Below are 56,087 nucleotides of genomic sequence, written 5' to 3'. Positions count from 1 at the left end.
ACGCCCCATTCCTGCTTCAGGTAGGGAATGCAGACACTGGTGTCCACCCCACCGGAGTAGGCGAGCACCACCCGTTTTGCCCTGGCGCCCTGCTCCTGTGCCATCCCCTCAGTCCTGTGCGTGCGAGCTGTTGCAGGATTGTCCCTTGTCACCGGCGCCAGCGGCTGGCGATCCAGACCCCCATCAGCAGTGGCGGGATGAGCACCAGTCCCCACACCTGCCAGGCCACCACGGGCAGGGGGTCGGGCCAGCGCTGGCCTGCCGACACCAGCAGAGCACTGATCAGCAGGGCCAGGCTCCAGCCCAGGACCAGCGTGGTGAGTTTGCCGGCAATCAAGGGAAGGATTCGAGCTGCTGGCTTATGGTGGTCGATCGGCGTCCAACGGTTGCACGCTTAACAGGCTTTCCATGAGCACCCTCGACAGCATCAACCCCTCGCTCACCCGCTACCGGCGGGATGAGCCGGCTCCGGTGCTACCCCTGCGGGATGAGCCCGATCTGCTCAGCTGGCTGGAGAGCAGTGGCCGCCTGGTGGCAGATGAGGAAACGGCAGCTCCGGATGTGAGCACGGTGGAAGAAGAGGAGCTTTCGGCTCTGATGGGCGAGAAGGAGGAGTACAACCAGGCCGATGAGCAGTCCGACGAGAACTGGGAGGACTGAGTCCTGACCTAAGGTCCGGCCGCATCGCCACAGCGCCGCGGCGGCGCCAGGAGTCTTGGCCCGAACAACCCAAATGCCGGCCCCAGCAGGGTCTCCAGCAACCCCAGCCGATGGTCGGCCGGGCGCCCTTTTGCTGGCCGCGGCCGTCCTGGTCGCCTGCGTGATCTTTGACCGCCTCAGCGGTGCTCCCCAGCTCACACCGCCCCTGCTGGTGGCCGCCCTGGTGAGCTGGGCGCTCTGCCACTGGGGGATTCCCCGGCTGCGGGTCCTGAAGCTCGGCCAGGTGATCCGGGAAGAGGGCCCCCAGGGCCACCACGGCAAGGCCGGAACGCCCACCATGGGTGGCTTGCTGGTGGTGCCGGTGGGGGTGATCGTGGGTGGGCTGGTCTCACCCGGTGATGACCGGCTGCTGGCGGTGGCGGCGATCACCCTGGCCTACCTGGCCATCGGCGGCATCGACGACTGGCGCAGTCTCACCCGCCAGACCAACACCGGACTGACCCCACCGGGCAAGCTGCTGCTGCAGGCCCTGGCTGCGGCCCTGTTCCTGGCCTTGGCCCAGTGGAACCTCTGGATCCGCCCGGATGTCTCCCTGGCCCTGGGCTGGGTGCTGCCCCTCGGACTGCTGATCCTGCCCCTGGGATTGTTCGTGTTCCTGGCGGAGAGCAACGCCACCAACCTCACCGACGGCCTTGATGGCCTGGCGGCAGGCTGCGGCGCCATCGTCTTCACCGGCTTCGGCGCCCAGCTGATGCTGCGGAGCTCTCTGGGGGATCCGGCCATGGCCGGTTTCTGCGCCGCCATGGCCGGGGCCTGGCTTGGGTTCCTGGCCCACAACCGCCACCCGGCCCGGGTGTTCATGGGCGACACCGGCTCTCTGGCAATGGGGGCGGCCCTGAGCGCGGTGGCCCTGCTCAGCGACAGCCTCTGGCCACTGTTGCTGATGGGAGGCGTGTTCCTGGCGGAATCGCTCTCGGTGATCCTGCAGGTGTGGGTGTTCAAGGCCACCAAGGGCCCCGATGGTCAGGGCCGTCGCCTGTTCCGCATGGCACCGCTGCACCATCATTACGAGCTGGGTGGCCTGCCCGAGCTGACGGTGGTGGTGCGCTTCTGGGGGGCCAGCGCCCTGCTGGTGCTGCTGGGATTGCTGTTGTTGCCCTGAGTGAATCCGCAGCAGAATTGAGGGGTGACTGAATCAACGGGAGTCTGAAGTGGCCTACTTCACCTGGAAGGAACAGGGTCTGACCGCCGACTGCGCCAGCCTCGAGGCCATGGCGGCCCGCTTCGAGGAGGCGGCGGCGCTGATGCGGCGCATGGCCGCTGAGGGGTTCAACCTGGAGCGGCACAGCGACGGGCAGCACATCACCCATCCCGATGAGGGCGTGTTCGAGGCCTATGGGTTCATCAGTGAGGAGCCGCCGGTGCGCCAGCTGGATCTGATCCCAGGAGGCTGAGCGGCTCCCGGGCCCTCAGCGACGCAGGTAGCCCACCACCCATACGGCCACAAACCCCAGCGAGGAGAGCACCAGGTAGATCAGGGCCCACTTCTGGAACGTGGCGATGTCCTGACCGAACACCAGTCCGGCATCGGCATCACCGGCGGTGGAGAAGGCGAACAGCAGGCTCTGCAAGACGGTCAGGCGCGGATGCCTTCTCTAGCAGGCTTTGCCGGGGGCGAAGATCGAGGCGAGATTTCCACTAGCCCCATGGCCGCCCCCTCCCTGCCGCGAACCCTGATGCTGCTGGGCAGCGGTGAACTGGGCAAGGAGGTGGCCATAGCCGCCCAGCGGCTGGGTTGCCGGGTGATCGCTGTCGACCGTTACCCCGGCGCGCCGGCGATGCAGGTGGCCGATCAGGCGGAGGTGATCGCCATGACCGACCCGGAGGCTCTCAAGGCCGTCGTGAGGCGCCACCGCCCCGATCTGGTTATCCCGGAAATCGAGGCCCTGGCGGTGGACGCCCTTGCTGAGGTCGAAGCGGAGGGGATCACGGTGATTCCCACCGCACGGGCCACGGCGATGACCATGAACCGCGACCGGATCCGGGATCTGGCCGCCGGCAAGCTCGGCCTGCGCACAGCCCGGTTCGCCTACGCCGAAAGTGCCGAGGAACTGATGGCCGTGGCGGCTCCCCTGGGCTGGCCCGTGGTGGTCAAGCCAGTGATGAGCTCCTCCGGCAAGGGCCAGAGCGTGGTGCATTCAGAGCACGGCCTTGCCGCCGCCTGGCAGGCGGCCCTCGACGGGGCCAGGGGCGCCGGCTCCTGCGTGATCGTGGAGGAGTTCCAGCCCTTCGAGCTGGAGATCACCCTGCTCACCGTCAGGCCCTGGTCGGGCCCCACCCTCTTCTGCCCGCCGATCGGCCATCTGCAGGAGCGCGGCGACTACCAATGCAGCTGGCAGCCGGCCGCTCTGGGGGAAGCACAGCTGGCGGCCGCCCAGGCCATGGCCCTGGCCGTCACCGACGAGCTGGGGGGCGCCGGGCTGTTCGGGGTCGAGTTCTTCCTCTGCGGCGAGCCCGGCCGGGAGGAGGTGGTCTTCTCCGAGCTCTCCCCCCGCCCCCACGACACAGGCCTCGTCACGCTGATGGGGCAAAACCTGAGCGAATTCGAGCTGCACCTCCGCGCGGTGCTGGGCCTGCCGATCCCGGTCATCCGCTCCAGCTCCGCCGCCGCCAGCCGGGTGATCCTGGCGGATCAGACCCTCGACACCGTGGCCTACACCGGTGTGGCCGAGGCCCTGGCGGAACCAGGCACCCAGGTGCTGCTCTTCGGCAAACCCAACGCCCGCCCCAATCGCCGCATGGGGGTTGCCCTGGCGACCGGAACGGACGTGGCCGAGGCGCGGGCTCTGGCTGATCGTGCTGCCGGGAAAATCACCGTGGTGGCGGCGGGCTGAGCCGTGTTGCCCACTGGCCACTAGCTCTTTTGGGATTTATGGTGCGCCCGTAAGGATTCCCCATGTCCCAGGCCCAGCGACGCCCCAACCATTCAAGCTCCGGCAAGGGCGACGCTGCCAATCAGGCTGAGCGAGCGGCGGCCACCGTGATCGCCCTCAACCGCCGCCAGGGGCACGGCACTGCCACAACTAAGCCTATTGGTCTGCTCAGGCGTGTCCTGCGGCCGGCCATCCTGCTGGCCTTCGCCAGCGGCATCGGCCTTGGCTATGGATTGGCGGGCCCACTGCCACAGCTGATCGCTCCTGCCCTGGCGGCCCTGAGCCGCATGGCGCCAACGCTGGGCAAGCTGGTGCCGCCTCTCCCCATCGATCAGCACCGCATCCTGATCCTGGGCTCCGACCAGATCAGCGGCAGCACGGATGTGATGGTGGTCGCCGACATCCACGACGGCACCACCAAGCTCACCCAGGTGCCGCGGGACACCTTCATCGAATCCAGTCGCTTCGGGGTGCTCAAGGCCAACGCCCTCTACGCCTCCGGTGGGTTGGAAGCCGTCAAGGAGGAGCTCACCGGCCTGCTGGGAACCCCGGTGGACCGTTACCTGCTGGTGAATCTCGACGCGGTCCAGAACCTCGCCGAGGCCCTGGGGGGTGTCGAGGTGGATGTGCCCAAACGGATGTACTACACCGACACCCGCCAGGGTCTCTACATCGATCTCTACCCCGGCGTGCAGTTACTCAAGGGGAAAGACCTGGAGGGTTTCCTGCGCTTCCGCAATGACGAGCTGGGCGACATCGGCCGGATGGAACGCCAGCAGCTGGTGATCCGCGAGGTGTTCCGCAAACTGGCCCAGCCCAGCTCCGTGACCCGCCTGCCTGAGCTGCTCAGGATCGCCGGCAACGACCTCAGCACCGATCTCTCGCCGCTGGAGCTGGGGAATCTGATCAGCAAGCTGGGCAGCACCAGGCTCAGCACGACGCGGCTGGCGGGCCGGCTCTACTGGCACGACGACCTGAGCTACTGGATGCCGGACCTGAACACAAGCCACTCCGCCTCGCTGGAAGCGGAATCTGGAGATGCAAACGCCCTCGAGACGAACGACATGCGCTGAGGCTCCGGTTTTCAGGCTTCAGTCTCAGGGCGATCCCAGCTGATCTCGGGAGACCACCACCAGGGGCATGGCCGCATCACCCCAGCCGCTGGCAGGAAGCAGTTCAGGAGCGTTCGGCCCTGGGGCGGCGGCGGCACCGGCCGAGAAGGCGCCATTCACCCAGGCCAGGAGCAGGCCACGCAGGGCACCACCGTCTTCGGCGTAGGTAGAACCAAGGTTGAAGTGGTCGCCGCCCTGGGCGAGCACGAGGCGATGGCCACCGCCCAATCCCCTGGCATTGGACTGCATCGGCGTGATCGCCTCCGGCCCGGCCGGCACCACCCAGTCACGGCTGCCACTGACCAGCAACACCCGGGCGTTCATGGCGCGGGCGGCACCGGTGTTGAACAGCAGCGACATCGGCGGACTCACCGCCACCACCGCCTTGACCCGGGGATCGGCCAGGCCAGCATTGTCGACCGCACTGATGAAACTGCACTGCAGCACCCAGCTGAGATTGCGGGAGGGATCCTTGACGTCCTTGCAGCGTTCGTTCAGGCGCACCGCACTGGGCTGCAGACCGGCAAGCTGCAAGACGGTGGTGGCACCCCAGGACTGACCCAGCACCGCGACGAAGTCGGTGTTGAGACCGGTTGGCAGCCCCAGCTTGCCGGAGGCCACCCCATCAATCAAAGACGACACATCCAGGGGCCGCAACTTGAGCTCGGCTGGGTCCGGTGGTGGCACCTTGCCGGAGAGCATGGCCTGTTGCTGGGATTGATCGCTGCCGGGATGGAAGGGCATCAGCACCGTGTAGCCATTGCTGGCCAGATGCTTCGCCCAGCCCTCGAAGCTCAGCGGACTGTCCCAGAGCCCGTGGGAGATCAGCACAAGGCGGCCATTGGCCTGTCGGCTCGGGGCGATCACCACCAGCCGCAGCGGCTCGGGGCGATGGCTCACCACCAGGCTCGTCTCCCGGCGTTCCACCGGAAGGGGGCCAGGCTTGCTGAGGGCAGGATCCACCGTTGCCGCAGGGGTGGCGGCGATCAGGCGGTCCGCCGGTTTCTGCTGCGAGGCGAGACGCCGCACGGCAAACAGGGCCACCTCCAGGTCCACCGATGCGGTCTGGCCAGGCAGGGCCTGCAAGACATTGAGCATGGTGAGCGGCCCTTTGGCAGCAGCCCGGTCCAGCACAGCAGAGATTTCCTGGCCATTGAGATTGGCAGGCAGCCCATCGATTCCACCGATGGCCGACACCAGCAGCAGGGCCTGGTTCAGCAGAGCCGAACCCGCCACCTGACCCAAAACCTCCTTGCTTCGCAGCGGCAGGCGATAGTCGAGGAACACCCCAAGCTTCCGGCCCACCGCCCCATTGGTGGCCTGATCCAGTTCGGCCAGATCACTGTTGCCGCTCAACAGGCCGCCGGGTTTCTGGAATTCCGAGAGCTTGATGGTGAAGCTGGTGTCCAGCAGCGGTAAACGCAGATCGATCCGCTCGAGGGCGGCCGCCGGCCGCGACAATCCCCCAATCGAGGCGAGTAGCGCTGCTGTGACGACGAGCCAGGGAGCTGGAAACGGAAAGCTGGACGCGCGCACGTCGGGTTGGCGTAATCCCACCATGATCTCCGATTGGATCACCGATTGGCAGATCACAAGCCAACCCCCTCAACCGGGCCGCCAGGCAACCGCTTTAACTGGATCAACTTGAAAGCATCGTATGAACCGCCTCGCCCTGCTGACCCTGACGGCATCCCTTCTGGTCAGCGGCGGAGCTGGCGGCGCCGTGGCCGCCGAGCGCTGCACCTTTCTCCAGCCCATCGGCGGCACCGGCACAACGCCGATCGTCACGAAGCGCGTGCAACGACCACGGCTGTCCCCACTCGGCATGGTGCTGGGCCAGACCAACTGGAACACCGATTTCAGCGTGGATCAGCCCTACAGCAACTTCAAGTTCTTCTTCACGGCTGTGTCCTCTGACGCCGCAGCCAAGTATCCGGTGGAAGGGTTCATGAAGTTCAACGATGGCTCCAGCCTCCAGGTCATCAATGAGCTGATGACACCCCCAATCGGCACGGGCCGGATGTTCGGCCCCTTCCCAGCGATTGCCGGCAAGCAGGCCAGCCAGATGAATTTCAAGGTGGGCTCCAGCTCTGACCCGGACTCCACGGGCTTCAGCTATCGCATTTCCGTTCAGGGCTGCCGCTGACGCCTGGGATCAGGCCGTCGCCGCAGCCGAGGCGGGATGCTGCGCCAGCACCTGGCGGAGGTAACGACCTGTGTGGCTGGTGGGGTGCTCAGCCACCTGCTCAGGGGTTCCCGCCACCACGATCTCGCCACCTTTGTTGCCCCCCTCGGGCCCAAGATCAATCAGCCAGTCAGCACAGCGGATCACATCGAGGTTGTGCTCGATCACCACGATCGAATTGCCCTTGTCCACCAGCCGCTGCATCACGTCCATGAGTTTATGGACGTCGTAGAAACTCAATCCGGTGGTGGGCTCGTCGATCAGGTAGAGGGTCTTGCCGGTAGCGCGCTTGGAGAGTTCGGTGGCCAGCTTCACCCGCTGGGCCTCACCGCCGGAGAGGGTGGGGGCCGGCTGGCCCAGTTTGATGTAACCCAGGCCCACGTCCACCAGGGTGCGCAGACGGTCCGCAGCCTGGGGGATGGCGGAGAACACATCAGCGGCCTGCTCCACCGTCATCTGCAGCACTTCGGCGATGTTGAAGCCCTTGTAAGCCACCTGGAGAGTTTCGCGGTTGTAGCGGGCCCCCTTGCAGACATCGCACTGCACGTACACATCGGGAAGGAAGTTCATCTCGATCACGTTCACACCCTGGCCACTGCAGGCCTCGCAGCGACCTCCTTTGACGTTGAAGCTGAACTGACCCACCTGATACCCGCGGGCCTTGGCCTCCACAGTGGCGGCGAACACCTGGCGGATCGGATCAAAGGCGCCGGTGTAGGTGGCCGGGTTGGAGCGGGGGGTGCGACCGATCGGGCTCTGGTCGATCACGATCACCTTGTCGACCGACTGGATACCGCGTAGCTCCTCCATGCCAGAGGGGAAGGGCACCCGCATCCCGAGCTTGTGCTCCAGCGCTGGATGCAGAAGCTCATTCACCAGGGTGCTCTTGCCGCTGCCACTGACCCCGGTGACAGCCACGAGACGACCGAGGGGAATGTCGATGTCAAGGCCCTGGAGGTTGTTGCGGCGACAGTTGACCAGGGTGAGCTTGCGGCTGCCGGAAGCGCGCCGTTCAGCCGGGGTGGGAATGGCGAGGCGTCCGCTGAGATAGGCGCCGGTGAGCGACTCCTCGGCCTCCAGCAGGTTCTGCAGGGACCCTTCCGCCACGATGTGGCCCCCATGAACACCAGCTCCGGGGCCGATGTCGACGAGGTGGTCGGCGGCACGGATCGTGTCCTCGTCGTGCTCCACCACGATCAGGGTGTTGCCCAGATCGCGCAGTTTGAAGAGCGTGTTCAGCAGGCGATCGTTGTCACGCTGGTGCAGGCCGATGCTGGGTTCATCCAGCACGTAGAGCACGCCGGTGAGGCCGGCGCCGATCTGGGTGGCCAGGCGGATGCGCTGGGCCTCACCGCCCGAGAGCGTCATGGCCGGCCGATCGAGGCTGAGGTAATCGAGGCCCACATCCAGCAGGAACCTGAGCCGCATGCGGATCTCGCGCAGCACCAGGTCACCGATCTGGATCTGGCGAGGTGTGAGCAGGGGCTTGGCCCCCTCTGCCAGCCCCATCAGAGCCTCGATCCGCTCAAGGGTTTCGGCCACGCTCACGGCGGTGAGCTCATGGATGGCATAGGGCCCCACCCGGACCGCCAGGGCCTCGGGCCGCAGGCGCAGCCCCTGGCAGGTGCCACAGGGCACCATCTCAAGGTACTGCTCCAGTTTCTGGCGCACCGACTCGCCACTGGCGTCGCGCAACTGGCGCTCGAGGATCGGCAGGATTCCCTCAAACGGCCTCTGGTAGGTCTGACTCTTGCGGTAGCGGCTGTCGGCCTGAATCTCGATGGGCTGCTCGCTGCCATGGAGCACCACCTGGCGCTGCTCATCGCTGAGCTGGTTCCAGGGGGTCTTGATCTCGAAGCCGAAGGCCTCGCCCACGCTGAAAAGCAAGGAGAAGTAATAGCTGTTGTCCTTCTCACTCCAGGGGGCGATCGCCGCATACACCGGCAGGGAGGGGTCGGGCACCACTCTCTCAAGGGTGAACCGGCGCAGATGTCCGATGCCATGGCAGTCGGGGCATGCGCCATAGGGGCTGTTGAACGAAAACAGCCGGGGCGAGAGCTCCTCCATCACCGCGCCATGCACAGGGCAGGCGAAATTCTCGGAATAAAGCCGTTCTCGATCGATGCCTTCGGGTAACTCCTCACCGGCCTTGGGCACCACCTCCACCAGGGCCAGACCATCGCCGCGCTTGAGACAGGTGCGCAGGGAATCGGTCAGCCGCTCGTTGATGCCTTCGCGCGCCACCAGCCGGTCGACCACCACTTCGATGTTGTGGGCATGGTTCTTGTCGAGCTCGATGTTGTCGGACAGCTCTCTGACCTCACCGTTGATGCGCACCCGGGCGAAGCCCTCGGCCACCAGACCGGAGAGCAGCTTGGTGTGGGTGCCCTTCTTGCCCCGCACCACCGGAGCCAGCAACTGGTAGCGGGTGCCCTCCGGCAGGGTGGCGATCCGATCGACCATCTCGTCGATGCTCTCGGGCCGGATCGAGCGGTTGCACTGGGGGCAATGGGGCTCACCGGCACGTCCGAACAGCAGCCTCAGGTAGTCCTGGATCTCGGTGACGGTGCCCACCGTGGAGCGGGGATTGTGACTGGTGGATTTCTGATCGATCGAAATCGCCGGTGACAGCCCCTCGATCGCATCGACGTCGGGCTTGTCCACCTGACCGAGAAACTGGCGCGCATAGGCGGAAAGGCTTTCCACGTAGCGACGCTGACCCTCGGCGAAGATCGTGTCGAAAGCGAGCGAGCTCTTGCCGCTACCGCTGACGCCGGTGAAAACCACCAGCCGGTTACGCGGCAGGGTGAGATCAACGTTGCGCAGGTTGTGCTGACGGGCGCCACGCACCCGGATCACATCCTCGAGAGTGCCACCACTGAGCATGGCGCTGGGATCTAGCCCGGAGGCCGTGGCCAGGGTGGACAGGGCCTCGGGACCTCCTCCATTCGTGGCGAGGCTCTTGGATCCGGAGCCGGATCTGGCGCGGGGCATTCAGTCACCCTGACAACCTGGAGTCTACGGGCTGCAGCTGCTGCTCACGAAGCTCCCTGCTGCAGCAGGCTGGCGACATAGCTGCGGGTTTCTCCGGAATCGCCCCCGGCGAGTTCGGCCAGTTCCCGCTCCCGCTCCTCGGTCTCCTGCAGGGCCGTCACCCCAGTGCGGGTACGCCCCGCCTCCACCTGCTTGCTCACGCGGAAGTGGTGCTGGGCCATGGCGGCCACCAAAGGCTGGTGGGTGACACAGAACACCTGGTGCTGCTCGGCAAGGCGGCGCAGCAGGGCGGCGATTGCCCCGCTGACCCGGCCGCTGACGCCGCTGTCGATTTCATCAAAGAGCAGGGTGACCTGGGAATCGGACGCCGCCAGACAGGTTTTCAGGGCGAGCAGGAAGCGGCTCATCTCCCCGCCGGAGGCCACCTCCTGCAGGGGGGCCAGCGGCTGGCCAGGGTTTGCCGAGAACAGGAACCCAATCGCATCAGCCCCTTCATCAGAGGGCGGGGCCGGCTCGATCGAGACCGAGAAGCGCACCTGGGCCAGCCCCAGGGGCCGCAGGGTTTCCATCAATTGCAGCTCCAGGGCTGACCCAGCAGCCTGACGCTGCTGGGTCAGCCGGGCGCAGGCCCAGTCGCGCAGGAGGCGTCTGCTCTCCTCCTGCTGCTCGAGTTGCCGCAGCGAGGCCTCCTGTCCATCGGCATCGAACTGGCTACGGAGGTCGTCGCGCAGGGCGATCAGGGCCCCCAGCTCCTGGCCGTGACGGCGCTCCAGAGCCTTGAGCTGGGCCATCCGCTCCTGCAGGCCCGAAAGGGTTTCGGGATCGCTCTCCAGGCCACCGCCGTAGCGATCGAGGCCCGAAGCCAGCTCCTGCAGCAGCTGAGCCGCTTCACAGCAGCGCTCCAGCCAGGGCTGCAGGCTCGCATCAAACCCCTGCAGATGCTGCAGCTCCTGCTCGATGGCGGCGAGGTGATCAAGCACAGATGGCCCCCCGTCCAGGCCCTCCACCAGCCGTCCCGTCACGATCATCACCCCCTCCTGCAGGCGAACGGCATGGGCCAGGCGGTCCTGCTCCCCCTGCAGCCGCTGCCGCTCGTGGGGATCCTCGAGCTGAGCCGCCTCCAGATCCTCCAGCAACTGAAGACGCCGTTGGCGGTCGAGCTGCTGGCGCTGCTGCTCAGCCCTGGCGGTGTGCAGCGCAACCGCCGCTGCTTTCCAGTCACGAACCGCCGAGCGGGCCGCCAGCAGTGCCTCGCTGAGCGGCTCTCCACCGAAGCGATCCAGCCAGCGGCGCTGCTGCCCCGGACGCGCCAGCTGCTGGGTCTGCCCCTGAACGGTGAGATCCAGCAGCAGGGGGCGCAGCTCCAGCAGCTGAGCGCGGTTGACGATCACCCCATTGACGCGGCTACGGCTGCTGCTGCGTTCCTCCTGCTGGCGCCACTCCCGGCTGATCGTCAGATCGGAGTCCTCCGGCTCGAGGTCCTGCTGGATCAACCAGGCCCGCACCGACTCAGAGCAGGAGAAACCGGCTTCGATGCACGCTCGCTCGCAGCCAGGTCGCAGCAGCCGCAGGCCCTCAACCCCCTGGGCACCGCCGAGAAGGGCATCGAGCGCATCTAGGAGGAGAGATTTGCCCGCGCCGGTCTCCCCGGTGAGAACTGTGAACCCGGGCCTGAAACTGAGATCCAGAGCATCGATCAGGGCGATGTTCTCCAGACGCAGACCCGTGAGCACGCCTGTCTCCGGTGATTGCCAAGACCGTAGCGGCGGTCGCTTTCGTTTAGAAGAGAAACAGTTGAACTCCTCGCTGATGGTCCGCTCGGATCAGGCCACGATCACCGGGGACACGATCGCCGAACAAACCAGCCGCCCCGAGGAACTCAGCGACTTCATCGAAGCCGCCGGTCTGCAGAGCTACGACCCACAGACCATCACGCGGATCTACGCCGGCCACCCCAAGCGGCTGCTCAGGCGTCTCTGGCAGACCCTGGTGCCCATCAGCCTGTTTCTGATCGGGGTGGGCTTTGACAAGTTTTTCGGGGTGCTCAGCAACGAAGAGCGCGCTCGTGAGCGTGCGCGGGAATTCACCGAACTTCTGGCTGCCCTGGGGCCGGCCTTCATCAAAGCTGGCCAGGCCCTCTCCACCCGGCCGGACATCATCCCGCCGCTGTTGCTGGAAGAACTGGCCCAGCTGCAGGATCAGCTGCCCGGCTTCGACAGCTCCCTGGCGATGGCCTGCATCGAGGAAGACCTCGGCGCACCGGTCAGCAACTTGTTCCAGCATCTCGACCGGGAGCCGATCTCAGCGGCCTCCCTTGGCCAGGTGCACCGGGGTGTCCTGCTCAGCGGCGAGGCCGTGGCAGTGAAGGTGCAGCGGCCGGGGCTGCGTGAGCAGATCACCCTCGACCTTTACATCGTGCGCCAGATCGCGGCCTGGCTGAACCGGAACGTGCACTTGATCCGCAGTGATCTGGTGGCCCTGATCGATGAGCTCGGCAAGCGGGTCTTCGAAGAGATGGACTACGTCAACGAAGCCAGCAACGCCGAACACTTCGCACGCCTGCATCTGCATAACCCCCGCATCGCCGTTCCGCGCATCTACCACAAACTCACCAGCCGCCGGGTGCTGACGATGGAGTGGATCGAGGGGGTGAAGCTCACCAATCTCGATGCGGTGCGCTCCCTTGGCATCAACCCGGACGACATGGTGCAGGTGGGTGTGAACTGCAGTCTGCAGCAATTGTTGGAACACGGGTTCTTCCACGCCGATCCCCACCCCGGCAACCTGCTGGCCTTGCCCGATGGCCGGTTGGCCTATCTCGACTTCGGCATGATGAGCGAGGTGAGCCGCGAATCAAGAACGGGGCTGATCCAGGCGGTGGTGCATCTGGTGAACCGTAATTTCAACTCCCTCTCACGAGATTTCGTGAACCTGGGTTTTCTCGGAGAGGAGGTGAATCTCGAGCCCATCATTCCTGCCTTCGAGAATGTGTTCGGCCAGGCTCTGGAGATGGGAGTCAGCCGTATGGACTTCAAGGCCGTCACCGACGACCTCTCCGGGGTGATGTACAAGTTCCCTTTCCAGGTGCCGCCTTACTACGCCCTGATCATCCGCTCCCTGGTGACACTGGAAGGCATCGCTCTGAGTGTGGACCCCGACTTCAAGATCCTCGGTGCTGCTTACCCCTATTTCGCCCGCAGGCTTATGGAGGACCCGGATCCGGCCCTGCGCAGCAGCCTGCGCGAGATGCTCTTCGACGGCGAGGAGTTCCGCTGGCAGCGGCTTGAGGACCTGATCAGCAGCGCCTCCCTTCAGGACCAACTGGATCTGGAGGGTCTGCTCGATCAAGTGCTCGACTTCCTCTTCTCCCCCAAGGGCGGCCTGCTGCGCCAGCAGCTGGTGGACGCCCTGGTGGACCGGGTGGATGCGATCAGCTGGCGGGCCTTCCGTCGGCTGGGCAGGCGGCTGCCCAGCCGCTTGCAACCACCCGGACTGCGCAGTAACCGCCTCGAGAGCGGCGAGAGTGCCCTGCTCAGCCTGGAGCCGGTCCAGCAACTGCTGATGATCCTGCGTCAGCTGCCCGGCTTCGAGCCCCAGCTGCTGCTGCGCCGTCTGCCCAGGCTTCTGGGCGAACCCGACTTGCGCCGCATGGGCGTGCAGCTGGCCCAGGGCCTGGCGGAACGCAGCGTGGTGCGCCTGCTGCGCGATGTTCTGGTGGCTCCCGAGCTGCGACAGAGCGCCGTACTCAGCGCCACCGGCAGCTCTTAGAGTTAATAGACCACCAGGTTTCAAATCTTGGCCCGTCCGCCCAAACTCCTGGCCGTCCTGCTGGGCCTTTCACTGAGTGCAGTCACGCCAGGACTGCAGGTGCAGGCCGCCGAACAGGTGGTCTTCGTGAGTGGAGCCTTCCGACGCTCGATTCCGGTGGCCGACCTGGAACATCTGGCCCAGACGGGACAGGCCCGGGGGCTCCTGGCGGATGTGCTGCGTTTCGGCAAGCAGGAGCCGGCCTCGGTGGCCAAGTTGCTGAACCAACAACTCACCCTGCCGATCGTGCTGACCAGCCGGCTGCTCTCCACGCGGATCGGCGAAGCGCTTCTTCAGCGGCTCGCGGGGATCTTCTCCCCCTTGCGGACACCACAGAAGGGGGTCCAGGCCATCCGGGGCGCCCTGATCACAGGCCTGGCCAGCGGCAACGGCAACCTCACCGCCACTGGGTTCCTGCAGGCCTATCCGTCCCAGGAGCTGGCGGTGAATATTCCTGCTCTGCTTGGGGTGATGAGCAAAGCAAGCTCGATCTCCGAGCTTGTGCGCTTCTTCTCCGAATCGCCCCTTGACGGATTACGCGGAGATGGAGCTGCCCAGTCCGGCGGCGAACCGCCGAAAGCAAGCTCCCCGGCAACCCAGCCAACGGCCCCGTCGCCAGCCCCCTGAGCCAACCGAGCTCGTAGCAGGAAGCTGCTGGGAACTGGGCGCGTAGATTCATATCAGCCTGTCCTCCGGTCGACGTGCCCCTGCTTTCAGCTCTTCGGCGACTGGGCCAGCAACCAACGATGCAGGACTGGCCGGGGCTGATCGAGGCCTACCGACGCTGGTTGCCGGTGAGCGAGGCCACCCCTGTGATCACCCTGAGGGAAGGCGCGACTCCCTTGATCCCTGCGCCGTCTGTGGCGGCACGGCTGGGCCGTGGCATCAAGGTGTTCCTGAAATACGACGGTCTCAACCCCACCGGCAGCTTCAAGGACAGGGGGATGACGATGGCGGTGAGCAAGGCCCGGGAAGCCGGCGCCGAAGCGGTGATCTGCGCCAGCACCGGCAACACCAGTGCCGCGGCTGCCGCCTACGCCCGCCGCGGCGGCATGCGCGCCTTCGTGCTGATCCCCGACGGCTATGTGGCCCAGGGCAAGCTCGCCCAGGCCCTGGTTTACGGCGCCGAAGTGCTTGCGGTGAAGGGAAACTTCGATCGTGCCCTGGCGATCGTGCGCGAAGTGGCCGACACCTACCCGGTCACGCTGGTGAATTCCCTCAACCCCTACCGCCTGCAGGGGCAGAAGACCGCCGCCTTCGAGGTGGTGGACGCTCTCGGTGACGCCCCCGACTGGCTCTGCATCCCCATGGGCAACGCGGGCAACATCAGTGCTTACTGGATGGGCTTCCAGGAGTACCGGCAGGCAGGCCACAGCCGACGCCTCCCCCGGATGATGGGCTTCCAGGCCACTGGCTCCGCGCCACTGGTGCTTGGTCACACAGTCGAGCAACCCGACACCATCGCCACCGCGATCCGGATCGGCAATCCTGCCAACCGCGAGAAAGCCCTCAACGTGCGGGAACAGAGCGGTGGCTCCTTCCACGCTGTCACCGACCAGGAGATTCTTGAGGCCTACCAGTTGCTCGGCCGGGAGGAAGGAGTGTTCTGCGAACCGGCCAGCGCTGCCTCCGTGGCCGGTCTGCTCCAGCAGGCGGAGCAGGTGCCCGCCGGAGCCACGGTGGTTTGCGTGCTCACTGGCAACGGTCTGAAGGATCCCAACACTGCCATCGACAACTGCGATGGGGCCTTCCATGCCGGCCTGGCACCTGAGGTGGATGTGGTCGCCAAGGTGATGGGCTTCTGAACGCGAAAATCTGAACACAACAGCTCAGTAAGCCCCGCACCGGAGACTCCGGTGCGGGGCTTTGGACTGTGTGGAGCGCCTGGCTGAGCTTGCGGATCACAACGGATCTCGGGTGCACTGGTCAAAGCGTCCACGGGAAAAAGATCCTCAACACGGGGAAAAGAGGAGCAAAGCGAGCACCCTGAAAATGTCGACGTTTTCCCCAGATCCGGGAAAGAGTGGAAAACCTTGATTGCAGCCGACATTCAGGTGCTCTTTCCTCAGTTCTGATTCGTAAGACCTGAGACTGTGACTGGGCCATGGATCTTTTCCACCTTTTCCCCAGCCCCTACGACTACGGATTGGATTTGTTTTCTTCTGCATCAAGACAAAACCAGTAACCGGATTGGGGAGAGGGCAGTTGGAAAGCGGTTCGAGCAAGCTGGACCTCGTTGCGCTTCCGGCAGTGGTGTGGAAGCGTGGTGTGGCCCTTGGCGGGCTGTTTCCCTCTGGAGTCGTATCGCGATGAAGCTGGTCTGCTCTCAGGCGGAACTGAGCGCCAGCCTTCAGCTGGTCAGCCGTGCCGTGGCTTCACGCCCCACCCACCCGGTGCTGGCGAATGTGCTGCTCACCGCCGATGCCGGCACTGGCCGGCTCAGCTTGACCGGCTTTGATCTCAGCCTTGGCATCCAGACCAGCCTTCCCGCTTCCGTGGAGAGCAGCGGCACCATCACCCTGCCTTCACGCCTGTTCGGCGAGATCGTGGCGCGCCTCTCCAGCGACAGCCCGATCAGCCTGAGCTGCGAAGAAGGTCAGGAGCAGGTGGAGCTCACAAGTCGCTCCGGCAGCTACCAGATGCGCGGTCTCTCTGCCGAGGACTTTCCCGATCTGCCCCTTGTTCAGAGCGGAACTCCGCTGCGCCTTCAACCGGAGGCGCTGGTGAAGGGTTTGCGGGCCACCCTTTTTGCCAGCAGCGGTGATGAGGCCAAGCAGTTGCTCACCGGCGTCCACCTCGGCCTGGCGGATCAGGATCTCGAATGCGCCGCCACCGATGGGCATCGCCTTTCGGTGCTCCGCCTCGAGAAGGCCTTCTCCGGCGCGGAGGATGGCAGTGAGCCCTTCGCGGTCACGGTGCCAGCCCGCTCCCTGAGGGAACTTGAGCGACTGCTCTCCGCCTGCAGCAGTGACGATCCGGTGAGCCTCTACTGCGATCGCGGCCAGGTGGTGTTCCTCTGGGCCGACCAGGTGCTCACCAGCCGCAGTCTCGATGGCACCTATCCCAACTACCGCCAGCTGATCCCCGATCGCTTCACCCGGACCCTGGAGCTTGATCGCCGTGGGTTCGTGCAGGCCCTCGAGCGGGTGGCTGTTCTCGCCGACCAACACAACAATGTCGTCAAGCTCAGCAGTGATCCCGGCAGCGGTCAGCTTCACATCAGTGCCGATGCCCAGGATGTGGGCAGCGGCTCCGAAGACCTGCCAGCGGTGATCAGCGGTGATCCGATCGAGATCGCCTTCAATGTCCGCTACATCCTCGATGGGCTCAAGGCGATGACATCCGAGCGGGTCGAGCTGCGCTGCAACGCCCCCACGACCCCGGCGGTGCTGACCTCTGTGCAGGATCCGACCTTCACCTACCTGGTGATGCCCGTTCAGATCCGCAGCTGAGGCCGTGACCCTGCCCGAGCAACTGCTGCTCAGCGACCTGCTGCGCCACCGGGTGCGCTGCCACCAGGGGATCGACCATGGGGCTGGTCTGCTCGGTTGGATGCACCCGCCCGTGCACCGCCTGCTGGGCTGGGTGAGCAAGCCGTCGGCTTTCGGTACCCGCCGGATGGTCTGGCGGCTCAATCAGCTGCGCGGGCTCACCGATCAGGAGGCTCTGGTGCTGGGGGAGCCCGCAGAGACCGACCCCGCCACACTGGAGCGCTTGCCCACCCTCTTTGAGGCGGCCCTGCTCGGTACCGACAATCAACTACTGGGTGTGATCGCTGACGCCAATGTGGAGTTGCGCAGCGGCCGGATCCTCGACTATCTGGTTGCCCGCAGCGATCCCCGTCTGCCTGGCAGCAGCCGTTGGCTGCTCTCGCCCGAGCGCATCGTCGATCAGCAGCCCGGCCAGGTGATGACTGCCCTGCATGGCCTCGATGATCTGCCCCTGGCGCGCGCCAGCGTGCGTCAGGAGTTCTTGCGGCGCTCCCGCCGCTGGCGGGAGCAGTTCGAGGAGGCGGGCGGGCGCTTCGAGGAACGGTTGGAGGGCTGGCTGGAGGAGCCGCCCTGGCAGGAGCCTGATCCCCTCGAACCCACAGCCCGTCAGGAAGATCTCCCCTTGAATCGGCTTGACGAGGAGGAGGACTGGGATGACCCCGAGGCCTGGGGGGAGCCCGTACGGGAGTTTGCGGCCCCGCCACAGAGCAGGGCCGGGCGTGAGCGGCGACGGCCCCTCGATGCCGATCCACTCGAGCCGGAAGATCCCTGGATCTGAACCCTGACCGGTGGCAGGCCGGGGCCACGGGCTCGGCCACACTGGAGCCCTGATGATTCCGTGCTGTGGTTGCCACACCCTCTTTTCTGGTCGCTGAGGCCCTGCGCCAGGAGGGCCTCAGCCAGGCCGACTACGAGGAGATCCGTCGCCGGCTCGGTCGTGAGCCCAACCGCGCCGAGCTGGGTATGTTCGGGGTGATGTGGTCGGAGCATTGCTGCTACCGCAACTCCAGGCCCTTGCTTCAGGGCTTCCCCACCAGCGGGCCGCGCATCCTGGTGGGCCCCGGCGAAAACGCCGGTGTGGTGGATCTGGGTGAGGGCCAGCGGCTGGCCTTCAAGATCGAAAGCCACAACCACCCTTCGGCGGTGGAACCGTTCCAGGGGGCGGCCACCGGTGTGGGCGGCATCCTCCGCGACATCTTCACGATGGGTGCCAGGCCGATTGCCCTGCTCAATGCCCTGCGCTTCGGTCCACTTGAGGACGAGCGCAACGTGGGCCTGATGGAGGGTGTGGTGGCGGGCATCGCCCACTACGGCAATTGCGTGGGGGTCCCCACCGTGGGCGGTGAGGTGGCCTTTGACCCCAGCTATTCCGGCAATCCTCTGGTGAACGCCATGGCCCTGGGGCTGATGGAAACCGAGGAGATCGTTTGCTCAGGGGCCGTTGGGGTGGGCAATCCGGTGGTGTACGTGGGCAGCACCACCGGCCGCGACGGCATGGGCGGTGCCAGCTTCGCTTCGGCGGAGCTGAGTGCCGCATCACTGGATGACCGCCCGGCGGTGCAGGTGGGTGACCCCTTCCTGGAGAAGGGACTGATCGAGGCCTGCCTGGAGGCCTTCCAGAGTGGTGATGTGCTCGCTGCCCAGGACATGGGCGCCGCTGGCCTCACCTGCAGCTGCTCGGAGATGGCAGCCAAGGGCGGGCTGGGCATCGAGCTCGATCTCGACCGGGTACCGGCCCGGGAGAGCGGCATGAGCGCCTACGAATTCCTGCTCAGTGAGTCGCAGGAGCGGATGCTGTTCGTGGTCAGACCTGGATGCGAGGAGGCCCTGATGGCCCGCTTCCGACGCTGGGGTCTGCAGGCCGCTGTGGTGGGCCGCGTGCTGGCCGACAACGTGGTGCGGGTGCTGCAGGGAGGGGAAGTGGCGGCGGAGGTGCCAGCCAGCGCCCTCGCCGATGACACTCCGATCAACCACCACGAGCTGATCAGTGAGCCGCCGGCTGCCATCCAGGCCCATTGGCGCTGGAGCGAAGCTGACCTGCCTGCCGCCATCGCCGAAGGGATCACACCGACGGGTGGTCCCCTGGCAGGCCAGCCCCTGGATTGGGGTGCGGTGCTGCTGCGCCTGCTCGATGACCCCACCATCGCCAGCAAGCGCTGGGTCTACCGCCAGTACGACCACCAGGTGCAGGCCAACACGGTGATGCCCCCAGGTGGAGCCGATGCGGCCGTGGTGCGCCTGCGGCCCCAGCGGGGTGACGGCGCCATGGCTGCTGTCAGCCGTGGGGTTGCCGCCACCGTGGATTGTCCCAATCGCTGGGTGGCCCTGGATCCGGAGCGGGGGGCTGCAGCGGCGGTGGCCGAGGCCGCCCGCAATCTCAGCTGCGTCGGTGCCGAACCGCTGGCGGTCACCGACAACCTCAACTTCCCCTCGCCGGACACCCCCACCGGCTACTGGCAGCTGGCCATGGCCTGCCGCGGCCTCTCGGAAGCCTGCCTGGCACTTGATACCCCCGTCACCGGCGGCAACGTCTCCCTCTACAACGAAACCCGGAGGCCTGATGGCAGCCTCCAGCCGATCCATCCCACTCCCGTGGTGGGCATGGTTGGCCTTGTGCACAATCTCGATCACGTCACTGGTCTGGGCTGGCAGGCGCCTGGCGATCACATCTGGTTGCTGGGGGTGCCTCTGGCCACAGGCGACGGTGAAGGGCGGCTGGCTCTGGCCGCCTCCAGTTATCTGGAGAGTGTCCATGGTCTGGCCACGGGCCGACCTCCTCTGACCGACCTGAAGCTGGAGCGGGCGGTGCAAGCCCTGCTGCGCCAGGCGATCACGACGGGCCTGGTGGCTTCTGCCCACGATCTCAGCGACGGGGGTCTGGCCGTGGCGGTCGCCGAGGCCTGCATCGCTTCTGGCCTTGGTGCAGTCCTGGAGATTCCCGCTGATGCGGGCCGCCTTGATCGCTTGCTGTTCGCTGAAGGGGGCGCCAGGGTGTTGGTGTCGATCAAGTCAGATCAGGAGCGGGCCTGGCAGGAGCTGCTGGACGCCCAGCGGCAAGGGGAGCAGGAAGCGCTGGCCAGGCCGATCGGTCGGGTGGGTGCGGCCGGGGAGGCCCTTAGCTTCAAGCAGGCCGGCACCTGCCTGCTGTCGCTGGCAGTGGAGGAGCTGCGCATCAGCTACGAGAACGCTCTACCGCGCCGACTGGCCGCGGCCGGCTGAGGCACAATGCAAAGGTAAAAGAAAGGTGAACGGGCCTGTGGCAAGCGCGCACCCCACGCCGGAGAGGCCCGACCGGATGGAAGAGGCCTGTGGGGTCTTCGCCGTTTACGCCCCTGGCCAGCAGGTGGCCAACCTCACCTATTTCGGCCTCTACGCCTTGCAGCACCGGGGTCAGGAGTCGGCAGGGATCGCTGTGTTCAACGGCGACAAAGTGCGGCTGCACAAGGACATGGGTCTGGTGAGCCAGGTCTTCGATCAGGACGTGCTTGAGCGCATGCCCGGTGATCTGGCCGTGGGCCACAACCGCTACTCCACCACCGGCAGCAGCCGTGTCTGCAATGCCCAGCCGGTGGTGCTGATGACCCGCCTCGGTCCGTTCGCGCTGGCCCACAACGGCAATCTCGTCAACGTCGAGGATCTGCGCCAGTCGGTGCAGGCCAGTGCCATTCAGTTCACCTCCACCACCGATTCCGAGCTGATCGCCTTCGCCCTGCAGCATGCGGTTGATGGGGGGCTGGGTTGGGAGGAGGCGATCCGCGATGCGGCAGGCCGCTGCCGTGGTGCCTTCAGCCTGGCGATCGGTACCCCCGCTGGACTGTTCGCTCTGCGCGATGGCCATGGGGTGCGGCCCCTGGTGTTCGGCCACATCGGCGATAAGCACCAGGGTCAATGGGTGGTGAGCAGTGAGACCTGCGGGCTCGACATCATCGGCGCGGCTTACGACGGTGACGTGGGCCCCGGCGAGCTGATCCGCTTCAGCGCCGGCGATCCGGTGCCGGCCCGCCAGCGCTGGTGCGAAGAGCCCACCAAGCTCTGCGTGTTCGAGATGATCTACTTCGCCCGGCCGGACAGCCGCTTCTTCGGCGAATCTCTCTACAGCTACCGCCACCGCATCGGTGAGGTGCTGGCGCGGGAAACGGCGGTGGAGGCCGACATCGTGATCGGTGTGCCCGATTCCGGCATTCCCGCCGCCATCGGCTTCTCCAAGGCCAGCGGCATTCCCTTCGCCGACGGTCTGATCAAGAACCGCTACGTGGGCCGCACCTTCATCCAACCCACCCAGGCGATGCGGGAGGCCGGCATCCGCGTCAAGCTCAATCCCCTGCCGGATGTGCTCTCCGGCAAGCGGGTGGTGGTGATCGACGATTCGATCGTGCGGGGCACCACCAGCCGCAAGCTGGTGATCGCCCTGCGCGATGCCGGTGCCACCGAGGTGCACATGCGCATCAGCTCGCCGCCGGTCACCCACCCCTGCTTCTACGGCATCGACACCGACAACCAGGACCAGCTGATTGCTGCGCGCCTCAATCTCCAGGAGATCACCGATCACCTCCAGGTTGATTCGCTGGCCTATCTCAGCCAGGAGGGCATGCTCGAGGCTGCCCACGACAACGCCTCTCACTTCTGCACCGCCTGCTTCGACGGCAACTACCCGATCGAAATGGACGACTCCGTGCGCTCCAGCAAGTTGATGCTTGAGCCCACGGGGATGGCGGCCAGGGTCTGATCCATGCTCCTCAGCTGAGCAAGGGCACCAGGTCAATCACGGTTTCATCGGCTGAGCAGGGCCAGAGCGGTTCTTTCGGACCCTCCTCGCCAGTGCTGCGCTGGAGGTCGGCCAACACCAGCCGCAGACTTCGGCCCGTGGAGAACCTCAGGCCCACGATGGCGGCGCTTCCCGCCTGCAGATCGACCAATTCGTCCTCCCGCTGGCGGAAGCGCAGACCGATCTGACCCAGGTCTCCACGTTCACAGCGACGCAGGCTCTCCACCTCCAGCCGCTTCAGCTGGCTGTGGCGGCTGACCAGCAGCACATCGGTTCCTGGATCGACGCAGGCCGCCCCCACCACGCTTTCGCCAGGCAGCAGGCGCAACAGCGTCGGACCCTGAGCGGCCTTGCCCATCAGCGGCAGGGTGTCGTCATTCACGGCCAGCCTGAGCAGACGACCTGTGGTGCTGGCCACCACCAGATCCTGACCGTCTGTGCAGGGCACGACCCGGCGCAGTTGCACGCCATCTTTGAGCTTCAGTACGGTGGCGGCACGGCCGGAAAGTTCGCGGAACGTTTCCAGTGGCAGCCGTTTGAAGCGGCCATCGCTGCTGAGCAGACCCAGTGTTCCGGTTGGGGTCTGCGGCAGGGGCAGTACTTCCACGATTGGGTCACCCAGCAGGCTCTCGGGCAGGAACTTCTCCAGTGAACCGGGCTGCTGGGCGGCGAATTCCCAGCGCAGCATGGCCACCCGGCCACTGGCGCTGAAGGCCAGCAGGGAAGGTCTCTCGGCCACGGGCAGGATCAGGCGTGCCGGGGCCGGATGCTCCCCGATGGGCGCTGCTTCATCAAGATGCAGTCGGCCCAGTGCCTGCGGTGCCACGATCCGCACCACCCCATCGGCCTGGATCAGCAGTCGTCCATCTCCGGGCAGGGCATCGAGGGCCTGTTGCCGCTGGAGCTCGGTGTTGGGCCGCACCGCTGCCGCCCGTTGGGCCACCAGATCGTCGCCGCCGGCCACCAGCCGGGTGCGGCGGGGGGTGACGTAGCGCTTCTTGAGGGCCCTGAGTTCGGCCACCATGGCATCGAGCAGGGCTGGTCGATCGTCGAGCAGGTGGCGCAACCCCTCCCGCTCCTCCAGCAGCTCGCCCGACTCCTGGCGCAGCCCGTCCTGCTCCAGGCTCGTGAGCCGTCGCAGCGGCATCGCCAGGACGGCATCGGCCTGGCGTTCGCTCAGGTCGAAGTGCACCTGCAGGCTGGCTCTGGCGCTGGCGGCGTCCGCTGCCGCCTGGATACGCTCGATCACCTCGGGCAGGGCTTTGAGGGCGCGGATCAGGCCCTCCACCACTTCCAGCCGGTCTTCCGCACGCCGCAGGGCATGGCTGGTGCGGCGGATCAGGGTGTGTTCCCGGTACTCCAGGAAGTGGTTGAGCATCTGGCGCAGGCTGAGCTGCTGGGGCTGGCCGTTCACCAGGGCGAGCAGGATGGCGCCGAAATTGCTCTGCAGGGAGGTGCGCCGTTGCAAGTCGGCGAGCACCTTGCTGGCCTCGGCATCCCGGCGCAGCTCGATCACCACCCGCATCCCTTCCCGGTCGCTCTCGTCACGGATGTCGGCGATGCCGCCGATCTTGCCGTCGTTCACCTGCTCGGCGAGCTTCTCGATCCAGCCCGCCTTGCTCAGCTGATAGGGCAACTCGGTCACCACCACAGCGCTGCGGCGGTGACGACCCTTGCCGGGCTGCACCTCCTCGATGTGGGCAATGCCCCGCATGGGGATGCTGCCGCGCCCCAGCAGATAGGTGTCGCGCACACCGCTGCTGACCAGCACCTCCCCACCGGTGGGGAAGTCGGGCCCGGGCACGAGCTCCAGCAGCTTCTCGTCGCCCAGCTCCGGCTTGCGGATCAGAGCGATCAGTGCCTCCACCACCTCGCCCAGATTGTGGGGAGGAATGCTGGTGGCCATGCCCACCGCGATGCCCGAGCAGCCGTTGAGCAGCAGGAACGGCAGCTGGGCCGGCAGCACGGTGGGCTCCTGTTGGGAGCCATCGAAGTTGGAAGCGAAATCAACGGTGTCGTTGCCGATCTCATCGAGCATCGCCTGGTGGGCGATCGGCGCCAGCCTGGTTTCGGTGTAGCGCATGGCGGCCGGCGGGTCGTCGTCCACCGAGCCGAAGTTGCCGTGGCCATCCAGCAGCGGATGGCGGCTGGCGAAGGTCTGCACCAGACGCACCAGGGCGTCGTAGACCGCCTGGTCGCCATGGGGGTGGTATTTGCCCAGCACGTCGCCCACCACCCGGGCGCATTTGCGGTAGGGACGGTCAGGGGTCAGCCCCAGTTCATGCATCGCGAACAGGATCCGGCGTTGCACGGGCTTGAGGCCATCACGCACATCGGGCAGGGCGCGGCCCACGATCACGCTCATCGCGTACTCGAGGTACGAACGCTGCATCTCCTGATGCAGGGCGATCGGCTGGACGCGCTCCTCGGCCATCCGGTTCTGGGATCTGAGGGCGGAAGGCGCTTAGCCTACAGATCCTCTCTGGTGAGGCCCCATCCAGCGTCCGGCCTCACTCCTCCCCGGAGTCTTCCCCGTCGCTGCTGCCGGTGGCGTTGGCATTGGCCCGGTCGGCGGCGGCCTTGATCGCCGGGTTCTCAAGCAGAACGCGGGTGCTGCTGCGCAGCCGCGGTCCCCAGAGTTGCTCCTTCTGGTAGGCGTCCAGCACGTAGTTGGGCTCGATCGCCAGCGCCTGGCTGGCCATTTCCAGGGCTTCTTTCTGGTCGCCCGGCCGGCTATGAAGTGCCGCAGCCAGGGCGAGCATCGGTTCGGCGGCCTTGGGATTGATCTCCAGGGCCCTGCGCCAGCGCCGGATGGCGTCGTCGTTGCGGCCGAGCTCGTAGAGCACCAGCCCCTGGTTGTTGATTGCCTCCCAGAAATCCTTGCGCAGCCCAGAGGCGCGATCAAACGACCCCAGCGCCGCCTGGGGATTGTTGAGCAACAGGTGGGCGTTGCCCAGGTCGAAGTGGGCGCCTGGATTCTTGCCGTCGAATCTAAGACCTGTTTCCAGCAGACCGACCGCCTGTCCCGGCTGACCATCCCGCAGGGCCAGCGAGCCTTCCGCGAACCAGATGCCGGGGTTGCGGGGATCGAGTTCCTTGGCTCGCGCCAGCGACTGGCCGGCGGATTTGATCTGGTTGCTGCGCAGCTGCGCTTCCGCCAACAACACCCAGCCGCGGGGGTCGTTGGGCAGGAGCTGCACAGTCAGGCCAGCCAATCGGGCCGCGTCATCGGCCTGGCCAAGCCGCAACAGCCGTGTGGCTGCCTGGGCGATGCCCAGTCCCGCCGCCTCCAGTTCCTCCGCCCTGGGCACGTAGACATAAGGAACAAGGGCCTGCGCCGAAGCTGCTGGGCCGATGGCCAGGGCAAGCGCCAGGGGAGCCGCCGCCAGAGAGTTGAACCAGCGCGGAGCCATGCCAGCTGTTCGATCCATATTTCAGCCTAGGGGTCTGCTTCTGGGGTCCTGGCCTGCGCCGACCGAAGATTGCGCCGCCACATCCAGGGCTTGATCCTTCGCAGGGCAGACCCCCTCAGCCGCTCGTCCCACTCGGCATCACTCCAGGCGAGGGCCTCCTCGGCGTGCAGGTTGAGCAGCCAGTGCCTGGGCTGCAGGTCTGGATCCACCGAGCTGGGAAGCGTCTGCTGGTTCCATGGGCAGACGTCCTGACAGATGTCGCAGCCAGCCACCCAGGGACCCATGGCCGCGGCCATGGCCGTCGGAAGGGTGTCGTCTCGGTTTTCAATCGTGTGATATGCTAGGCAGCGGTTGGCATCCACCACAAAGGGCTCGCTGATGGCCCCGGTGGGGCAGGCCTCGAGGCAGAGGCTGCAGCGGCCGCACAGGGGTTCAGATGGAGCATCGCCAGGCAGATCGGCTGTGCTGAGCAGGTGGCCGATCAACATCCACGATCCACGGCGGGGGTGGATCAGGTTGCCGTTCTTGCCGATCCAGCCAAGACCCGCTTGTTCGGCCCAGGCCTTGTCCAGCAGGGGGGCGCTGTCGACGCAGGCCCGCCAGGCCACGCCAGGGCACTGCTTCTCCAGCCAGCGCCCCAACCGACGCAGACGTCCATCGATCACCCGGTGATAGTCCCTGCCCCAGCCGTAGCGGGCGACGGCCAGGCTGCCCGGCGTGCGCTTCATAGCCACGTGATAGTTGAGACCCACGGCCAACAAGCTGCGAACGCCGGGCAGCAGGCTGGTCACCTCGCTGCGTCGGGGGTCGGCCATCCAGGCCATGCCGGCCTGGTGACCGGCCTCCAGCCAGCGTTCCAGCGCCGCATTGCGCAGGGTCATCCGCCCGTCGCCTGGTAAGGCGGCCAGCCCCACCGGCTCGAACCCCAGGGACCTGGCCTGGTCCTTGAGCGCAGTGGCCAGTTTCTGGGGATGGCCTGATCTCACCCGTACAGTTGCCGCTGATTGTCATCCTGCTGTGAATCCTGCTTCCACTGGCCGACTTGGCTATCTCCTGCGCTGGCTCGGTCTCACCCTTGTCGTGCTGCTGGTGCTGCAGCTGGCGGCTGTGGTTTCCGCCTGGAGCTGGCAGGAAGAGGCCTTCCGCCAGATGGTGATCGAGCGCCTTATCACCCAGTCACCGATGGCTCTGGTGGGCCTGTTGCTGGCCCTGTTCGGCTCACGCCTCGATCAGACCGACTCCCGCACCCCCCTGCGTTGGCTGGTGGCGGGTCTGGCGGCTCTGCTTGCCATTGGCCTGGCGGTGTCGGTGCCGGTGGCGATCAGCGGCGATGGTGTGCTGACCGCCAAGACCGAGCAGGCATTGACCGCCCAGCGCAGTCAGCTGGAGATGGCCAAGCAGCAAAGCCAGAATCCCCAGGTGCTGCAGCAACTGGTACGCCAGGCCGAGCAGTCGGGTCAGGTCCCGCCCCAGGCCACCGATGAGCAGAAGCAGCAGGCAGCCCGCGGCTTCATCAACCGTCAGTTGCAGCAGATGGAGCAGCAGGTCCAGGAAGCGGGGCGTGCTCAGGGCCTGGCGGTGAATCAGCGCCGCTATGCCGGCACCGGATCGGCTGCGGTGCTGGCCGTGGCGTTCACCCTGCTGGCTCTGGCCGCTTTACTCTGATAATCCTTCGAAACCATCCTGAAGCTGCTGCTGCACCAGGCGGCTGGCTAGGTTGATGGGAGCAATTCGAAAACCGGACAACCGGGACCATCCTTGGTGCAGTCGAGCCCCAGACCTGATCAACCGTTGGGGACCCGGTTGCAGCAGGACCTCAAAAACGATCTGATCGCCGGCCTGCTGGTGGTCATTCCCCTGGCCACCACCATCTGGTTGGCGACCACGGTAAGTCGTTTTGTACTGGCATTTCTGACCTCGATTCCCAAGCAGTTCAATCCTTTCAATACCCTTAATCCACTCCTTCAGGAGTTGATCAATCTGGGTGTCGGGTTGTTAGTTCCCTTGCTGGGAATTCTGTTGATCGGCCTGATGGCACGCAACATAGTGGGCCGCTGGCTGTTGGATTTTGGCGAGGAAACCCTCCAGCGCATTCCCCTTGCCGGCTCTGTCTACAAGACTCTCAAGCAACTGCTTGAAACAGTTTTCCGTGACAATTCCACTCGTTTTCGGCGGGTCGTTCTTGTGGAATATCCGCGCAAAGGTCTGTTTGCTCTCGGCTTCGTCACCGGTGTCCTCGGCAATGCCATGCAGGGAGGCTTCGACCAACCGATGTTGAGCGTTTTCATTCCAACGGCTCCCAACCCCACCACCGGTTGGTACGCCGTGGTGCCGGAAACCGCGGTCCGCGATCTTGACCTCTCTGTGGAGGATGCATTCCGCACGATCATCTCCGCTGGGATTGTCAGCCCTGATGATGATCGAGAAATCCCAGCCAGCCGCAGCTTCTCCAGCCTGCTCGCCCAGCTGCGTGCTCCTGTGTTCTCGTCCTCTCCGACCAACAAGCCCTGATCTGCGGCTTGCCACCCTCGACCCACCCGATGCCGAGTCGATCCATTTCCAGAGAACTGGCCCTTCTGATGCTGGGCCAGGTAAGTGACCGCGTTCCGCCGGCCGATCTGCCGCTGGAGATTCTGCTGCAGCAGGCCTTGGCCAGCTTGTCCCAGCATGTCCGCGAGGCCCTCGACAATGCTGAGATCGATCTGCAGCAGGCACAGCAGCAATTGCTCGAGAGCGAACTGGTCGATGCGGCCGATCAATTGCCGCGGGTACGGGATCACCTGCAGCGGGGTCTGACCCATGCCGAACAGGCGCTCAATCGGCTCTCCGCCAGCCTGGAGCTGCCCCGTCTGCTGATGCTTGCCGACCAGAGCGAGATTCGCGAAGGAGCCCTCGCCCGCACCCGTGCCGTCCTTCAGGACCGCGACGCCCTGGATTCCCGGCTCGATGCCGTTATGGAAGGCTGGCGCCTCGGCCGGCTGCCCCGCATCGACCGCGACATTCTGCGGCTGGCGGCTGTGGATCTTCACACCTTCGGAACCCCTGCTCCGGTGGCCTGCAATGAGGCTGTGGAGCTGGCCAACCGCTACAGCGATGATCAGGGCCGCCGGATGATCAACGGGATCCTGCGCCGGCTCACCACCTCCGTCTCTTGAGCAAGCATGGTCTTCGACTGGTTCCGGCGGCGCCCCACCACAACCGAGGCGGCGGCTGAGCCTGCTGCGGCACCCGAGGTCGGCCAAGACACAGCTGAAGACACAGCCGAGGACAAGACTGAAGCTGAAGCCAATTCGGAATCCCCAGCCAAATCCGAGGCTCAAACTGCCGCTGGTCCCGCCGGCGTGCCTGAGGAGATACCTACTCCTTCAGCCGCCTCAGCTGCCGCTGTGGATCAGGACGCCCTCGACTGGGCTCGCCAGGCCTATGCCCGCCTCAAGGCGGAGCAGGAGCGCAGCCAGCTCGCTGCCGTCTCCAAGGCGTCTGAACCAACTCCTGAACAAACCCCTGAACCAACGCCTGAACCGGCTGAAACCGCGGCGCCTCAACCAGATCCAGTTGATGCGGCTGAGCTTGTACCAGTTCCGCTGACGACGCTGGAGTCAGCATCGGCTCCAGTGCGGGAGATGCCCACCCCCGCCGGCCCCTCCCTGCTGGAGCTGGCCGCGGCCAGCCGTGCCGAGCGCCAGCAGACCGTGCTCGCCCCCAGCACCGAACCGCCGCTCAAGGCCGAGCCGAGTGCTGTTGCCATCCCCACGCAGGTCCCCGCCGCTCCTGCCCCCTCGAGCGAGGAGGCCAGCCCGCAACTGGGATCCTTCGATGCCGACTTCACCTGGTCGGCCGAGGTGCTCGCGGCCCAGGGCCGGCGCGTCGATCAGGTGTCGCTTGAGGAGATCGACTGGCTCAGCCGTCTGCGCCGCGGCCTGGAGAAGACTCGCCGCGGCCTGGTCACCCAGCTGCTTGAGACCCTGGGCGACGATCCCCTCACCCCGGAGGCGCTCGACGATCTGGAAACCAGCCTGCTGCGAGCCGACGTGGGCGTGCAGGCCACCGATCAGGTGATTGAGGCCCTGCGCAGGCGTCTTAACGAAGAGGTGGTGGAGCCGGCGGAGGGTCTGCGGTTTCTCAAGGAGCAGTTGTGCGGGTTGCTCGAGACGCCGATCGCGGCCAGCGGTGAGCCCCTGCTGGCCCCACAGCGGGACCGGCTCAACGTCTGGTTGCTGGTGGGCGTGAACGGAGTGGGCAAGACCACCACCCTCGGCAAGCTGGCCAATCTGGCGGTGCGCAGTGGCTACAGCTGCCTGATCGCCGCTGCCGACACCTTTCGCGCTGCCGCTGTGCAGCAGGTCACCATCTGGGGTGAGCGCAGTGGGGTGCAGGTGATCGCCAACCCCAGCGCCAATGCCGACCCGGCTGCCGTGGTCTACGACGCCATCGGCGCGGCCCGCTCCAAAGGCATCGAGCTGGTTCTGGTGGACACCGCCGGTCGGCTGCAGACCAAGAACAACCTGATGGAGGAACTGAGCAAGGTGCGGCGCATCGTTGACAAGCTGGCCCCGGAGGCGGTGGTGGAATCCCTGCTCGTGCTCGATGCCAGCCAGGGCCAGAACGGCCTGCGCCAGGCCATGGCCTTTGCCAGCGCTGCCGGGCTTACCGGGGTGGTGCTCACCAAGCTCGATGGCAGCGCCCGCGGAGGCGTGGCTCTGGCGGTGGCCTCCGAAGCTGGCCTGCCGATCCGTTTCGTGGGTGCCGGCGAAGGCATCCTTGACCTGCGGCCCTTCAACAGCTTCGAGTTCGTCGAAGCTCTCCTCTCCAGCTGAGCGGCCGACACCGGGGGAATACTGCTACCGTTCGGCCCCTGCGGCCGCCTGTTTCGAGCCGCTTTCCGCCAGCCGCGTGCCTCTGCCATCGCCCCGGCCCCACCAGGCCCTCACGGCATCGGCTTCTCTGCGGCAACTGCTCGACAGCCTCAGCCGGGAACAACGGCGCAACCAGGAGTTGCTGGCTTCCCTGGGTTTTGCCCTCCGCAGCTTCACCAACCTGAACCGCTTTCTGGAGCTGGTTCCTTTGGTCTCCTCCCGGCTGGTGGGAGCCGAGGCCAGTCTGTTAGTGGTCTTCCACCCCGATGGGCGCCTCTGGCGGGAGCACACCCAGGCCAGTCCCGCGGCCCGCAGCGGCGAGCTGGTGCGCTTGCTGGGGGAGCTGGATCTGCCCGCTGGCCTGGCTGAGGAGGAGGAGGTCTCCCAGCTCGATCTGCAGGTGCGCCGTCTGCTGGGGGAGGTGCAGCTGTTCGGCACCTCCGTGGTGGCCCGCAACCGGGCCCGTGGTCGCCTCTATGTCTTCGGCAGCGCCGAAGGCCTGACCTGGAGCGATGTCCACCGCCGCCACGTGCAACTGGTGGCCGACCTCACGGGAGTGGCGATCGAAACCGAGTTGCTCCAGGAGGACCGCCGCCGCCATGAGCGACTGGATCGCCAGCTCAACACGGGCGCCGAGATCCAGGCGCAACTTCTTCCTGATCAGTGTCCGGTGATTGAGGGGGTGGAGCTGGCCGCCCGCTGCCGACCGGCCTTCGAGGTGGGGGGCGATTACTACGACTTCATCCCGACCCGGCCCCAGCTCAGCGGACGCCGCCGCGAAACGTCCCGCTGGGCCCTGGTGATGGGCGATGTGATGGGCAAGGGGGTGCCGGCCGGTCTGCTGATGACCCTGCTGCGGGGCATGCTGCGGGCCGAGGTGCTCAGCGGCCATGCCCCCGACCGGATTCTGCATGACCTCAACGAATTGGCGCAGGAGGATCTGGCTCATTCGCACCGCTTCGTCACCCTCTTCTATTCCGACTTTGATCCCCGCAGTCGCCTGCTGCGCTATGCCAACGCCGCCCACAATCCGCCGCTGCTCTGGCGGCACCAGCGCCATGCGGTGGAGCGCCTCGATGCTCCCGGGCTGCTGATCGGCCTGCAACCGGAGGCCCAGTACGGCTGCGAGCGGGTGCTGCTGGAGCCCGGTGATGTGGTGCTCTATTACACCGATGGGGTCAGTGAAGCCCTCGGCCTCACGGGTGAACGCTTCGAGGAGGAGCGCCTGCTGCGGTACCTGGGCGAAGCCTGTCGGGCGGGCAAGAGCGCCCAGGGCGTTCTCGATGCACTGTTCGAGCGGCTCGACCGCTTCGTGGGTGCCGACCATCAGCTGAACGACGATGCCTCGATGGTGGTGCTGAAGGTGCGTGAGGAGGTGGTGCTCCCCTCCCTGCCTGGCTGAGTGCGGCCGCCAGGGTCTGATGAAAGTGTCGGATGCCAAGCTGACGCTTCGCGGCACGGTTCGGCTTCGATGGCGGCACAGGCTTCCCAACCGGCGCGATGGAGTGACCGTTTCGAGGAAGGGCTCCATCCGGCCATCGAGCGCTTCAATGCCTCGATCGGTTTCGACATCACCCTGCTGCAGCAGGACCTTGATGCCTCCATCGCCCACGCCCGCATGCTCGGCCGCTGCGGGGTGATCAGCACTGCTGAGGCGGAGGAGCTCATCGCTGCCCTTGAGACCGTGCGCTCGGAAGCGGCCGAGGGCCACTTCCGCCCTGGGCTGGAGGACGAAGACGTGCACTTCGCCGTGGAGCACCGCCTGATCGCCCTGATCGGCCCCCTGGGCAAGAAACTGCATACCGGCCGCAGCCGCAACGATCAGGTCGGCACCGATCTGCGCCTCTGGCTGCGCCAGGCGATCGATGGACTCGATGCCGGCCTGCGGCGCTTCCAGCAGGCCCTGCTCGACCAGGCCGACAGCCACCTGCACACCCTCATTCCCGGCTACACCCATCTGCAGCGCGCCCAGCCCCTCTCCCTGGCCCACCATCTGCTGGCCTATGTGGAGATGGCCGAACGCGACCGCCAGCGCCTTTCGGACGTGCGCCGCCGGGTGAACATCTCACCCCTGGGTGCTGCGGCCCTGGCCGGCACGCCGGTGCCGATCGATCGACGGCTCACGGCCGAGGAACTGGGCTTCGAGGCGATCTATGCCAACAGCCTCGATGCGGTCAGCGACCGCGACTTCGCCGTGGAATTCAGTGCCGCCGCCAGCCTGATCCTGGTCCATCTCAGCCGTCTCTCGGAGGAGGTGATCCTCTGGGCCAGTGAGGAGTTCGGTTTCGTGCGCCTCACCGACCGCTGTGCCACCGGCAGCAGCCTGATGCCCCAGAAGAAGAACCCCGATGTGCCCGAGCTGGTACGCGGCAAGGCCGGCCGGGTGTTCGGGCACCTGATGGGGTTGCTGACCATGATCAAGGGGCTTCCCCTGGCCTACAACAAGGATTTCCAGGAAGACAAGGAAGCCCTTTTCGATGTGGTGCGAACCACTGCGGATTGCCTCGAGGCGATGGCGATCCTGCTTGAGGAGGGCATTCGTTTCCGGCCCGAGCGGTTGGAGCAGGCCGTTGCGGCTGATTTCTCCAATGCCACCGATGTGGCTGATTACCTGGTGGCCCGCGGTGTTCCTTTCCGCGAGGCTTACCAACTGGTGGGCGGTCTGGTGAAAACCTGTCTGGGCGAGGGGCTGCTGCTGCGGGATCTGCCCCTGGAGCGCTGGCGCCAGCTTCATCCTGCCTTTGAGGCGGACATCCACGCCGAGATCGAGCCGCGGCAGGTGGTGGCCGCCCGCCGCAGTGAGGGGGGCACGGGCTTCGAGCGGGTGGCCGAGCAGCTCAGGCTCTGCCGTGAGCGCCTGGGCCCTGAGGCCCCATCCTTCTAAAGACCCTGCTGCTCCAGCTCCTGGGCGGCGGCCTCCAGCACTTCAGGGCCCGCGCTGCGTTCCCCCGCCCGTTCCCCCAGCCGGCGGCGCCAGTGCCGGGCTCCCGGCACTCCCTCCACCAGATGCACCAGGTGGCGGGCGATGGGCCAGAGCCGTCGGCCGGCCCCGCACCAGCGGCTGGCATGGGGAATCAGGCCACGGACCACCGTTGAGGCCAGGGCCGGAGGGTGTTCCCCGCAGCCGAACAGCTCCCGGTCGACCGTGGCCCAGCGCAGGGGATGGTCATAGGCGGCACGACCCACCATCACCCCGTCCACCTGGCCCAGGTGCTCCTGGCAGTTTTCCAGACTCAGCAGGCCGCCATTCAGTTCGATCGTGAGCTGGGGGCGGTCCCGTTTGAGCTGATGCACCAGGTCGTGACGCAGGGGCGGAATCGTGCGGTTCTGCTTTGGATCCAGCCCATGGAGCCAGGCCTTGCGGGCATGCACGCTGAAGCGGCTGGCGCCCGCGCCGGCCACCCTGTCCACGAATGCCAGCAGCAGCTCGTAGCTGTCCTGCTCGTCGATGCCGATGCGGTGCTTGACCGTCACGGGCAGGGGTGAGGCTGTCGCCATCGCCTCCACGCAGCGGGCGACCCGATCCGGGTCCGCCATCAGGCAGGCACCGAACCGTCCCTGCTGCACCTTGGGGCTGGGGCAGCCCACGTTGAGGTTGATTTCGTCGTAGCCCCAGGCGGCCGCCAGCAGGGCCGATTCCGCCAGCAGCGCCGGATCGTCGCCCCCAAGCTGCAGGGCCAGGGGATGTTCCTGGGGATCGAAGTCCAGCAGTGTGTCGCAGCGGCCGTAGTGCAGGGCCTGGGCCACCACCATTTCGGTGTAAAGGAGGGCGCGGCGGCTGATCTGCCGCATCAGCACCCGGAAGTGCCGATCGGTGCAGTCCATCATCGGCGCCACACTGAAGCGGTAGGCCCCGGCAACGGGTGTCGTCGCGTCGTCTCCCTGCCCCATTCCCCCATGCTGCCTGTCGACTGGTCCCTGGTGGTCGCCGGGGGCGGGCCCGCCGGCTACATGGCGGCCATCACCGCCGCGGAGCAGGGGCTGGCTGGGGTGTTGCTGCTGGAGGCCACACCCCAGCCGCTGGGCAAGGTGCTGATCAGCGGTGGCGGGCGCTGCAACGTCACCCATGCCTGCTGGGATCCGCTGGCCCTGGTGGGGCACTATCCGCGCGGATCGCGGGCCCTGCGCGGGCCGTTCAGCCGCTTCGCCCCCGGCGACTGCCTGGCCTGGTTCGCCGAGCGGGGACTGGAGCTGGTGGAGGAACCCGACGGCCGCCTCTTTCCCCGCAGCAACCGCTCCAGCAGCGTGGTGGCCGTGCTTGAGGCGGCGGCCGCTGCCGCCGGGGTGACGGTGTGGAGGGGGGCATCCCTGCGCCAGGTGGATCCGCTCGAAGGTGGCGGCTTCAACCTGCGGCTGCGCCTGGCACCGGGGCTGGCCCATGGGGCTTCCAGCAGCCTCAGCACCGATCGCCTGCTGCTCGCCACCGGGGGCCATCCCAGTGGCCGTCAGCTGGCCAGTCAGCTGGGCCATGTCGTGGTGGCACCGGTGCCCTCCCTGTTCACCCTGGCCCTGGAGTCCAATCCCCTGGCCGCCCTACGCGGTGTGGTGATGGATCCGGTGGGACTGGAGCTGCGCCTGCCCTCAAGGCGCTTTCGTGAGCGCGGGGTGCTGTTGATCACCGGCTGGGGGGTGAGCGGTCCTGCCACCCTGCGGCTCACCGCCTTTGCGGCGCGGGCCCTGAAAGAAAGCGGCTACCGGGCTGAGCTCTCGATCGACTGGAGCGGCGGCTGCTCCGCCGACGAGCTGAGTCAACGCTTCCAGGACGCCCGCGCACAGCAGGCCCGTCGCCAGTTGCTAAACGCCCGCCCCTGGCCCGAGCTCAGCCGCCGTCTCTGGATTCACCTCCTGGATCGTCATGGTGTGGCTCCCGACCAGCGTTGGGCTGATCTGCGCCGGCGCGACGAGGACAATCTGCTGGGCGCTCTGCGCTCCAGCGCCTACGCGGTGGGTGGTCGCGGCCCCTTCGGCGAGGAATTCGTCACGGCTGGCGGCGTCAGCCTGGGGGAAGTGAACCTGGCCACGATGGAGAGCCGAAAGCAGCCCGGCCTGTACTTCGCAGGAGAGCTGCTGGATGTGGACGGAGTCACCGGCGGCTTCAACTTCCAGCACTGCTGGACCAGCGGCTGGCTGGCCGGCGGCGCCATCGCCCGGGCGGATTGAGCGGTGCGTCGACCTTCAGCGAATCTTGTCGAAGACCGAGAACATCGGGAGATACATGGCCACGAGAATTGCACCCACGATGATGCCGACGATCACGATCATGATGGGCTCCAGGAGAGAGGTGAGTGCTTTGACTGCAACCTCCACCTCGTCTTCGTAGAAATCAGCGACCTTGGAGAGCATGGCATCCATTTCTCCCGTTTCTTCGCCAATGGCCAGCATGCTGAGAGCCATCTCTGGAAACACGTTCTTGCGGGAGAGAGCGACACTCACGGGAATGCCATCCTGAATCTCCACCCGGCAGTCCTCGATCGTATCGGCAAAGATTGAATTGCGAGAGGTATCTCGAACGATCTCCAGGCTCATCAGAATCGGTACACCCGCTTTGCTCAGGGAGCTGAAGGTTCGGCAGAACTGGGCTGTTTCGGTTTTCTGTATCAGGTCGCCGAACAGGGGCAGCTTCAGGATGAAGCCGTCGATCCGCCGTTTGCCCAGGGGAGTGTTGTAAACACCGACCAACAGCCATCCGGCCAGGATCAGAAAGGCGATCAGAAACAGAGAGAATGCTGAGCGAAGCAGGGCGCTCAGATTCACCATCATCTGGGTGAAGACAGGCAGGTGCGCACCCAGTTGTTCGAAGATTTCGGCAAATGTGGGGATCAGGAAAATCGTCATGCCGAGGAAGACGGTAATGGCGATCAGCAGAACGATGACTGGATAAGCCAGGGCTCCCTTGATCTGATTCTGCAGCTTTGCGTTCTGCTCAAGCAACAGGGCAAGTCGCTTCAGGGTTTCATCCAGAACCCCTCCAAGTTCGCCGGCTTCGACCATGGCGATGGTGATCCGATCGAAGACCTTGGGCCAGCGGCGCATCGCCACGCCCAGGCTCATCCCCTGGCTCACCTCCCTGGCGACGGCCTCGAGGGCCTGCCGGAAGATCGGCTTCTTCTGTTGCTTGGCCACCAAGGAAAGGCCCCGCACAATCGGCACGCCAGAATCCACAAGTGCTGAGAGCTTGCTGGCGAACAGAGCCTTCTCCCGCACGGTGGGCCTGGCCTGGAACATCGTGCCCAGATCCAGGCTGAACAGACCGGTGCCCCCCTTGCCTCCGCTGGCCTGCACCGAGCGGGTCGAGGCCAGCGGAACCACGGCGGTTGCGGCAATGCCACGTCGGCGCAGGTCCCGCTTGGCGCTTGCCAGATCAGGGGCTTTCAGCTGGATCACCTTCTGCTGGCCCCTTTGATTGGCATAGGTGGCGGTGAAGATCGGGGTGGATCCTTCCTTCGCCGGCACCAGAGAGCTGGCGAGGATGCCTCGCCGTCGCAGGTTGCGGCGGGCCGCCGGCAGATCTGAGGCTTCCAGCCGCAGCTCACGCTGGTCCCCCTGGGTGCTGGTGTACGTGGCCAGATAGGCTGGCATGGAGGATCTTGATCAGAGGGAGTTGCTGAGCAGTCGATTCAGCTCATCCGGCTTGGTGGAGTGGGTGCGAGCTTCCTCCAGGGCAATGTCCCCCTGCTTGACCATGTAGGCCAGGGCTTTTTCCAGAGTCTGCATGCCCAGTTGGCCTCCTGTCTGAATTTGCGAATAGATCTGGGCGGTTTTTGCCTCCCGGATCAGGTTGGCCAGGGCCGGCGTACTTAACATTATTTCCTGGGCCATCACCCTTCCATAGCTGTGGCTGGAGGGTGAACTCCGGCGGCAGAGTGTCTGGGCGAAGATCGCGGCCAGGCTGCTGCTGAGCTGGGTGCGGATCTGGGCCTGCTGGCCTGCCGGAAACACATCCACCATGCGGTCCACTGTCTGGGCGGCGGAACTGGTGTGCAGGGTGGCGAATACCAGGTGACCGGTTTCGGCTGCGGTGATGGCGAGCTGAATCGTTTCGAGATCACGCATTTCCCCCACCAGAATCACGTCGGGGTCCTCCCTCAGGGCTGCCCTGAGGGCATTGCTGAAACTTTTGGTGTCTTCGTTGATCTGGCGCTGATGGATCAGGCTCTTGTCATTGATGTAAGTAAATTCGATCGGATCTTCGATCGTGATGATGTGCTCGACCCGGCTGTGGTTGATGTAATCGAGCAGCGAGGCCAGGGTGGTGCTCTTGCCCGATCCCGTCGGCCCTGTTATCAGCACCAGCCCCGAAGGCCGCTTGGTTATGTCGACCACCACTGGAGGCAGGCCCAGCTCCTGGGGGGTGGGCACCTTGCTGTTCAGGGCTCGCATGGAAGCGGCGTAGGTGCCGCGCTGGCTGAAGACGTTGATGCGGAAGCGGGCCAGGCCGCGCAGGCCATAGGAGCAGTCGAGTTCCCAGGTCTGCTCCAGCTGCTTGCGCTGGGAGTTGGTGAGGATCGAGAAAATCATGCGGTTGCAGGATTCCTCGCTCAGGGCCTGCTCCCGCATCGGCCGTAGTTCCCCGTTGAAGCGCCCATAGGGCTGCTGGCCCGCCGAGAGGTGAAGGTCGCTGCCCTTCTGCTCGACCAGCTCTTCCATCAACTCCTCGATCTGGAGCTCCATCGGGACCACGCCGGGTTGATCTGGATTCTGAGTTCCGCTCCGGTGGCCCGCAACACTCAGCTGCGGGGGGTCAGGCAGTACGGGCACTCCAGCCATTCATCCCTGAGTCCCGCTCCGCAGCCCTGGCAGGTCAAGGTGGTGAGTGCCTGGGTGCGTCGCTGTAACTCCAGCTCCGTGTCGGTGAGCAGCATCCGCTCCACTTCCTCAAGGGTGGTCTGGCCGTGACGGACCAGTTCCAGGCCATAGACCAGCAGGGTTTTCATTCCGGTCTCGATCGAAAGTTTGCGGATCACGTCGGTGCTGGCGCCCTTGGCGATTGCACTGGCGAGGTCGTCGTTGATCCTCAGCACCTCATAGACGCCGATGCGGCCCTTGTAGCCCCGTCCCTGACAGGTGGGACAGCTGCTGCCGTCGGCCCTGGGTCCCCTTCGGGCTTTGTAGAAGGTGATCGACTGCTCCTGGCTGGCGAAGAGGCCGAAATGGCCCAGCTCTTCCTCCCCTGGGTGGTAGGGCACACGGCAGGTCCCGCAGACTTTGCGCAGCAGGCGCTGGGAGACGATCCCGATCAGGGAGGCACTCACCATGAAGGGCTCCACTCCCATCTCGCTGAGCCGGGCGATGGCACTGGGGGCGTCGTTGCAGTGCAGGGTCGTGAGCACCAGATGGCCGGTCAGGGCCGCCTCGATGGCGGTCTTGGCCGTTTCCCCGTCACGGGTTTCCCCCACCAGCAGCACGTCAGGGTCCTGGCGCATGAAGGCCCGCAGGGCGGTGCTGAAGTCGTAGCCCTTGTCGCGGTTCACCTGGGTCTGGGTGATGCCCTGGAGCATGTACTCGATCGGATCCTCGACGGTGGAGATGTTGATGCTGGGTTCGTTCCTCTCCGCCAGCAGGGAATAGAGCGTGGTCGACTTGCCCGACCCGGTGGGCCCGGTCACCAGCACCATCCCGAAGGGCCTTGAGCCCATCGATCGCACGGCGTTCAGGGCGGCGGGCTCGGTGATCAGCCGGTCGAGGCCCAGACGGGTGCTGCCGCTGTCGAGCAGCCGCAGCACCACCTTCTCCCCCCAGCGGCCAGGAAGGGTACTCACCCGCAGTTCGATAGTGCGGCCGCGGAACATCCGGCGGATGCGGCCGTCCTGGGGCATCCGCCGCTCGGCGATGTCCAGCTCGGCCATGATCTTGAAGCGGGAGGTGACCGCTGGCGCCAGGCTTCTGGGCAGGTGATCGACTGGATGCAGTACCCCGTCCTGGCGAAAGCGGATCCGCAGCCCGTCCTCCTCCGGCTCCACGTGGATGTCGCTCGACTCCGACTCCATCGCCTGGATCAGAATGCGGTTCACCAGGCTCACCACTGGTGAGGCATTTGAGGCCTTGAGGCTCTCCTCCAGCTCCAGCTCCTGCTCCTGCTCGGCGGGTGCCTCCTCCAGACGGCTCTCCAGGCTGAGGCCCTCCAGCAGGGAGAGGCCGTTGGGCTGGGAGGTCAGGGTGGTGTCTTCTCTGGGGCGATGACGACGATCAGCCATTTTCTGTTGCAGCGCCTCGCTGATCTCCTCTTCCAGTCCCAGGCGCAGGTCAGGGGTGATGCCGTTGGCCAGCACGGCCTCCTCCAGCTGCTGGCGCTGCTGCGCCTGCCAATTGCTGGGGATCGCGACTTGGAGCCGCTCCCCCTGGCGCAGCAGGGGCAGGGCCACCCATTCGCGCCATTGCTGGGCTTCGATGGTGGGGCAGGCTTCGGCGGCCCGTGGATCGGCCTGCTGCAGCTCGACGGGCAGCAGAAGCTTTTCACCGATTAGCAGCTCGGCCTCCAGGCGCCTTTGCTGGGGTGTTTCGGCCGCAGGGACAGGGCGTGTCGCCGAGAGGGTCATGGCCAGGACGGGGCCGCAGGGATCAGGTGCGGGCTTCCGCCGCTTGTGGGAGGAGCCCGTCGACCATCAACATGTTTAGGACCGATTGGCGTTGCAGTCAGCATGAGCGGCGAAGCCACTCCCTTCCCAGAGGATCTTTCCGCCGAGGCGGACTCCCTGATTCAAAACCCTGAGCAGTCGGGGCTGGAATCTCCGGCCGACACCGCCGCCCCGGTGCCGGTGCCCAGCGATCCGCAGGCTTCGGCAGCTGCCGGTGCCGAGACGGACTCGGAGTCCGTGGCCCAGAAACTGTCCGCGGAACTCGAGACTCTGCGGCGTGAGCATGAGACCCTGCGCGGTCAGTACATGCGCATCGCCGCCGACTTCGACAACTTCCGCAAACGCCAGAGCCGCGACCAGGAGGACCTGCGCCTGCAGATCGCCTGCTCCACCCTCAGCGAGATTCTGCCCGTCGTCGACAACTTCGACCGTGCCCGCCAGCAGCTCGATCCCCAGAGTGAGGAGGCCCTGGGCCTCCATCGCAGCTATCAGGGTCTCTACAAGCAGCTGGTGGATGCCTTCAAGCAGCTGGGGGTGGCCCCGATGCGGGTGGAGGGTGAACCGTTCGATCCCAGCCTTCACGAAGCAGTGCTGCGCGAGCCCAGTGACCTGGTGAACGAGGACCTGGTGATCGAGGAACTCCAGCGCGGCTATCAGCTGAATGGGCGCGTACTGCGCCATGCTCTGGTCAAAGTCTCGATGGGACCGGGTCCCGGGGCCTCGGAGGGGGCCGCGTCCCTGGCCCAGGACGGGACAGTGGGTGGTGAGGAATCCAGCTGATGGCCGAGTACTACGACCTGCTGGGGGTGTCCCGCGATGCGGATGCCGACACCCTCAAGCGGGCCTATCGACGCCTCGCCCGCCAATACCACCCCGACATCAACAAGGAGTCAGGCGCGGAGGATCGCTTCAAGGAGATCGGGCGGGCCTACGAGGTGCTCAGTGATCCACAGACCCGGGCCCGCTACGACCAGTTCGGTGAAGCGGGTGTTTCCGGTGCGGGTGCGCCCGACATGGGCGACATGGGAGGGTTCGCCGATCTCTTCGAGACTTTCTTCAGTGGTTTCGGAGGTCCAGCTGCTGGCGGCGGAGCCGGAGCCGGCCCGCGCCGCCGTGGTCCCCGCCAGGGGGACGACCTCCGCCTCGATCTGAGCATCAGCTTCAACGAAGCGGTCTTCGGCCAGGAGAAGGAGGTTCAGATCCGCCATCTGGAAAACTGCGCAACCTGTGAGGGCAGCGGCGCCAAAAGCGGCAGCGGACCCACCACCTGCGGCACCTGCGGCGGTCAGGGTCAGGTGCGCCGGGCTACCCGAACCCCCTTCGGCAGCTTCACCCAGGTGGCCCCCTGCCCCACCTGTGAGGGAACCGGCCAGGTGATCGCCGATCCCTGCGGTGCCTGTGGCGGCCAGGGGGTCCAGCAGGTGCGCAAGAAGCTGCGGATCACGATTCCCGCCGGTGTCGACTCCGGCACGCGCCTGCGCGTGGCTGGCGAGGGAAATGCCGGCCAGCGCGGCGGTCCCGCCGGTGACCTCTACGTGTACCTGTTCGTTCAGGCCCACGACAAGCTGCGCCGCGATGGGATCCATATTCACTCCGATGTGGCGGTGAACTACCTCCAGGCGATCCTCGGCGACAAGATCGAGGTGGACACGGTGGATGGTGCGGCCACCCTGGAGATTCCGGCGGGCACCCAACCCGGTACCATCCTCACCCTCACCGGCAAGGGAGTTCCCAAGCTGGGCAACCCGGTGGCCCGGGGCAACCATCTCTTCACAGTGAAGGTGCAGGTGCCCACCAAGCTCAGCAGCCACGAACGGGAGCTGCTGGAGCAGCTGGCCGGTCACCACTCCGCCAAGGACCATCCTCACAAGAGCGGTCTGTTCGGAGGGCTGTTCGGTTAGCGCGATGGTCTGCCTGTGACCTGCAGCCCTGCATCGGGGTCCCCGCCCGCGGAACCAACCCTGCGGCTCGATCTGCGTGGCACCCCCTGCCCCCTCAACTTCATCCGCAGCCGACTGGCCCTCGAGACGATCGCGGCGGGTGAGTGGCTTCAGCTCGACCTCGACACCGGCGAACCCGAGTTGATGGTGGCTGAGGGCCTGCGCCAGGAGGGCCACCGGGTTGAGCGCATTTCAAGAGAGGCCGAGCACGCTCAGGACGCTGACGTTCAGCAGGGGGTCCGGTTCTGGATTTGCCGCCATGGGGGCTGAGGCTGAGACCAGGGCTGACGGAGGCAAGGTCATGGTCAAGGGTCTGGTCACCGCGATTCAGGCCAACTTCTGCCAAGTGAGCCTGGAGATCCCTGGCCCCGGTGGGCTGGACCAGTTGCTCTGCACCCGGCGCAGCCGGCTGGGTCAGGCGGGTGCGCGCATCCACGTAGGTGATCGGGTGGGGCTGGAGGGTATCGACTGGCCGGCGGGTCGTGCTGCCGTGAGCGATCTGCTGCCGCGCAACAGTCTGCTGGGGCGGCCACCGGTGGCTAACTGTGATCGGATCGTGGTGGTCATTGCGATGGCCGATCCTGCTCCGGATCCTGAGCAGCTCAGCCGTTTTCTGATCACCGCCGAGCACAGCGGTCAGCCGGTGCAGGTGGTCTTCTCCAAGGTGGATCTGGTTCCTTTCGTTCAGCTCGAGAGCTGGCGTCAACGACTGAAGAGCTGGGGCTATGACCCCATCGCGGTCAGCGCAGCCAGCGGTGAAGGCATGGCCTCACTGAAACATCGGCTTGCCCAGCCCGGAATCGCCGTGCTCTGCGGTCCGTCCGGGGTGGGCAAAAGCAGCCTGCTCAATGCACTGGTGCCGGCCCTGGCCCTGCGGGTCGGCACTGTGTCCGGTCGGCTCAGACGCGGACGCCACACCACCCGGCACGTGGAGCTCTTCCCCCTCGCCTCCGGTGCCCTGATTGCTGACACCCCTGGCTTCAACAGGCCCGACCTGCCGCACGATCCCGCTGTTCTGCCGGCGCTCTTCCCAGAAATCGTGGATGCCCTGCGGCAGGGTGGTCCCTGCCGCTTCAGCAACTGCCAGCACAGAGGTGATCCCGGTTGCCAGGTGGGAACTGCCTGGGACCGCTATGCCTATTACGCCGAGGGCCTGGAAGAGTTGCTGCAGGCCAGCCCTGCGGCCGTGGAGTCCCGCTTCCAGCGTCAACCCAGCGGTCCCTCCCGTCGCCGTCAGCGCCAGCAGGCCCCTGATCTGGGCTGAACCAGGGCCGCCTCAGCCCCCCAGGCCGGGAAGATTCAGGCCGCCGGTCAGTTCTTCCATTCGCTCCTTCATCGTGCCGGTGGAGACGTCATAGGCGGCTTTGAGGGCCTCAAGGGTGGCGGCCTCGGTCGCCTCAGCGCCATCGGCCAGCAGTTCGGGGGAGAGCCGCACCTTCAGTGGTTGCTGGTTGCCGGTCAGCCAGACGCTGGCCCGGCCATCGGCGCTGCTGCCCTCCAGTTCCATGCCGTCGAACTCGTCCTGGAGCTTCTGGGCATCCTGCTGGATCTGCTGGGCCTTGCGAAAGGCTTCGGTCAGCTGTCCGAAATTAGGAAGTCCGAAGCCGGCCATGCGGGAATCAAGAGCGCTGGTTCAGGCTACGGCCTCCCCTTCGACGCTCAGGCTCCTCGCCCCACTGCCGGCGAAGTACCCGAGACGCTTCACCTCGGTGTGGAGCTCGATGCCGTGGGCGCTGAAGACGCGCTGCTGGACCAGCCGGATCAGCTGGTCGATGTCGTGGGCGCTGGCGCCGCCGGTGTTGACGATGAAGTTGGCATGGATCGGTGAGACCATCGCCCCGCCCACGGCCAGGCCTTTGAGCCCGAGCTGCTCGATCAACTGGCCGGCTTTGCGGGGCTCGGGATTTCGGAAGACGCTGCCACAGCTGGGCTGCTGGTAGGGCTGGCTGCTGGTGCGGCTGGAGAGGTTGGTGCTGGTGCGCCGGCTGATCTCGGCTGGATCATGGCCGAAGCTGAGGCGGAACCGCGCCGACAGCACCAGCAGGGGCTCCTGCTGCAGTCGGCTGTGGCGGTAGGCGAACTGCAGCTCGCTGCTCTGAAGCACGAAAGGCTCATCCCCAGCTGCTGGATCGAGCACCGTCACCTCCTGGAGGCAGTCCGCCGTGCAGCCCCCCTGGGCACCGGCGTTCATTACTGCGGCACCACCCACGGTGCCGGGGATGCCCACCGCCCACTCCAGCCCGCTCAGGCCCGCCCGGGCTGCCTTGCGCGCCAGGGTGGGGATCGGTTCGCCGGCCTGGGCCTCCACCAGTCCCGTGCTCGGCTCGATCACGCTGCCCTGCAGCCTGCGGTTGCAGAGGGTGAGCCCCTCAAGGCCGCCGTCGCTCACCAGCAGGTTCGAGCCGGCTCCGATCAGACGCAGGGGCAGGTTCTTCGCCCGCGCCCAGCGGGCCAGCGCCATCAGTTCATCGAGGCTGGCCGGTTCGGCGAACCATTCAGCTGGTCCGCCCACCTTCCAGGTGGTGTAGTCGGCCAGTGACACCTGGTTCCGGACTGGCTCGTGGGCCGGGGTGAGAGGCACGGCTCAGGCGGCCAGGCGAGCGGCGGGGGCATCCGGCGCATCGGACGACTTCAGCTCCGCGAGGGTCTGGAGTCGAGCCCAGACGCCGTTGACATCTCCCGCTCCCATCACCAACACCAGATCGCCGGGCTGGCTGCCCCTCACCACCTGTTCAGCCAGCTCATCGAGCGTGGCGCTCACCATCAGTGGCAGGTCAGGTCGCGATTGCTGCAGACGATCAGCGAGGGCCTGGCTGTCGACACCGGGGATGGGCACTTCTCCAGCTGAGTAGAGCGGGGCAAGCAGCACCATGTCGGCGAGAGAGAGGGCAGACGCGAAAGCATCCAGAAATTCGGCGGTACGGCTGTACCGGTGGGGCTGGAAGACGGCCACCAGTCGCTGGGGCACCTCCGGCAGGGGGCTGCGTCCGCTGGTCACCATCAGGCGGGCCATGTGCAGCGTGGCTTCCACCTCGCTGGGGTGGTGGGCATAGTCGTCGACCACCTGGCGGCCAGCCCAGCGGCCCCGGAAGTCGAAGCGGCGCCCTGGGGAGCGCAGGGTTCCGATTTCCGAGGCCAGGGCGCCGAACGGCACGCCTTCCAGCCGGCAGGCTGCCAGAGCGGCTGTGGCGTTGCTGAGGTTGTGGCGGCCCGGCAGGGGCAGGCTGAAGCGTCCCACCAGTTCTCCGTTTTCGTAAAAGTCGGCAACGGTGCCTTCGCCGTGCTCCTCCACTGCCAGGGCGGCGAACTCCACCCCTTCGCTGGTCTCGATCGACCACCAGGCGCCGGGTTGGAAATGCTGGCGCAGTACCGGACAATCGGCATTGGCGAGCAGGGAGCCGCAGCCGGCCGCGAAGCGCTGGAGCGTCTGGATCAGAGCCTCAAGGTCGGGGTAGTGATCGGTGTGGTCGAGCTCCAGGTTGGTGATCAGCCCGAGGCTGGATCTGAATTTCACCAGGGAGCCATCGGATTCATCGGCTTCGGCCACCAGCACCCGACCCCGGCCGCTGCGGGCATTGCTCTGAAATGCCGGCACGATGCCACCGATCACGGCAGTGGGGTCCTGGTCAGTGGCCGCCAGCAGGGTGGCGATCAGGGTGCTGGTGGTGGTCTTGCCGTGGCTGCCGGCCACGGCGATCGAGGGCTGCGCGTTGATGAGCGCCGCCAGCACGTCGGAGCGGTGGCAGATGGTCAGGCCGGCCTCGCGAGCTGCCATCAGCTCGGGATTGCCAGCCGGCACCGCCGTGCTGATCACAACCAGCGGTGAGGGGCCTGTCTCACTGTTCAAAGTCGCAATATTGTCTGAATCCTGGTGGGCGAACACCCGCACCCCGCGGCGGCGCAGGGACTCGAGCACGGGACTGTCCCGCGGATCGGATCCGCTCACCTGAAAACCGCGGTCGGCCAGGATTCCGGCCAATGCCGACATCCCAATGCCGCCGACCCCGATGAAGTGAAGGGGAGCCCGGTGGTCGAGCAGCGGTGCCAAATGCGTCTCCATGCGCACCCGAAGGTAGGTGTTGGCGCTGCGCTTGTCTCTCCCTTTTTAACGCTTGTTTGGCTCCGCGAATGGATCCGCTGCCGAAGCGGCTCCAGGAGGGGGAGAGCATTTCTGTATGATCTACACCCAAACTCCCCTTGTCAACGGGTTTCCCGTTCCAGCCATGACCCTGCGCGTTGCGATCAATGGATTCGGCCGGATCGGTCGCAACTTTATGCGTTGTTGGCTCAGCCGTGGCGAAAATACCGGGATTGAGGTGGTCGGCCTGAATGACACTTCAGATCCGCGTACCAATGCGCACCTACTTGAGTACGATTCAATGCTGGGCCGCATTCGCAACGCGGAAGTAAGCTATACTGATAACACCATTGTTGTCAATGGAAGGCATATCAAATGCTTCTCTGACCGCAATCCTCTCAACCTTCCCTGGAAGGATTGGGATGTCGATCTGGTGATTGAGTCCACCGGTGTCTTCAATGACGACGTCGGCGCCAGCAAGCACCTTCAGGCAGGCGCCAGCAAGGTCATCCTCACCGCCCCCGGCAAGGGTGCCGGCGTGGGCACCTTCGTTGTGGGTGTGAACGCTGATCAGTACCGGCATGAGGATTTTGACATTCTCAGCAACGCCAGCTGCACCACGAACTGCATGGCGCCTCTGGTGAAGGTTCTCGATCAGACCTTCGGCATCGTCAAGGGCACGATGACCACCACCCACAGCTATACTGGTGACCAGCGCATTCTCGACGCTTCCCACCGCGACCTGCGTCGGGCCCGGGCCGCGGCAGTGAACATCGTGCCGACCAGCACCGGTGCCGCCCAGGCCGTGGCCTTGGTTTATCCGCCGATGAAGGGCAAGCTCAACGGCATCGCCATGCGGGTGCCGACTCCCAATGTTTCGGTGGTGGACATGGTGCTTGAAGTAGGCCGCTCCACCAACCGGGACGAAGTGAATGCCGTGCTGAAGTCAGCTTCCGAAGGGGCCATGAAAGGGATCATCAAATACTCGGATCTGCCTCTGGTTTCCTCTGACCACGCCGGCACTGATGAATCCACGATCGTTGACTCCGACCTGACTCTGGTGATGGGGGACAACATGGTCAAGGTGATCTCCTGGTACGACAACGAGTGGGGTTACAGCCAGCGGGTGGTGGATCTGGCCGAAGTTGTGGCCAAGAACTGGAAGTGAGCCCCTCTTCCTGAGCTTTTCATGTCCGGCCGTCCCTCGTTTGGGGCGGCTTTTTCATGGCTCAGGCAATGAACTCAGTGAAAATGTGTGAAGCCTTCACTGGCGTCAGCCAGAGGCAAACCGTCGTCGGCCCAGCGCAGAATCCCTGAGCCCGGGACCAGTGATCCGATCCGGCGGGCCCCGGGCAGGGCCTGGATCAGCTGATGGGACCAGTTGGGATTGAGGGCCAACACCAGTTCGAAGTCTTCCCCCCCGTTCAGGCACCAGGATTCGGCCCTGGCCAGGTCCATCATCTCGGGATCGAGCGGAAGGTCCCGCGGCTCCAGCAGAGCGTCGCAGTCACTCCCCTGGGCGAGGACCTTCAGCGCTGCCACCAGTCCATCGCTGCTGTCGGTGCCTGCCACTCGCCAGGGGCAGCCCACTGGCCGGCATGAGGCCAGTGCCGCCACAGCATCCAGCCGGGGCCGCGGCCTGCGGTGGGCCTGAACGCTCCGCTCCAGCAGGGCCGGTGAGGCCTGGTGCCAGTCGGGAGCGGCCGGAGACGGGACCTCCTGCAGCAGCGCCGCGAGGCCCAGGCGGCTGAGCCCATGGGGTCCGGTACTCACCAGGGCGTCACCGGGGCGTCCATCGAGGCGGCGGATCGGTCCGTCCGCTCCGAGCCGCCCCAGGGCCGTGACGGCGAGCAGGCGCTGGCCACCGCCACTGCAATCGCCCCCCAGCAGCGTGCCGCCGTAACACCTCAAGGCAGTGCTCAGCCCCTGGTACGCCCCCTCCACCCACGCCCAGGGGGTGGCAGCCGGCGCCACCAGGGCCACCGTCAGCCCAAGCACGTCCCGGCAGCCCATGGCAGCGAGGTCCGAGAGGTTGGCCGCCGCTGCCCGCCAACCCACATCCTCGGCGGCCATGGTGGCGTCACTGAAATGGATTCCCTCCACCAGGACGTCGGTGTTGACCACCAGGGCCCGCTCCGAGCTGCCGTCCAGCAGGGCGGCGTCATCGGCGAACTGACCGGGAGGAGCAAAGGCTCCCAACCGTCTGATCAGCTCCCATTCCCCCAGATCAGCCAGTGTGGGCGCGTTGCTGACGCCCTCAGGCATGGGGCCGCAGGTTGCCAGCACCATCCACCACAGTCGCCTTGACGATGCCGTCGTCGGCAGTGAGCTCCTGGAGGACATCGAAGCCCTCCACCACGTAGCCGAAGGCGGCGTAGCGGCCGTCGATCAGATTGAGGCCCGCCGGGGTCAGTTCCGCTTCGAACAGGAACAGGAAGAACTGGGAAGAGCCATCGTCGAGGGCTGTATCTGAGTGGGCCCAGCCCAGGGTTCCCTTGGTTGCGAACGGCAGCACCGGTGTGGCCTTGAACAGGCCGAGGTCCTCAAAGGTCTGGTTGTAGTAGGGCTTGCTCTGACCCGGCACCATGATCTCCAGGGGCACCTTCCTCTCCTGGCCGGAGGCGTCCACATAGCCGCTGGCGGAACCTTTCGGATCGCCGGTCTGCAGGACGTAGAAGTCCTCGGCGCGGATGAAGGGCAGGTCGTCGTAGAAGCCCCGCTGCACCAGGTCGACGAAAGCTCCGCCGGTCAGTGGTGCGTTGTAGCCATCCACCACGGCAGTCAGGTCACCTTTGGTGGTGGTGAGCTTCACAGTGGCGCGACCCAGCAGTCTTGGCAGGTCGGCGAACTGTTCCGGAATCTCGAAGGGGAACGGTCCCACCAACAATGCTTCCGCCGCACCGATGGTGCTCAGGGCCCTGCGGCGGGTGGTCAGGAAGGCCTCGCGGTCCTGTCGCTCGGCGGCTTCGGACACCGCCTGCAACTCAGACTCAAGGTTGGCCAGCAGGGTCGTGGCCTGCTCGCGCTGCTCGGGCTGGAAGGCTGTCAGCAGGGCGGAGCGGCGGCTGCTCAACTGCGCCTGGGCTTTGCGGGCATTGCCGGTGAGGGCGCTCCAGCGCTTGGCACGCAGGTCGTCGCTGCTGTCTTCGAGGCGATGCTGCAGCTTCTGCAGATCCTGCTGCTCGATCGGTAAGGCGTTGCGCAGCAGTGCTGCTGGATCGGTGACGGCGTTCCCCGGAGGAAGGGCCGCCGCCGCCGGGCTGACCCGGCCAAAGCTGGTGCCGCAGGTGAGCACCAGCGCCATCAGCAGAAGCGAGAGGATCCGCCAGGGGCTCTGACGCTGCTCGGTCGGCTGCTGCTCCGGCCGGGGGGTCTGCGGTTGTTGCGAACTCCTGTTCATGGCTGTCCCTGCCGGTCTCCGGGCGTTCTGCCGTTCCTCGGACTTTGGCACAGCTCGATGGGCCCCAGATCCAGTGCCACAGGGGGTTCAACGGCCAGCCGTACAATCCCGCTCACCCGTTTCGCCGGAATGATCTCGAGCAACGACTTCCGAACTGGCACCACCATCGAGCTCGATGGACAGGTCTGGAGGGTCGTCGAGTTCCTTCACGTCAAGCCCGGCAAGGGTTCTGCTTTCGTGCGCACCAAACTCAAGGCCGTGCAGAGCGGCAGCGTGGTCGAGAAGACCTTCCGCGCTGGCGAAACCCTTGCCCAGGCCCAGCTCGAGAAATCAACCCTGCAACACACCTACATGGAGGCGGATGAGTACGTCTTCATGGACATGGCCTCTTACGAGGAGACCCGCCTCACCGCCAAGCAGATCGGTGATGGGCGCAAATACCTGAAGGAGGGCATGGAGGTGAATGTGGTGTCCTGGAACGGCTCTCCCCTTGAAGTGGAGCTGCCCAACTCCGTGGTGCTCGAGGTCACCCAGACCGATCCTGGCGTCAAGGGTGACACCGCCACCGGGGGGACCAAGCCCGCCATCGTCGAGACCGGTGCCCAGGTGATGGTGCCCCTGTTCATCACCATCGGCGAGAAGATCAAGATCGACACGCGTAACGACACTTATCTAGGGCGAGAGTCCTGATTGCCATGCAGCTCGACAACGACCAACTGCATCAACTCCTCATCTTTCTGGAGCAGAGCGACATCCAGGAGCTGAAGCTCGAGGGTGACGACTTCCGCCTGGAGGTGCGCCGCAACCTGCCGGCCCCAGTGGCGTTGGCCCCAGCTCCGCTTCCGCCCCAGCCCCCCATGGCGGTGCCAGCTGCTCCGGCGCCGGGTCCAGCCGGTGTCACGGCCCCATCCAGCCCGCCGCCGGCCCCATCGGCGCTCCGGGCCGATCTGGTCGACATCACTGCCCCGATGGTGGGCACCTTCTACCGCTCCCCCTCGCCGGCAGATCCCCCCTTCGTGGAAATCGGCAGCCGCATCAGTGTTGGACAGCCTGTCTGCATCCTCGAGGCCATGAAGCTGATGAACGAGCTGGAGGCCGAAGTCAGCGGTGAACTCGTGGAAATTCTGGTGGAGAACGGCACACCGGTGGAATTCGGCCAGGTGCTGCTGCGGGTCAAGCCCTCCTGAAATCCCGCGGCCCCGAGTTGTCCTGAAGAGTGTCTCGGCTCAGCCCAGTTCCCAGGCCGTTTCCAGGGCCGCCAACATGCTGTCGGCTCGCGCCAGGCCTGAGCCGGCAATGTCGAAGCCGGTGCCGTGATCTGGAGAAGTGCGCAGGAAGGGCAGCCCCAGGGTGGTGTTCACGGCGGCATCGAAGGCCAGCAGCTTGACCGGGATCAGGCCCTGATCGTGATACAGCGCCAGGTAACCGTCGGCTCCCTGTCCTTCGCCTCGCCAGGCAGCCGCTGCACCCAGCCAGCAGCTGTCAGGCGGCAGCGGTCCCCTCAAGGTCACCGTGGGGTGTCGCTGACGCCAGCTCTCCAGCAGGGGAATCAGCCAGTCCTGCTCCTCCTTCCCCAGCTGGCCGCCCTCGCCTGCATGGGGATTCAGACCAGCCACCGTCAGGCTGGGATGGGCGATGAAGCGCTGGCAGAACGCCAGCAGCACATCCAGTTGATGCTCCACAAGGGCGGGGTTGAGGGCCAGGGGAACCTGGGCCAGGGGAATGTGGGTTGTGGCCAGCAACGTGTTCAGCCGCCAGCCGCCACCTGGTGAGCGGGCGGTGAACAGCATCGAGGCCTGCTTCCGCCCACAGAGTTCCGCCAGCCGCTCGGTCTGACCCGGGTAGCGATGACCGGCGGCGTGCCAGGCGTGTTTGGCGATGGGCGCCGTGGTCAGAGCCAGGGCCTGGCTACTGAGCACCAGATCCGCAGCCGCACTCAACCAGGCGAAGCTGGCGGCACCGCTGGCCGCGGTCCCCTGGCCCGGTTCGATCCTCTCCTGCAGGGGCCGATCAAGGATGGGGAAACCAGCTGGATCCGCCAGCGGCGTCCCGCTGCGGTCGCGCAGGTCCATATAGGTCTGCTCCAGCCAGCGGCGGCAGCCCACCAGCACCACATCCACAGCTGAGCACCTCGCCTGCAGGGCCGCCAGGGACTTGAGGGTCACCTCAGCGCCGATGCCGGCGGGATCTCCAAGTGCCACGGCGATCAAGCCTTGCTTAGCGTTCTTTCCAGTGGCTTGGAGAGTCATGATCCGCTGGTTGCTTCTGGGGGGACTGGTGCTGGGCCTGGCTCACGGGTTGCAGAGGAAATGGGTGGTGATCGACTGGTGCCGCTTGAACGCTGATCTGAACATTCCCAACCTCACCAATCTGCAACCGCTGGCGACTCCGGTGTGCCCGGAGCAGGGGCAGCCAGCCCCCCGCTGAGCCCTCTGACGGCAGCTGAGCTGGTCCTTGGTGTCAGCCACCAGCCCAGCGTTCTTCCTCCAGCAGGCAGGCTCTGAACCCTTCCCGGTAGCTGGGGTAGCGCAACTGGTAGCCGAGCTCGACGCACAGGCGCCGGTTGCTGGTGCGCCGGTTCTCGCTCCAGAAGCTGCGGGCCATCGGACTGAGGCTCTCCTGGATCCGTCCATAGGGCTCCACCTCGGGTAATTTGCAGTTCAGCAGGTGGGCGGCGTAGCCGAGGGTTTCACTGGATGGGCAGGGTCTGTCGTCAGCCAGGTTGAGTACTGCCGGCCGCTGGGCACGCGGCAGGGCGAGGTTGTGCAGCAGGGCTCCAGTGATGTCATCGACGTGGATGCGGCTGAACACCTGGGCGGGTTTGTGGATCAGGCGGCTAGTGCCGCTACGCAGGCCGTTGAACGGGCAGCGGCCGGGTCCATAGATCGCCGGCAGGCGGAACACCTGCAGGGGCAGGCCACTAGCCTGCCACGCCTGTTCGCAGGCCAGCCGTGCCCGGCTGCGGGGCAGTCCCGGTGCGGGGGTGTCGCTTTCCTGGACCCAGGCGCCGGCACGATCGCCATAGACCCCAGAGGTGGAGAGGTAGCCCAGCCATTGCAGCGGCAGGCTGGCGAGGGTGGTGCCCAGGCTCTCCAGCACAGGATCCTTTCCGTCACGGCCGGGGGGAACGGTGACCAGCACATGGGTCACGTCCTCCAGGGCGGCTGGCTCGAGTCCCGGGCGTAGCTCGCTGGCGAAGGCCACCGGGTTGATTCCTGCTCCGACCACGGGAGCGCCACCGGGGCGGTGGCTGATGTGCACCGGCATGCCGGTGGCGGCCACGGCCATGGCGAAGTTCTTGCCGCTGTAGCCGCCCCCCAGCACCAGCATCCGGCCGGAGGCTCCCCTCCACTGGCTGCGGTTGACAACAGCACTCACCATGAGTACACCTGTATCACTGCTTGATTCGCTGAATGGCCGCCTCCTGCTTCTCTACACCCCGTCTCCTCCCCACGAGCCTGGTCCGCCCCGGCCGGGGGCGCCCCTGGAGCTTCCCCCATGCCGTGGCTGCTCTTCCTCTGTTGGTGGTGGCCCTGGTACTCACGGCCGCCTTGGTGGCGCCTGAGCAGCCCGAGCAACTCGCGGCGATCTGCGAGCGCCACAACGGACCCGCGGCCTGCCGGGTCTGGTGATGGGGTCTTTGGACGGCGTCCTGGCTTCAGGCCGCCTGCAGAGTCATGGTCGGGCACTGCGGCAGGGCCGGGCCCTGGTGGGTTGCCGCGGCTGGTTCGGGAGTGGCCCACTGCAGCAGACGCACTGCCAGACGCAGGTCACCCTCCATCCAGGCCCGGATCGCCATTGCCCGGCGTGGGTCGTAGAAGCGCTGGCGCCGGTACCAGTCGAAGGCATCGGCGTCGCTTTTGTGGCCGTTGCAGGCCAGGCAGGCGGGAACACAGTTTTCGGTCACGCTCAGACCGCCGCGGCAGCGTGGCTGCAGATGATCAATTGATTCGGAGCGATTGCCGCAGTAAATACAGCGATGTTGGGTCTGTTTGTGCAGGGATTGTCTCCAGCGCCTGACACGCAACTTGGGGCAGAGATCCTCAAGGAAGACCGCATCCCTGACCTGCATTCCCATGCCTCGATTGCGGACAGTTTGCCCATGGCTTCTGTTCTGTCAATGTGTCGACGACTTCAATTCCCCAAGCTGATTGCCAGGGCTGGTTCACGGCGCCAGGCTGACTAGAATCCAGATCCATGAAGCGCGGCGGTGTCCCTGCGAGCCACGCGAGGGACGCAGTCGCGCTGCCTGCTGCGGCTTGGATCCTGCGGTCTGATCGAGGTCATCTCACCCTTCGATCCGGTCACCCAGGCCCAGCTGCGCAGGATCAGGCCGGCGGGCCGCTGGCGGCCCCAGCGCCCTGGCTGGGAGTTTCCGCTCGAGGCCGCTGGTCAGCTGGAGGCTCTGTTGGGGGGTCGCTTCGCAATCGAGCCCGATCTGGCCCAGTGGATGGCCTGGCTGCGCCAGCCCCTGCCGCCACTGCCGCCGCACCGTCAGCTGGTGGCGGCGGCCCAGCTGGAGGTTCCTTTGCCGGATGGGAGGCAGCTGTTCGGCCACCAGCGCACGGCGGCCCGCTGGCTGCTGGCTCGCCGTGGGGCGGTGCTGGCCCATGCGATGGGTCTGGGCAAAACCCTCACAGCTCTGGTGGCGGCTCGGGCCCTGTCACGCTGCGCCGACTGCCGCATAGCCGTGGTGGCTCCGGTGGGTCTTCACGATCTCTGGCGGCAGGAGTCCCTGGCCCTGGAACTGGCCGTGGAGCTGTTCAGCTGGGCGCGGCTGCCAGTGGAGCTGCCCCCTGCAGGCACCGTCCTGATCGTGGATGAAGCCCACTTCGCGCAGAACCTGGGGGCACTGCGCACCCGGGCGCTGCTGCGCCTGGCCCGTCACCCGCGCCTGCGGGCGATCTGGCTTCTGAGCGGCACCCCGATGAAGAACGGCCGCCCATCGCAGCTGTTCCCCCTGCTGGCGGCGATCGATCACCCCCTCGGCCGGGACCAGCTCAGCTTTGAGCAGACCTACTGCCAGGGCCATTGGCGCGAAAGAGGCGGGCGCCGCCTCTGGCAGGCCAACGGTGCTGAACGCCTGGAGGACCTACACCGTCTGATTCAGCCCCTGGTGCTGCACCGGCGCAAGCAGGATTGCCTCGATCTCCCCCCAAAGCACCGTCTGATCTGCCCCGTGACGCTCGATCCCAGCGAGGCCCAGGGGTTCGAGCATGAACTGCAGCAGCGCGTGGAGCAATACCGCCTGCGGGCTGCCCGCGGCGAGGTGCGCCGCGATGCGGAATCCCTGGCGATGCTCACGGCCCTCAGGCAGATCGGAGCGCAATACAAGCTGCCAGCGGCCCAGGCTCTGGTGGCTGAGTTGCTCGCAGGCGGCGCGGCGGTGGTGGTGTTCACGGCTTTCGTGGCACCTGCAGAGCGGCTGGCCGCGAACCTGGGTGGGGCGGTGCTCACAGGCCGGCTCAGGCCGCCGCAGCGGCAGCGCCAGGTGGAGTCCTTCCAGGCGGGCCGGGTACCCCTGCTGGTGGCCACCTTCGCGGTGGCGGGCCTCGGCTTCACCCTGCACCGTGCCAGCCATGTGGTGCTGCTGGAGAGGCCCTGGACCCCGGGCGACACCGAGCAGGCCGAGGACCGTGCCCATCGCATCGGCATGACCGGGCCCCTCACCACTCATTGGCTGCAGCTGGGGGTGGCCGATCAGCTGGTGGATGGGCTGATTGCCAGCAAGGCTGAGCGGATTGCCCTTGCCCTCGGGGGACGTCAGGCGATCCTGCGCCGTCAGGCCCTGCCGGCGATGGTGCGCCAGTTGCTGGAGGCCTGGTGAGTCAGGGGGCCGCCTGAGTCAGGGTGCCGTGGCGGATGGGATGTCACGGCAGCTTTCCTGGCGCACACCAATGTCTATGACCAGTTGAGGATCTTCGGCATCCTTCGCCGGTTTGCCGTTGCTGGTGGCCTTGAGCAGCTCCGCCGCCCTCTCGATGTCCTGGCAGGCCCTGATCTGCTCGCCCCTGAGGGTGTGGATCACGAAGCGGTCGCTGAGGGGACGGGCCTCAAGCGGGAAAGTGTTCACCACCTTGTCGCAGCGCTCCAGCGCCTCATCCAGCTGATCCACCTTGACCTCATCGAGGCACTCGTCCTGGCGCAGCCGTGGAGAGTCCGTGGTCGGGGGCACCGCCGCCGCACAACCGCCCAGGGCCAGGGTCAGTGCCAGAGCGGTGCACCAGAGGGACGGATGGGGTTCCGCTCGAAGTGAATCAGTAGGAATAGCGGTCACGGCGTGTGGTTCCGCCGCCGCTGGGGATGGCAACAGGGCCAGTGCTGCCGCTTGCGGGGATGTCGGTTCTGAGCGGCGTGGGCTTTTCACTGCCGTAGAGGGCTCCGAGGAAGCGGCCGCAGTCGGGGAAGGCATCGGGGGACTTGACCACGGCCTCGGTGATCATCACGGCGGCATGTTCAGGAGAGGTTTTGAACAGACTGGCGCTCTGGCGTTTGATCAGGGCGTAGGCGGCGCTCCAGCTCACCTCGTGGTCATTTCCGGCCTTGCGCATGAAGCAATACACCTCGGCGCCCTTGTTGGCTGGATTGCTGGGGTCCGGCTGGCTGACCTGGGCCAGCAGCGCAGGCTGGCTCAGCAAGGGCAGCGGGTTGGCCAGAAGCACCAGGGAGGGCACCAGGATCAGCCGCCGCAGGCCCCAGTTCGGCCTCCGGCCTCTCTTAGGTACCGTTGCAGTCGGGCAGGGGCAGAGGAGACGGGAGAGCATTGAATCGGTGCGTGGAGCCAGGCATCGGGCACCAACGTATCGGTCGACTCCGAACTGTCGAGGGGCCGGCCCTTGGGCTCGTCAACTGGAGGAATGACCAGCTGTGAATGAGAG

The 56,087-nt window shown here is 66.1% G+C and carries 54 protein-coding genes (2 of these 54 cut by a window edge); 30 read left to right on the top strand and 24 right to left on the bottom strand.

The features are described 5' to 3' along the window. On the bottom strand, positions 1-104 hold the beginning of the coding sequence (locus CJZ82_RS06175) for an argininosuccinate synthase (protein WP_094554929.1). Its footprint begins 1,120 nt before the window's first position; 104 of the gene's 1,224 nt are visible here — the first part of the coding sequence; the start codon lies at positions 102-104; the stop codon falls past the left edge of the window. A gap of 44 nt (positions 105-148) precedes the next feature. Continuing rightward, the gene (locus CJZ82_RS06170; protein ID WP_094554928.1) at positions 149-337 is read right to left on the bottom strand and encodes a hypothetical protein; all 189 of its coding nucleotides are present in this window, start codon (positions 335-337) and stop codon (positions 149-151) included. Positions 338-408: 71 nt separating this feature from the next. Here CJZ82_RS06170 and CJZ82_RS06165 point away from each other — a divergent pair, with 71 nt between their 5' ends. The 3 genes from CJZ82_RS06165 (at position 409) to CJZ82_RS06155 (ending at position 2,114) form a co-directional block, all read left to right on the top strand. Continuing rightward, the gene (locus tag CJZ82_RS06165) at positions 409-660 is read left to right on the top strand and encodes a DUF3134 domain-containing protein (RefSeq protein ID WP_006172708.1); all 252 of its coding nucleotides are present in this window, start codon (positions 409-411) and stop codon (positions 658-660) included. 73 nt (positions 661-733) lie between these two features. Next, positions 734-1,822 (top strand): phospho-N-acetylmuramoyl-pentapeptide-transferase, encoded by a 1,089-nt coding sequence (gene mraY / locus CJZ82_RS06160; protein ID WP_094554927.1) that lies wholly within the window; start codon positions 734-736, stop codon positions 1,820-1,822. 49 nt (positions 1,823-1,871) lie between these two features. Further along, complete coding sequence (locus CJZ82_RS06155; protein ID WP_094554926.1) at positions 1,872-2,114, top strand: hypothetical protein; 243 nt, start codon at positions 1,872-1,874, stop codon at positions 2,112-2,114. 15 nt (positions 2,115-2,129) lie between these two features. Here the strand turns inward: CJZ82_RS06155 and CJZ82_RS06150 are convergent, their stop codons facing one another. Further along, entirely contained in the window at positions 2,130-2,291 is a 162-nt protein-coding gene (locus CJZ82_RS06150; protein WP_094554925.1) for a cytochrome B6, read from the bottom strand. A gap of 75 nt (positions 2,292-2,366) precedes the next feature. Between CJZ82_RS06150 and purT the strand changes: the two genes are divergently transcribed. Next, a complete protein-coding gene (gene purT, locus CJZ82_RS06145) occupies positions 2,367-3,554 on the top strand; it encodes a formate-dependent phosphoribosylglycinamide formyltransferase (protein ID WP_094554924.1) in 1,188 nt (395 codons plus the stop codon). A gap of 62 nt (positions 3,555-3,616) precedes the next feature. Beyond that, positions 3,617-4,666: an LCP family protein gene (locus tag CJZ82_RS06140; RefSeq protein WP_094554923.1), complete on the top strand. Its 1,050-nt coding sequence runs from the start codon at positions 3,617-3,619 to the stop codon at positions 4,664-4,666. Positions 4,667-4,690: 24 nt separating this feature from the next. Here the strand turns inward: CJZ82_RS06140 and CJZ82_RS06135 are convergent, their stop codons facing one another. Continuing rightward, positions 4,691-6,265, bottom strand: a complete 1,575-nt coding sequence (locus tag CJZ82_RS06135) for an alpha/beta fold hydrolase (RefSeq protein WP_094555012.1) — start codon at positions 6,263-6,265, stop codon at positions 4,691-4,693. 97 nt (positions 6,266-6,362) lie between these two features. Here CJZ82_RS06135 and CJZ82_RS06130 point away from each other — a divergent pair, with 97 nt between their 5' ends. After that, complete coding sequence (locus CJZ82_RS06130; RefSeq protein WP_094554922.1) at positions 6,363-6,851, top strand: hypothetical protein; 489 nt, start codon at positions 6,363-6,365, stop codon at positions 6,849-6,851. 9 nt (positions 6,852-6,860) lie between these two features. Here the strand turns inward: CJZ82_RS06130 and uvrA are convergent, their stop codons facing one another. Together uvrA and recN are read right to left on the bottom strand one after the other, a co-directional pair. Next, positions 6,861-9,776, bottom strand: coding sequence for an excinuclease ABC subunit UvrA (uvrA, locus tag CJZ82_RS06125; RefSeq protein ID WP_094555011.1), 2,916 nt, complete (start codon positions 9,774-9,776; stop codon positions 6,861-6,863). A gap of 152 nt (positions 9,777-9,928) precedes the next feature. Beyond that, the gene (recN, locus tag CJZ82_RS06120; RefSeq protein WP_094554921.1) at positions 9,929-11,617 is read right to left on the bottom strand and encodes a DNA repair protein RecN; all 1,689 of its coding nucleotides are present in this window, start codon (positions 11,615-11,617) and stop codon (positions 9,929-9,931) included. Positions 11,618-11,693: 76 nt separating this feature from the next. Here recN and CJZ82_RS06115 point away from each other — a divergent pair, with 76 nt between their 5' ends. From CJZ82_RS06115 to purF, 7 genes are all read left to right on the top strand, one after another. Next, entirely contained in the window at positions 11,694-13,652 is a 1,959-nt protein-coding gene (locus tag CJZ82_RS06115; RefSeq protein WP_094554920.1) for an AarF/ABC1/UbiB kinase family protein, read from the top strand. A gap of 27 nt (positions 13,653-13,679) precedes the next feature. Then, positions 13,680-14,318, top strand: coding sequence for an alpha/beta hydrolase (locus tag CJZ82_RS06110; RefSeq protein ID WP_094554919.1), 639 nt, complete (start codon positions 13,680-13,682; stop codon positions 14,316-14,318). 119 nt (positions 14,319-14,437) lie between these two features. After that, positions 14,438-15,496: a threonine synthase gene (gene thrC / locus CJZ82_RS06105; RefSeq protein ID WP_094554918.1), complete on the top strand. Its 1,059-nt coding sequence runs from the start codon at positions 14,438-14,440 to the stop codon at positions 15,494-15,496. A 504-nt stretch (positions 15,497-16,000) separates the two neighbouring features. After that, on the top strand, positions 16,001-17,143 hold the full coding sequence (dnaN, locus tag CJZ82_RS06100) for a DNA polymerase III subunit beta (RefSeq protein WP_094554917.1): 1,143 nt from the start codon (positions 16,001-16,003) through the stop codon (positions 17,141-17,143). Between the two features lie 4 nt (positions 17,144-17,147). Continuing rightward, positions 17,148-17,960, top strand: a complete 813-nt coding sequence (locus CJZ82_RS06095) for an RNA methyltransferase (RefSeq protein WP_094554916.1) — start codon at positions 17,148-17,150, stop codon at positions 17,958-17,960. A gap of 65 nt (positions 17,961-18,025) precedes the next feature. Then, positions 18,026-20,401 (top strand): phosphoribosylformylglycinamidine synthase subunit PurL, encoded by a 2,376-nt coding sequence (gene purL, locus CJZ82_RS06090; RefSeq protein ID WP_094554915.1) that lies wholly within the window; start codon positions 18,026-18,028, stop codon positions 20,399-20,401. Between the two features lie 76 nt (positions 20,402-20,477). Beyond that, positions 20,478-21,908, top strand: coding sequence for an amidophosphoribosyltransferase (gene purF / locus CJZ82_RS06085; protein WP_233130079.1), 1,431 nt, complete (start codon positions 20,478-20,480; stop codon positions 21,906-21,908). Between the two features lie 10 nt (positions 21,909-21,918). Here purF and CJZ82_RS06080 read toward each other — a convergent pair whose 3' ends face one another. From CJZ82_RS06080 to queG, 3 genes are all read right to left on the bottom strand, one after another. Then, positions 21,919-24,381 (bottom strand): DNA topoisomerase (ATP-hydrolyzing) subunit A, encoded by a 2,463-nt coding sequence (locus CJZ82_RS06080; RefSeq protein WP_094554913.1) that lies wholly within the window; start codon positions 24,379-24,381, stop codon positions 21,919-21,921. Positions 24,382-24,457: 76 nt separating this feature from the next. Further along, the gene (locus CJZ82_RS06075) at positions 24,458-25,360 is read right to left on the bottom strand and encodes a tetratricopeptide repeat protein (RefSeq protein WP_094554912.1); all 903 of its coding nucleotides are present in this window, start codon (positions 25,358-25,360) and stop codon (positions 24,458-24,460) included. 26 nt (positions 25,361-25,386) lie between these two features. Beyond that, on the bottom strand, positions 25,387-26,346 hold the full coding sequence (gene queG / locus CJZ82_RS06070) for a tRNA epoxyqueuosine(34) reductase QueG (RefSeq protein WP_094554911.1): 960 nt from the start codon (positions 26,344-26,346) through the stop codon (positions 25,387-25,389). A 31-nt stretch (positions 26,347-26,377) separates the two neighbouring features. On the opposite strand from queG, the gene CJZ82_RS06065 reads away from it, so the two are divergent. The 6 genes from CJZ82_RS06065 to argH all read left to right on the top strand — a co-directional run bounded on the left by CJZ82_RS06065 (position 26,378) and on the right by argH (position 33,100). Then, complete coding sequence (locus CJZ82_RS06065; RefSeq protein WP_094554910.1) at positions 26,378-27,025, top strand: HpsJ family protein; 648 nt, start codon at positions 26,378-26,380, stop codon at positions 27,023-27,025. A 93-nt stretch (positions 27,026-27,118) separates the two neighbouring features. Continuing rightward, the gene (locus tag CJZ82_RS06060; RefSeq protein WP_094554909.1) at positions 27,119-27,871 is read left to right on the top strand and encodes a DUF502 domain-containing protein; all 753 of its coding nucleotides are present in this window, start codon (positions 27,119-27,121) and stop codon (positions 27,869-27,871) included. 29 nt (positions 27,872-27,900) lie between these two features. Next, a complete protein-coding gene (gene nusB, locus CJZ82_RS06055; RefSeq protein ID WP_094554908.1) occupies positions 27,901-28,515 on the top strand; it encodes a transcription antitermination factor NusB in 615 nt (204 codons plus the stop codon). A 6-nt stretch (positions 28,516-28,521) separates the two neighbouring features. After that, the gene (gene ftsY, locus CJZ82_RS06050) at positions 28,522-30,177 is read left to right on the top strand and encodes a signal recognition particle-docking protein FtsY (protein WP_094554907.1); all 1,656 of its coding nucleotides are present in this window, start codon (positions 28,522-28,524) and stop codon (positions 30,175-30,177) included. Between the two features lie 76 nt (positions 30,178-30,253). Next, on the top strand, positions 30,254-31,618 hold the full coding sequence (locus tag CJZ82_RS06045; RefSeq protein ID WP_094554906.1) for a PP2C family protein-serine/threonine phosphatase: 1,365 nt from the start codon (positions 30,254-30,256) through the stop codon (positions 31,616-31,618). 69 nt (positions 31,619-31,687) lie between these two features. Further along, positions 31,688-33,100: an argininosuccinate lyase gene (gene argH, locus CJZ82_RS06040; protein ID WP_094554905.1), complete on the top strand. Its 1,413-nt coding sequence runs from the start codon at positions 31,688-31,690 to the stop codon at positions 33,098-33,100. On the opposite strand, the gene dusA is transcribed toward argH, so the two are convergent. After that, a complete protein-coding gene (gene dusA / locus CJZ82_RS06035; RefSeq protein ID WP_094554904.1) occupies positions 33,097-34,107 on the bottom strand; it encodes a tRNA dihydrouridine(20/20a) synthase DusA in 1,011 nt (336 codons plus the stop codon). The two genes, argH and dusA, sit on opposite strands and share 4 nt — an antisense overlap. Positions 34,108-34,113: 6 nt before the next feature. Here dusA and CJZ82_RS06030 point away from each other — a divergent pair, with 6 nt between their 5' ends. Further along, on the top strand, positions 34,114-35,376 hold the full coding sequence (locus CJZ82_RS06030; protein WP_094554903.1) for an NAD(P)/FAD-dependent oxidoreductase: 1,263 nt from the start codon (positions 34,114-34,116) through the stop codon (positions 35,374-35,376). A 15-nt stretch (positions 35,377-35,391) separates the two neighbouring features. Here CJZ82_RS06030 and CJZ82_RS06025 read toward each other — a convergent pair whose 3' ends face one another. The 3 genes from CJZ82_RS06025 to CJZ82_RS06015 are packed head-to-tail and all read right to left on the bottom strand — an operon-like array spanning position 35,392 to position 39,752. Continuing rightward, positions 35,392-36,795 (bottom strand): type II secretion system F family protein, encoded by a 1,404-nt coding sequence (locus CJZ82_RS06025; protein WP_094554902.1) that lies wholly within the window; start codon positions 36,793-36,795, stop codon positions 35,392-35,394. A gap of 12 nt (positions 36,796-36,807) precedes the next feature. After that, positions 36,808-37,887 carry a type IV pilus twitching motility protein PilT gene (locus tag CJZ82_RS06020; RefSeq protein WP_094554901.1) on the bottom strand — a complete coding sequence of 360 codons (1,080 nt, stop codon included), beginning with the start codon at positions 37,885-37,887 and terminating at the stop codon, positions 36,808-36,810. A 56-nt stretch (positions 37,888-37,943) separates the two neighbouring features. After that, positions 37,944-39,752 (bottom strand): GspE/PulE family protein, encoded by a 1,809-nt coding sequence (locus tag CJZ82_RS06015; RefSeq protein WP_094554900.1) that lies wholly within the window; start codon positions 39,750-39,752, stop codon positions 37,944-37,946. Positions 39,753-39,854: 102 nt separating this feature from the next. Here CJZ82_RS06015 and grpE point away from each other — a divergent pair, with 102 nt between their 5' ends. From grpE to rsgA, 4 genes are read left to right on the top strand one after another with little or no spacing between them, the layout of a single operon-like run. Then, a complete protein-coding gene (gene grpE / locus CJZ82_RS06010; RefSeq protein WP_094554899.1) occupies positions 39,855-40,571 on the top strand; it encodes a nucleotide exchange factor GrpE in 717 nt (238 codons plus the stop codon). After that, positions 40,571-41,692 (top strand): molecular chaperone DnaJ, encoded by a 1,122-nt coding sequence (gene dnaJ / locus CJZ82_RS06005; RefSeq protein ID WP_094554898.1) that lies wholly within the window; start codon positions 40,571-40,573, stop codon positions 41,690-41,692. Before grpE ends, dnaJ begins: the two co-directional genes overlap by 1 nt. Before the next feature lie 15 nt (positions 41,693-41,707). After that, entirely contained in the window at positions 41,708-42,001 is a 294-nt protein-coding gene (locus tag CJZ82_RS06000; protein ID WP_233130078.1) for a sulfurtransferase TusA family protein, read from the top strand. Beyond that, a complete protein-coding gene (gene rsgA, locus CJZ82_RS05995; protein ID WP_094554897.1) occupies positions 41,991-42,995 on the top strand; it encodes a ribosome small subunit-dependent GTPase A in 1,005 nt (334 codons plus the stop codon). The genes CJZ82_RS06000 and rsgA overlap by 11 nt, the downstream gene beginning before the upstream one ends. A gap of 12 nt (positions 42,996-43,007) precedes the next feature. Here the strand turns inward: rsgA and CJZ82_RS05990 are convergent, their stop codons facing one another. The 3 genes from CJZ82_RS05990 to murC are packed head-to-tail and all read right to left on the bottom strand — an operon-like array spanning position 43,008 to position 45,779. Further along, positions 43,008-43,343 (bottom strand): YbaB/EbfC family nucleoid-associated protein, encoded by a 336-nt coding sequence (locus tag CJZ82_RS05990; RefSeq protein ID WP_094554896.1) that lies wholly within the window; start codon positions 43,341-43,343, stop codon positions 43,008-43,010. A gap of 21 nt (positions 43,344-43,364) precedes the next feature. After that, positions 43,365-44,312, bottom strand: coding sequence for a UDP-N-acetylmuramate dehydrogenase (murB, locus tag CJZ82_RS05985; RefSeq protein ID WP_094554895.1), 948 nt, complete (start codon positions 44,310-44,312; stop codon positions 43,365-43,367). A gap of 3 nt (positions 44,313-44,315) precedes the next feature. After that, a complete protein-coding gene (gene murC, locus CJZ82_RS05980; protein WP_094555009.1) occupies positions 44,316-45,779 on the bottom strand; it encodes a UDP-N-acetylmuramate--L-alanine ligase in 1,464 nt (487 codons plus the stop codon). Between the two features lie 175 nt (positions 45,780-45,954). Here murC and CJZ82_RS05975 point away from each other — a divergent pair, with 175 nt between their 5' ends. Beyond that, positions 45,955-46,977 carry a type I glyceraldehyde-3-phosphate dehydrogenase gene (locus CJZ82_RS05975; protein ID WP_094554894.1) on the top strand — a complete coding sequence of 341 codons (1,023 nt, stop codon included), beginning with the start codon at positions 45,955-45,957 and terminating at the stop codon, positions 46,975-46,977. 74 nt (positions 46,978-47,051) lie between these two features. On the opposite strand, the gene thiL is transcribed toward CJZ82_RS05975, so the two are convergent. Beyond that, entirely contained in the window at positions 47,052-48,074 is a 1,023-nt protein-coding gene (thiL, locus tag CJZ82_RS05970) for a thiamine-phosphate kinase (protein ID WP_094555007.1), read from the bottom strand. Then, positions 48,067-49,113, bottom strand: coding sequence for a peptidylprolyl isomerase (locus tag CJZ82_RS05965; protein WP_094555008.1), 1,047 nt, complete (start codon positions 49,111-49,113; stop codon positions 48,067-48,069). Before CJZ82_RS05965 ends, thiL begins: the two co-directional genes overlap by 8 nt. A gap of 225 nt (positions 49,114-49,338) precedes the next feature. On the opposite strand from CJZ82_RS05965, the gene efp reads away from it, so the two are divergent. Beyond that, a complete protein-coding gene (gene efp, locus CJZ82_RS05960) occupies positions 49,339-49,899 on the top strand; it encodes an elongation factor P (protein WP_094554893.1) in 561 nt (186 codons plus the stop codon). 5 nt (positions 49,900-49,904) lie between these two features. Continuing rightward, a complete protein-coding gene (gene accB / locus CJZ82_RS05955; protein ID WP_094554892.1) occupies positions 49,905-50,396 on the top strand; it encodes an acetyl-CoA carboxylase biotin carboxyl carrier protein in 492 nt (163 codons plus the stop codon). A gap of 39 nt (positions 50,397-50,435) precedes the next feature. On the opposite strand, the gene pdxA is transcribed toward accB, so the two are convergent. Then, positions 50,436-51,458: a 4-hydroxythreonine-4-phosphate dehydrogenase PdxA gene (gene pdxA / locus CJZ82_RS05950; RefSeq protein ID WP_094554891.1), complete on the bottom strand. Its 1,023-nt coding sequence runs from the start codon at positions 51,456-51,458 to the stop codon at positions 50,436-50,438. Here pdxA and CJZ82_RS05945 point away from each other — a divergent pair. Next, complete coding sequence (locus CJZ82_RS05945; RefSeq protein ID WP_094554890.1) at positions 51,457-51,636, top strand: hypothetical protein; 180 nt, start codon at positions 51,457-51,459, stop codon at positions 51,634-51,636. The genes pdxA and CJZ82_RS05945 overlap by 2 nt on opposite strands. 33 nt (positions 51,637-51,669) lie before the next feature. Here the strand turns inward: CJZ82_RS05945 and CJZ82_RS05940 are convergent, their stop codons facing one another. After that, on the bottom strand, positions 51,670-52,590 hold the full coding sequence (locus CJZ82_RS05940) for an NAD(P)-dependent oxidoreductase (protein ID WP_094554889.1): 921 nt from the start codon (positions 52,588-52,590) through the stop codon (positions 51,670-51,672). A gap of 32 nt (positions 52,591-52,622) precedes the next feature. Between CJZ82_RS05940 and CJZ82_RS05935 the strand changes: the two genes are divergently transcribed. Beyond that, positions 52,623-52,841: a hypothetical protein gene (locus tag CJZ82_RS05935; RefSeq protein ID WP_094554888.1), complete on the top strand. Its 219-nt coding sequence runs from the start codon at positions 52,623-52,625 to the stop codon at positions 52,839-52,841. Between the two features lie 26 nt (positions 52,842-52,867). Here the strand turns inward: CJZ82_RS05935 and CJZ82_RS05930 are convergent, their stop codons facing one another. Further along, the gene (locus CJZ82_RS05930) at positions 52,868-53,281 is read right to left on the bottom strand and encodes an HNH endonuclease (protein ID WP_094554887.1); all 414 of its coding nucleotides are present in this window, start codon (positions 53,279-53,281) and stop codon (positions 52,868-52,870) included. Positions 53,282-53,419: 138 nt separating this feature from the next. Here CJZ82_RS05930 and CJZ82_RS05925 point away from each other — a divergent pair, with 138 nt between their 5' ends. Next, a complete protein-coding gene (locus CJZ82_RS05925; RefSeq protein WP_094554886.1) occupies positions 53,420-55,036 on the top strand; it encodes a DEAD/DEAH box helicase in 1,617 nt (538 codons plus the stop codon). A gap of 18 nt (positions 55,037-55,054) precedes the next feature. Here the strand turns inward: CJZ82_RS05925 and CJZ82_RS05920 are convergent, their stop codons facing one another. The 3 genes from CJZ82_RS05920 to CJZ82_RS05910 all read right to left on the bottom strand — a co-directional run. Continuing rightward, the gene (locus tag CJZ82_RS05920; protein WP_143593545.1) at positions 55,055-55,486 is read right to left on the bottom strand and encodes a hypothetical protein; all 432 of its coding nucleotides are present in this window, start codon (positions 55,484-55,486) and stop codon (positions 55,055-55,057) included. Further along, complete coding sequence (locus tag CJZ82_RS05915) at positions 55,467-55,883, bottom strand: DUF6554 family protein (RefSeq protein ID WP_094554884.1); 417 nt, start codon at positions 55,881-55,883, stop codon at positions 55,467-55,469. The genes CJZ82_RS05920 and CJZ82_RS05915 overlap by 20 nt, the downstream gene beginning before the upstream one ends. Positions 55,884-56,054: 171 nt before the next feature. Beyond that, positions 56,055-56,087, bottom strand: the 3' end of a protein-coding gene (locus tag CJZ82_RS05910; protein WP_094554883.1) for an AbrB family transcriptional regulator. Its footprint extends 489 nt past the window's final position; the window shows 33 of its 522 coding nt (coding positions 490-522); the start codon falls outside the window, past its right edge — the gene reads right to left on this strand; the stop codon is at positions 56,055-56,057.

It is taken from the genome of Synechococcus sp. 1G10, assembly GCF_002252625.1.
Classification (GTDB): Bacteria; Cyanobacteriota; Cyanobacteriia; order PCC-6307; family Cyanobiaceae; genus Regnicoccus_A.
Note: the sequence above shows the minus strand (reverse complement) of the source record. Positions and strands in the feature narration are given on the sequence as shown.

Excerpts from the sequence above, each read along its gene's own strand:
- CJZ82_RS05930 (WP_094554887.1), bottom strand. The coding sequence starts at position 53,281 with ATGCAGGTCAGGGATGCGGTCTTCCTTGAGGATCTCTGCCCCAAGTTG.
- CJZ82_RS06130 (WP_094554922.1), top strand. The coding sequence starts at position 6,363 with ATGAACCGCCTCGCCCTGCTGACCCTGACGGCATCCCTTCTGGTCAGC.
- CJZ82_RS05975 (WP_094554894.1), top strand. The coding sequence starts at position 45,955 with ATGACCCTGCGCGTTGCGATCAATGGATTCGGCCGGATCGGTCGCAAC.
- grpE (WP_094554899.1), top strand. The coding sequence starts at position 39,855 with ATGAGCGGCGAAGCCACTCCCTTCCCAGAGGATCTTTCCGCCGAGGCG.
- nusB (WP_094554908.1), top strand. The coding sequence starts at position 27,901 with ATGCCGAGTCGATCCATTTCCAGAGAACTGGCCCTTCTGATGCTGGGC.
- CJZ82_RS06020 (WP_094554901.1), bottom strand. The coding sequence starts at position 37,887 with ATGGAGCTCCAGATCGAGGAGTTGATGGAAGAGCTGGTCGAGCAGAAG.
- purT (WP_094554924.1), top strand. The coding sequence starts at position 2,367 with ATGGCCGCCCCCTCCCTGCCGCGAACCCTGATGCTGCTGGGCAGCGGT.
- CJZ82_RS05935 (WP_094554888.1), top strand. The coding sequence starts at position 52,623 with ATGGCCGCCTCCTGCTTCTCTACACCCCGTCTCCTCCCCACGAGCCTG.
- thiL (WP_094555007.1), bottom strand. The coding sequence starts at position 48,074 with ATGCCTGAGGGCGTCAGCAACGCGCCCACACTGGCTGATCTGGGGGAA.
- uvrA (WP_094555011.1), bottom strand. The coding sequence starts at position 9,776 with ATGCTCAGTGGTGGCACTCTCGAGGATGTGATCCGGGTGCGTGGCGCC.
- thrC (WP_094554918.1), top strand. The coding sequence starts at position 14,438 with ATGCAGGACTGGCCGGGGCTGATCGAGGCCTACCGACGCTGGTTGCCG.
- rsgA (WP_094554897.1), top strand. The coding sequence starts at position 41,991 with ATGGGGGCTGAGGCTGAGACCAGGGCTGACGGAGGCAAGGTCATGGTC.
- dusA (WP_094554904.1), bottom strand. The coding sequence starts at position 34,107 with ATGGGGCAGGGAGACGACGCGACGACACCCGTTGCCGGGGCCTACCGC.
- CJZ82_RS06080 (WP_094554913.1), bottom strand. The coding sequence starts at position 24,381 with ATGGCCGAGGAGCGCGTCCAGCCGATCGCCCTGCATCAGGAGATGCAG.
- CJZ82_RS06025 (WP_094554902.1), bottom strand. The coding sequence starts at position 36,795 with ATGCCAGCCTATCTGGCCACGTACACCAGCACCCAGGGGGACCAGCGT.
- ftsY (WP_094554907.1), top strand. The coding sequence starts at position 28,522 with ATGGTCTTCGACTGGTTCCGGCGGCGCCCCACCACAACCGAGGCGGCG.
- pdxA (WP_094554891.1), bottom strand. The coding sequence starts at position 51,458 with ATGACTCTCCAAGCCACTGGAAAGAACGCTAAGCAAGGCTTGATCGCC.
- CJZ82_RS06135 (WP_094555012.1), bottom strand. The coding sequence starts at position 6,265 with ATGGTGGGATTACGCCAACCCGACGTGCGCGCGTCCAGCTTTCCGTTT.
- CJZ82_RS05945 (WP_094554890.1), top strand. The coding sequence starts at position 51,457 with ATGATCCGCTGGTTGCTTCTGGGGGGACTGGTGCTGGGCCTGGCTCAC.
- mraY (WP_094554927.1), top strand. The coding sequence starts at position 734 with ATGCCGGCCCCAGCAGGGTCTCCAGCAACCCCAGCCGATGGTCGGCCG.
- CJZ82_RS05965 (WP_094555008.1), bottom strand. The coding sequence starts at position 49,113 with ATGGCGCTGGTGCTCACCTGCGGCACCAGCTTTGGCCGGGTCAGCCCG.
- efp (WP_094554893.1), top strand. The coding sequence starts at position 49,339 with ATGATCTCGAGCAACGACTTCCGAACTGGCACCACCATCGAGCTCGAT.
- accB (WP_094554892.1), top strand. The coding sequence starts at position 49,905 with ATGCAGCTCGACAACGACCAACTGCATCAACTCCTCATCTTTCTGGAG.
- CJZ82_RS06015 (WP_094554900.1), bottom strand. The coding sequence starts at position 39,752 with ATGACCCTCTCGGCGACACGCCCTGTCCCTGCGGCCGAAACACCCCAG.
- CJZ82_RS06030 (WP_094554903.1), top strand. The coding sequence starts at position 34,114 with ATGCTGCCTGTCGACTGGTCCCTGGTGGTCGCCGGGGGCGGGCCCGCC.
- purF (WP_233130079.1), top strand. The coding sequence starts at position 20,478 with ATGGAAGAGGCCTGTGGGGTCTTCGCCGTTTACGCCCCTGGCCAGCAG.
- CJZ82_RS06075 (WP_094554912.1), bottom strand. The coding sequence starts at position 25,360 with ATGGCTCCGCGCTGGTTCAACTCTCTGGCGGCGGCTCCCCTGGCGCTT.
- CJZ82_RS06115 (WP_094554920.1), top strand. The coding sequence starts at position 11,694 with ATGGTCCGCTCGGATCAGGCCACGATCACCGGGGACACGATCGCCGAA.
- CJZ82_RS06140 (WP_094554923.1), top strand. The coding sequence starts at position 3,617 with ATGTCCCAGGCCCAGCGACGCCCCAACCATTCAAGCTCCGGCAAGGGC.
- CJZ82_RS05940 (WP_094554889.1), bottom strand. The coding sequence starts at position 52,590 with ATGGTGAGTGCTGTTGTCAACCGCAGCCAGTGGAGGGGAGCCTCCGGC.
- dnaJ (WP_094554898.1), top strand. The coding sequence starts at position 40,571 with ATGGCCGAGTACTACGACCTGCTGGGGGTGTCCCGCGATGCGGATGCC.
- CJZ82_RS06165 (WP_006172708.1), top strand. The coding sequence starts at position 409 with ATGAGCACCCTCGACAGCATCAACCCCTCGCTCACCCGCTACCGGCGG.
- dnaN (WP_094554917.1), top strand. The coding sequence starts at position 16,001 with ATGAAGCTGGTCTGCTCTCAGGCGGAACTGAGCGCCAGCCTTCAGCTG.
- argH (WP_094554905.1), top strand. The coding sequence starts at position 31,688 with ATGGCGGCACAGGCTTCCCAACCGGCGCGATGGAGTGACCGTTTCGAG.
- CJZ82_RS05990 (WP_094554896.1), bottom strand. The coding sequence starts at position 43,343 with ATGGCCGGCTTCGGACTTCCTAATTTCGGACAGCTGACCGAAGCCTTT.